Genomic DNA, 57671 nt, shown 5'->3' with positions numbered 1-57671 from the left:
GGAGCGCCTGCACCTGGCGCCGGCGCTCCAGCTCCGGCTGGTGGAGGTGCCCCTCGGCCTGGATCACCCGTACTGGGCCGGCGATCCGGAGTTCGACATCGACAACCACCTGTTCGAGATGACGCTCCCCGCGCCTGGCGGCGAACGGGAGCTGGCGGAGGCGGTGGCGGAGATCCACGCCCGCCGGCTGGACCGGACGCACCCGCTGTGGGAGATGCATCTGATCAACGGGCTGGCGGGCGGGAAGGCCGGCGTCTACACGAAGGTCCACCACGCGGCGATCGACGGCGTCTCCGGCGCCGAGACGCTCGCCGCCCTCCTCGACCTCGCTCCCGAGACCGGTCCGCTCCCCCACTGCGCCACCCGTACGGGAAAGACCTCCAGGCCGGCGGCCGTGTCCGATGACAAGGGCGACGGGGTGGTGAGGGAGATGGCGTCCGCGCGGCCGAAGGCGGGCGCGGCGGGCGAGGAGGCGCCCGGGCTGCTCGCGATGCTGGCCGGGGCCGCCGCCAACGGGGTGGCGCATCCCGGGCGGGCGCTGCGGTCGGTCATGCGGGCGGCCGGCGATCTCGACGCCATCCCGCTGGCCGCGACCGTGCCGGGATCGAGGCTGATCGCCAGGGCCGCCCGGAAGGTGGCGGGCGACCCGCGCGAGCGTCCGCCCCTGCCCAGCCTGACCGCGCCGCGGACCCCGTTCAACGGGCCGATCAGCCCGCGCCGCCACCTCGCGTTCGGGTCGGTGTCCTGGAAGGACGTCAAGAGCGTCGCCAGGGCCAGCGGCATGAGCGGCAACGACGTGGTGATGGCGCTGTGCACGACCGCCCTGCGGGCCTGGCTGCTGGAGCGCGACGCGCTGCCGGACGAGCCGCTGATCGCCGCCGTCCCCGTGGCGGTGCGCTCGGCCGGCGCGCAGGAGCGCGTCGGCAACCAGATCTCCGCCATGATCGCCCCGCTGCCGACCACCACGGCCGACCCCGAGGAGCGGCTGCGGGTCGTCGGCCAGACGATGAGCGCGGCCAAGCGGCGCTTCGCGCTGGCGCCGACGAGCTGGCTGAGCGAGCTGTGCGCCGTGCTGCCCTCGCCGGTCACCGGCCTGGTCACGCCGGCGATCTTCCGGTTCGTCTCGGCGGCCCGCCCGCCGGTCAATCTGATCATCAGCAACGTGCCGGGGCCGCAGTTCCCGCTCTACCTGTGCGGGAGCCGGGTGCTGTCCTATTACCCGATGTCGGTGCTGAGCGACGCGACCGGCGGGGTCAACATCACCTGCTTCTCCTACGACGGGATGCTCGACTTCGGCGTGGTGGCCTGCCCCGAGCGGATGGACGACGTGTGGAGCCTGCTCGACCACCTGCGGCGGGCGCTGGACGAGCTCGTGGACAGGCCGGACGAGTACCACGGAGGCCGGGACGCCTTCCCGCACTGAGCGTCTTTGTTGTATCGTCTGAGACATAATTGTCTCAGACGATATGAAGGTGTCTCATGAGTGTGGGCCGCGAGCAGATACTCACGGCGGCGATCCGTCATCTGAACGAGGACCCGACGGCCTCCATGGCGGAGCTGGCCGAAGCCGTCGGCATCAGCCGGGCCACGCTGCACCGCCACTTCAGCAGCCGTGACGAGCTGATGGTGGCGCTGGGACACCGGGCGCTGGCGGAGTGGGAGCAGGCCCAGGAAGCCGCCGGGGTGGCCGAGGGGGCGGCCTCGACCGACCCGGAGGTGATCCGGCGCGTGCTCGACGCGTTGCTGGGGCGGCTGATCGAGGTGGCGGACGCCTACGGGTTCGGGCTGACCGACCACGCCATGGCGGTCCACCCCGACCTGCTGCGGCGGTCGGACGAGCTGGAGGAGCGGGAGGTGGCGCTGTTCGCCGCCGCCCAGCGGGCCGGCCTGCTCCGCGCCGACCTGCCGCCCCGCTGGATCAGCAACGCGGTCTTCGGCCTGCTGGTGGCGGTCCGGGAGAGCCTGCGCCGGGGCGAGGTGGCCCGCCGCGACGTCCACCACCTGCTCACCACCACGTTCTTCCAGGGCGCGGCCGGCGACGGGGGGCGGGCATGACCGTGGCCGGGCCGGAGCCGTCGACGCGGCGGCGGTGGGCCGGGCTGGCGGTGCTGTCCGCCAGCGTGCTCATCGTGGTCATGGACATGACCATCCTGAACGTCGCACTGCCCGCCATCTCGGAGGCGCTGCTGCCCGGCTCCGCCGAGCTGCTGTGGATCGTGGACGTGTACGCGCTCGTCCTGGCGGGGCTGCTGGTGACGGCCGGGGCGCTGGGCGACCGGTGGGGACGCAAGCGGATGCTGCTGGCCGGGTTCGCGGTGTTCGGCGCGGCGTCGGCGGCGGTGCTGCTGGCCGGCGGGTCCGCCGAGCTGATCGCGGTGCGTGCGGTGCTCGGCGCGGGCGGGGCGATGATCATGCCGTCCACGCTGTCGATGATCCGCACCCTGTTCACCGATCCGCGCGAGCGGGCCACCGCGCTGGGCGTGTGGGTGGCGATGGCGGCCGTCGGCGCGGCGCTCGGGCCGATCCTGGGAGGCGCGCTGCTGGAGGTCTTCAGCTGGCAGTCGGCGTTCCTGGTGAACGTGCCGATCATGGTCGTGGCCATCGTGGCGGGGCTGTTCCTGCTGCCCGAGTCGCGTGCTCCCCGGCCGGGCGCGTGGGACGCGACGGCGACCGTGCTGTCCATCGTCGGCATGGGGTCGCTGGTGTACGGGATCAAGCGCGTGGGCGAGTACGGCCTGGGCGACCTCACCGGGACGGCCGCGGGGGCGGTGGCGGTGGTCGCCCTGGGCTGGTTCACCGTCCGGTGCCTGCGCCGGCCGGATCCGCTGCTGGAGCTGCGGCTGTTCCGCAGCCGGCCGTTCACGGCGGGCGTGGTGACGGCGCTGGCCACGTCGATCGCGATCGCGGCCACGCTGCTGCTGCTGGCGCAGTGGATGCAGCTCGTGCGCGGCTACGGCCCGCTGGAGACGGGGGCCAGGCTGCTCCCCGCGGCGGTGGCGGCCGCGGTGGCCTCGCCGCTGGCGCCCCGGCTGGCGGCACGCGTGGGCGCCCGCGCGGTGCTGGCGGGCGGGCTGGCGGTGTCCGGGCTGGGGTTCCTGGTGCTCTTCGTCGCGCCGGCGCTCCTGGGGGACGCCTCCGGGTCCTTCGCGGCGGGAGCCGTCGCGTCCGACGGGCTCGGGTACGGGACGGTGGCGGGCGCGCTGGCGCTGATCGGGGCCGGGCAGGGATCGCTGGCCGTCGCCTCGGCGGCGATCATGTCGGGGGCGCCCGTGGCGAAGGCCGGGAGCGCCGCCGCCATCGAGGAGACCAGCTACGAGATCGGCGGCGCGCTCGGCGTGGCGATACTCGGGAGCGTGGCGGCGGCGGTCTACCGCACGGGGCTGGACTACCGGGGGCCGTCGGCGGAGGTCGCGAGCGAGTCTCTCGGAGGCGCGCTGACCGTGGCGGCCGAGCTCGGGCAGGCGGGGATGCGGCTCGCCGAGCAGGCCAGGAGCGCGTTCACCGAGGCGCTGACGCTCACCTCAGGGGCGGGCGGGGTGCTCATGCTGCTGGCCGGGCTGGGAGTGTGGCTCATGCTGCCGCGAGGCCTCGACCTGTCGCGCCACTGATGCCGCCGTGCCGCGCGAGGCGTGTGGTGACCGGTGCGGATAATGGGGTGATGAGATCGATAGGCACCACAGATCTGTCCGTCCACCCCATCGCGCTCGGCACCAACGTGTTCGGCTGGACCGCCGACAAGGAGACGTCCTGGGCGGTGCTCGACGCCTACGTCGAGGCCGGCGGCAACTTCATCGACACCGCCGACAGCTACCCGTACTGGGCGACGGGCGAGTCCACCTCCGAGATGCTGATCGGCGAGTGGATGGAGCGCCGGGGCAACCGGGACCGCCTCGTGCTGGCCACCAAGGTCGGCATGCTGGAAGGGCTCAAGGGGCTGGCGCCGCGGACGATCAGGACGGCGGTGGAGGCGTCGCTGCGCCGGTTGCGCACCGACCGCATCGATCTCTACTGGGCGCACGTCGACGATCGTGACACCCCGCTCGGGGAGACGCTGGAGACGTTCGGCGAGCTGATCCGCGAGGGGAAGGTCCGCCACGTCGGGGCGTCCAACTACGGGCCCGAGCGGCTGGCCGAGGCGCTGAAGGTGGCCGACGAGAGCGGGCTGCCCCGGTACGTGGCGCTGCAGCAGCCGTACAACCTGGTCGAGCGCGCGTACGAGGGAGAGCTGCGTGACGTGGTGGCCAGGGAAGGGCTGTCCAGCACGCCCTACTGGGGGCTGGCCAGCGGGTTCCTGACCGGGAAGTACGCGGGCGGGGCGGCGGTCGACAGCCCGCGGGCTTCGAGGGCGGCCGGCTACCTGCGGACGGAGCATGGGCGGCGGACGCTGGAGGCGCTGGGCAAGGTGGCGGCCGAGCGCCGGGAGGAGCCGGCGACGGTGGCGCTGGCGTGGTTGGCCGCGCAGCCCACGGTGGCCGCGCCGATCACCAGCGCGCGCAGCGTGGAGCAGCTGGCGCCGCTGATGGCCGCGGCCACGCTGGAGGTGACCCCGGAGGAGCTGCGGCGCCTCGACGAGGCCTCCCGCCCCTGACCGTACGCGCCCGGCCGATGAGGTCCTGTCGAGGGCGGGGGTCGGCCGGGTCAGTGGATGCGGTCGGCGAGGGAGACGCACAGGGCGCGGAGGTCGGTGGCGCCGGGGAGGCAGTCGTCGACGGTGGCCAGGGCTGACGACAGGTAGCGGTCCGCCAGGGCCTCGGCCTCGGCGCGGCCGCCGGCCTCCTCGACGAGGCCGGCGGCGCGCCGTACCGCGTGCTCGTCGGCGGCGCCCGCCTGGAGGAGGGCGGCGAGGTCGTGGGCGGCGGCGCCGTCGGTGGCGAGGGCCGCGAGCACCGGGTAGGTCTTCTTGCCGCGGCGCAGGTCGCTGTCGGCGGGTTTGCCGGTGACGCCGGGGTCGCCCCAGATGCCGAGGATGTCGTCCACGAGCTGGAAGGCGACGCCGAGCTCGCGGCCCATCTCCCACAGGCGCGGGGCCAGGTCCGCCCGGCCGCCCAGGATGACGCCGGTGGCCGCGGCGGCGCCGAGCAGGCCGCCGGTCTTGCCGAGGGTCATCTCGGTGTACTCGCCGGCGGTCACCGCGCCGGGGCCGCGCCACGGGCGGTCCTCGAAGGCCATGTCGGCGGTCTGGCCCTGGACCAGCTCGACGAGGGCCCGCGACAGGTAGTTCATCGCCTCGCCGGAACCGGCGAGCTGGGCGACGGCGAGCGCCAGGAGGGCGTCGCCGGCCAGCAGGGCGGGGCCGGTGCCGTACGCCTTCCACAGGGCCGGGCGGTGCCTGCGCCGCTCGTCGAGATCGATGATGTCGTCGTGCACCAGCGAGAACGCGTGCACCAGCTCGACCGCGACCGCCGCGGGCACCGCCGACTCGGCGGGCGCGCCGGCGGCTTCGGCGCAGAGCAGGGCGATGGCCGGGCGCACGCCCTTGCCGCTGTTGCCCTCGTACGGCCTGCCGTCGGCGTCGGACCAGCCGAGCGTGAACGCGGCCATCCTGGCGCTCCAGGGATGCAGCGAGGACACCGCCTCACGCAGGGCGGGCTCGAAGAGACTCCGGCAACGCGCTATCGCCGCGTCGCTCCCCGGCGTGCCAGGATCCCCGAGATCCACTGCTGCTCCTTCTGCCTCGATCTTGAATGTACCGCCAAGATCATGTGATACTCCATCCTAGATTTGGCTTTTGTGGGCAAATGTCCGTCCCGGTGGGGACGGGGTGCTGTGGGCTTGGAGGCACGACTGTGGCGACCGGCGCCGCACCGACCAGAACCGTTCCCTTTCTCACCAGACTCACCAAGCACCACCGGATCCCGGTCAACGCCCTCGAAGAGGCATCGGTGCAGGCCGGAGGCGAGCTCGTCCGGCTCCACATGGGCCCGTTCCGCCCCTATCTGGTGACCCATCCCGACCACGTCCAGCACGTGCTGACCCAGAACCAGACCAACTTCGTCCGTGAGGGCATGTTCTGGGACCCGCTGGCGCCGCTGCTCGGCGAGGGCATCCTGTCGGACGGCGAGACCTGGGCGGAGAGCCGCCGGATCCTGCAGCCGCTCTTCACGGCCAGGTACGTCAACTCGCTGGCCGAGCAGATGGCCGTGATCATCAACGAGCTGATCGAGGAGACGATCGTCCCCGGGCGGCCGATGGACATCTCCCGCGGCGTCTCGGCGATCGTGCATCCGACGATCGTCCGGCTGTTCTTCGGCTCGAAGATCTCCACGGCGGACATCGCCCGGCTGGTGCCGGCCTACGACGTCGCCGTCACCGCCAAGGCCGTGCGCCTGGTGATGCCGTTCGTGCCCGAAGGCATGCCGATGCCCGGCGACCGGGCGTTCCGGCGCGCGATCAAGGACATCGACGCGGTGGTGTACCCCCGCATCCGCGAGGCCAGGGAACGGGCGCGGGAGGGCCTGGACCAGGACAGCACCGACGTCGTCGCGCGCCTGGTCAGCTCCCGCGAGGACGTCCCCGGCGAGGAGGGCGACCGGCGGATCAGGGACGACCTGGTGGCCATGCACGGAGCCTCCACCGAGACCTCGGCCACGGCGCTGACCTGGGTCTGGCCGGTCCTCGACGCCTACCCGGGGATCGCCGCGAAGGTGTACGAGGAGATCGACCGGGTGGTGGGTGGCGACCCGGTCAGCACGAGTCACCTGCCGCACATGCCCTACCTGAGGATGTTCGTCAACGAGCTGCTGCGGCTCTACCCGCCGGGCTGGATCCTGCCGCGCAAGGCCGTGGAGGCGGACGTGGTCGGCGGGGTCGAGGTCGAGGCCGGGTCCACCATGCTGCTCAGCCCGTACCTGACGCACCGGATGCCGGACTTCTGGGAGTCGCCGACGGTGTTCGACCCGGAGCGGTTCGCGACGGGATGGGAGGCCGGGCGGCACCGGTACGCCTACTGGCCGTTCGGCGCGGGGCCGCACGTGTGCCTGGGACAGCACCTGTTCCAGATGGAGGCGCCGCTGCTGATCGCCGGGATCCTGCGCAAGTACCGGCCGGTGGTGCACGTCGACCGCCCGGTGACCCCGCGGCTGGCCTCCTCGCTGCGGCCCCCGCCCGGGCTGACGATGACCCTCGTGCCGGCGGGCCGGTCATGAACGATCCCGGCGCGCTGTTCGCCACCGGGCGGACGTGCGCGCTCGCGGTGGCGGGCGGGCGCGAGCTCGAACGGCACGCGGCGCGCTACGAGGGCCTGTTCCCCCGCGAGTCCTTCGACTCCGGTCTCTTCGGCTCGCTGGCGATGGCCGGCGCGTTCGGCTCGCCGTGGGCGAGCCCGGCCTCGCTGCGCGTCGTCAACCGGGCGTCGCTGCTGGTGTTCGCCGTGGACCGGCTGTTCGACGAGGAGGCGGCCGCACGGGACGACGTGGCGGCACTGACCAGGACCTGCCTGGCCGCCGCGGACGGGCTCCCGGCCGCTTCGCCCGTCGCCCGCTTCGTGGGGGACCTGCGGGCCGAGCTGGGCACCGTGGCCGCCTTCGCCGCGCTGGAGCCGGCCTGGCGTCAGCGACTGGAGCTCATGGTCGCCGCGATGGCCCGCGAGTGGGAGTGGAGCAGGGGCGGCGGCAGGCCCTCCCCCGAGGAGTACCTGTCGAACGCCGACAGCAGCGGCGCCCTGTTCATCGCGGTCTCGCACTGGATCTACACCGGCGAGGTCACGACCCCGGAGGACCTGGCGGAGCTGCGGGCGGCGGGCGAGACCGTGCAGCGCTACCTGCGGCTGCTCAACGACCTGGCCACGCACCGCAGGGAGTCGGCGTCCGGTGACGTCAACGCGCTCACCCTCGGCATGACGGCGGACGAGGTGAGGACGCGGATGGCGGAGCTGGCGCGAGAGGCCGCCGAGCTGATCGGGCCGCTGCGCGACAGCCGCCCGCGGGCCGCGGACCACCTCTGGTGGCAGATCCACTACAGCGCCGGCTTCTACGGGCTGTCCGACTTCTGGGCTTCGGGGGCGGCATGAGCACCGACATCACCCGGCGTGCCGCCGAGCTGGTCGCGGGCCTCATGGTGACGCCGTGGGGCCAGGTCTCCCCTTCGGTGTACGAGACAGGGCGGCTGGTCACGCTGGCCCCCTGGCTCGGCGGTCATGCGGAGCGGATCGCGTTCCTGCTGGCCGAGCAGGGTGCGGACGGCTCGTGGGGCCCGCCCGGCGGGTACCGGCTCGTACCGACGCTGAGCGCCACGGAGGCGCTGATGAGCGCGGCGCGCGACGGCGACCGCGAGGTGCTCCTGCCGGCCGCGAAGGCGGGGCTGGAGGCGCTGCGGCGCATGCTCGCGCAGCCGCCCGAGCTGCCGGACACGCCGGCCATCGACCTGATCGTGCCGTCGCTGGTGGCGCTCATCGACGGGCACGGGTACGGCGAGCCGCTGCCGCATCCGCCCGGGATGGACGGATCCCGGCTCGAACTGGTCAAGCGCCTGCTGGAGTCCGGCGCCCAGCCGCCGCAGAAGGTGCTGCACGTGCTGGAGGCGGCGGTGCCGCAGCGGGCGGACGGCGTGCTGCCCACGTCGATCGGCACGGTCGGCGCCTCGCCGGCGGCGACGGCCGCGTGGCTGGGCGGTTCCGCGCCGGCCGACTCGTCCGACTCCGCCAGGCACCACCTGGAGGCGGTGGCCAAGCGGTTCGGAGGGCCGGTCCCGGTCGGGCTGCCGATCACCGTGTTCGAGCGCGGATGGGTGCTGAGCTGGCTGGCCAGGGCGGGCGTGCCGGTGGAGGCGCCGCCGGAGATGATCGCCGACCTGCGGGCGGCGATCGGCCCGCAGGGCACGCCGGCGGGCGCCGGCCTGCCCGCCGACGCGGACACCACCAGCGTCGCCCTCTACGCGCTGGCCCTGCTCGGCGTGCCGTCCGATCCCGAGTCGCTGCTGCTGTTCGACACGGGCACGCACTTCTGCACCTGGCAGGGCGAGGACGGCTTCTCGCCCAGCGTCAACGCCCACGCGCTGGACGCGTTCGGCCAGTACGTGCGGGCCAGGCCCGCCGCGGCCGAGCGGTACGGGCCGGTGATGGCGCGGGTGGCCGGCTGGCTGGCCGGGCTCCAACGGCCCGACGGGAGCTGGGACGACCGGTGGCACGCCTCCCCCTACTACGCGACGCTGGGCTGCGCGCTGGCGCTGGGCGAGTTCGGCGGGCCGGAGCACACCGGCGCGGTGCTGCGGGCGCGGGAGTGGGTGCTGGCCAGCCAGCGGGACGACGGGTCGTGGGGGCGGTGGGCAGGCGTGCCGGAGGAGACCGCCTACGCCGTGCAGACCTTGCTGCTGTCAGGACCGGAGCCGGACGAGCGGTGCAAGCGGGCAGCAGGGCGCGGATACGACTATCTTCTCCAGGTGGTCGATTTACCGCATTTCACACCATTGTGGCATGACAAGGACCTTTACTCGCCGACAGCGATCGTGCGAGCCGCGGTCCTGGCGGCCTTACACGTCGTGGAGACCCGCATGCAATACGAATTTAACCCGAAAAACAGGACATAGCGTCTCATTCGCGCCGTTTTGTGTTGAGGCAGCAATAGTACATTGCTAGGGTGACCCGAGTGTCAGATTCCTGGTTTGCCCATTTCGCCGCCTTGACAAGGTATGCTTACCGCGCTTTTCCGACGGGTGGGCCCGATGCGCTTCCGTAACGCCAGCGTCCGCTCGAAGGTCACGGCGCTGATCGTGTCGCTCATCCTGCTGTGGGCGTTCGCCGCCTGGGTCACGCTGCGGGAGGGCGTCAACCTGCTCGGGGCCGCCACCGTCGACTCGCAGGTGGTCGAGCCGAGCGAGCCGCTGCTCGTCGAGCTGCAGCGCGAGCGCCGCCAGACGATCGCCCGCATCGGCGCGGGGTCCAGGGGCGCCGACAAGGCGCTGCGCGACCAGCGCGCGCGCACGGACGCCGCGCGCGCCGAGTTCGCCGCCTCCATCGACAGCACCGCCGTGTCACTGGCCGCCGAGGACTCCCTGATGGAGCGCATCGCGGACGTGCGGGCCGAGCTGGCCAAGCTTGACCAGGGCAGGAAGTCGATCGACTCCGGCCGGGCCGGCGGCGCGCAGGCCGCCGCCGCCCCGTACAACAACGTGATCGACTCCCTCTACCAGATGTACGACTCGGTGGCGGCGTTCGACGACAAGGAGATCGCCAAGGACGGACGGACCCTCTCGCAGATCCACCTCTCCCGCGAGTGGCTGGCGCGCGGGGACGCGCTCATGGCGGGCGTCTTCGCCAGGGGCGGCTTCACCCCGGACGAGCACGCCGAGTTCATCACCACCGCGGGCGTCTTCCGCCACACGCTGTCCACGGCCATGTCCCAGCTCCCGGACGAGGACTGGACGGCCTTCGACCGGTGGATGAAGAGCGACCCCGCCACCCGCGTGCAGGCGATGGAGCAGCGGCTCATCCAGCACGACCCCCGCGTCGGGCCGCTGCCGGTGGACGCCGAGGAGTGGCGCAAGGCGACCGAGTCGACGCTGGCCGACATGCAGCGGGTGACGCTCGCGGCCGGTGACCGGCTGGCGGAGCGCATCGTGCCCATCGCCGTCGGCGTCGTCGTCCGGCTTCTCCTGGCCGGCGGCCTCGGCCTGGTGGCGGTCATCGCCTCGATCGTGCTGTCGATCACCACGACCAGGCAGCTGCTCGCCCAGCTCAGGAAGCTGCGCGACGCGGCGCACGAGCTGTCGGACGAGCGGCTGCCGCGCGTGGTCGAGCGCATCGGCCACGGCGAGGTGGTGGACGTCTCGAAGGAGGTGCCCGACCTCGACTTCGGCGACAACGAGATCGGCCAGGTGGGCCAGGCGTTCAACGCCGTGCAGCACACGGCGATCAGCGTCGCCGCCGAGCAGGCCGAGCTGCGCCGCAGCATCCGCGACATCCTGCTCAGCCTGGCCCGCAGGACGCAGGGCCTGGTGCACCGCCAGCTCACCGTGCTGGACGTGATGGAGCGGCGCGAGACCGACCCGGAGGAGCTGAAGGAGCTGTTCCGGCTGGACCACCTGGCCATCCGGATGCGCCGCAACGCGGAGAACCTCATCGTCCTGTCCGGCTCGTCCCCCGCCCGCACCTGGCGGCGCTCGGTGCCGATGCTGAACGTGGTGCGCGGCGCGCTGGCCGAGGTGGAGGACTACACCCGGGTGACGATCCTGCCGCTGGGCGACGTGGTGCTCGTCGGCCGCGCCGTCGGCGACGTCATCCACCTGCTCGCCGAGCTGATCGAGAACGCGGTCTCGTTCTCCCCGCCGTACACGGCGGTGCAGGTCAGCGGGCAGCTCGTGGCCAACGGGTACGTGATCGAGATCGAGGACCGGGGCCTCGGCATGAAGCCGGAGGACCTGGCCTCGGCGAACGAGCGCATCGCCGACCCGCCGGAGTTCCGGATCACGGGCACCGCACGGCTGGGCCTGTACGTGGTGAGCCAGCTGGCCAGGAGGCACGACATCCAGGTCAGGCTGAAGGCTTCCCCGTACGGGGGGACGACGGTCGTGGTGCTGCTGCCGCAGGACCTCGTCGAGGTCGACACCGACCCGCATCCGCACGAGGGCGAGGCGTCGCCGGCCCTGCCGCGCAGGGCCGTGGCGGTGGCGGAGCGCGCCCCCGCGACGCACAACGTCCGCCAGCTCAAGGTCGCCGCCGATCCGGCGCGGCCGCAGCCCCTGCCCCAGCCCGTACGCGACCAGCCTCGTCAGGCCCCGAACCAGCAGCCGGCCCCGCGTGCCGTGCCCGCGCGGACCGGCGAGTCCGAGGAGACCGTGGAGCCGAAGCAGCCCGAGTTCACCCCCGGAGGCCTGCCGCTGCGCGTGCCGCAGGCCAACCTGGCCCCCGCCCTGCGCGAGGAGGGGCCGAGCACGCTGGACGACACCGAGGAGGACGATGAGCGTTCGCCGGAGGAGATCCGGGCGATGATGGGATCCCTGCAGTCGGGCACCCGTCTCGGCCGGACCGAGGCCGCCAAGCTGATGGGCGAGCAGCCGGGAGGTGACTCATGAGCCCCGGCACCGACCTCAACTGGCTGCTCGACGACCTGGTCGGGCGGATCAACGACGTCGAGCACGCGATCGTGCTGTCCTCCGACGGCCTGCTGATGGCCTCCTCGGCCGGGCTGGTACGCACCGACGGCGAGCACCTGTCGGCCGTGGCCTCCGGGCTGCAGAGCCTGGCCAAGGGAGTCTCCGAGCACGTGAAGGGCGGCCCGGTCAAGCAGACGGTGGTGGAGTGGAAGTCCCAGTTCCTCATCGTCACCACGGCCGGCGAGCGCGCCTGCCTGGCCGTGCTGTGCGGGCAGCAGGCCGACATCGGCCTCGTCGCCTACGAGATGGCGATGATGGTCGCCCGCGTCGGCCAGTACCTCACCTCGGGGGCGCGGGTCGAGGCCGCGCAGGTCGAGGCGGGGAGGGAACGGTGAGCGCCACCGACGGCCCCACGGACGAGCACTGGATCGACCCGGAGATCATCCGCCCGTACGTGGTGACGCGCGGCCGGACGGCCCCCACGCGGGGCAGGTTCGACCTCATCTCCATGGCGCTCGCGATCGGCCCGCCGCCCGGCCCGGACGCCGGGCTGGACCCGGAGCACCTGTCGATCCTGCGGCTCTGCCGCGAGCCCAAATCCGTGGCGGAGATCGCCGCCCATCTGAACCTGCCCGCGGGCACCATCCGCGTGCTGCTCGGCGACCTGTTCGACAGGGAGCTCGTCTCGGCCCAGGAACCGCAATCCGAGGTGGACATGCATGACGTGAAGATGTACAGGGCGGTGCTCGATGGTCTTCGATCGCTCTGAGCGGCCGCGCCTCCCGCGGGCCATCAAGATTCTCGTGGCCGGCGGCTTCGGCGCGGGCAAGACGACCATGGTGGGCGCGGTGTCCGAGACCCGGCCGCTGCGCACCGAGGAGATCCTCACCGACCGCAGCGTGGGCGTGGACGACCTGTCCAGCGTCGAGGCCAAGCGGACCACGACCGTGGCGATGGACTTCGGCCGCATCACGCTGAACGACGAGTACGTGCTCTACCTGTTCGGCACGCCCGGGCAGGAGCGGTTCTGGTTCGTCTGGGACGAACTGGCGGAGGGGGCGCTGGGCGCGGTCATCCTGGCCGACACCCGGCGGCTGGCCGACTGCTTCCCCTCGGTCGACTACTTCGAGCGGCGCGGCACGCCGTTCGTGGTCGCGGTCAACTGTTTCGAGGGGGCTCCCTCGTACGACCTGCCCGAGGTGCGGCTGGCGCTGCAGCTCAACCCGTCGATCCCGATCGTGATGTGCGACGCGCGCAAGCGCGACTCCAGCCGCGAGGTGCTGATCACGCTGGTGAAGCACTCGGCGCGGCTGCGCGCGGAGCCGGTGGGCTGACCCGCGGCTGCCCCCGTGCGAGCGGGCCCGGCCACCCGGCCGGGCCCGCTCGGCGGTTCTAGTGCTTGACGGCCTTCTCCGCGCCGACGCCGGTGAGGGATCGCACCTCGATCTCGGCGTACTTGGCGGCGTTGTACTCCTTGCTCATGATCGTGCCGAGGTAGCCGCACAGGAAGCCGAACGGGATCGAGATGATGCCCGGGTTGCTGAGCGGGAACCAGGCGAAGTCGGCGTCGGGGAGCAGGGCCCTCTCTCCGCCGGAGACGACCGGCGAGAAGACGACCAGCAGCAGGGCGGAGAGGAGACCGCCGTAGATGGCGCTGACCGCGCCCGCCGTGTTGAACCTCTTCCAGAACAGGCTGTAGAGGATCGCCGGCAGGTTGCCCGAGGCCGCCACCGCGAAGGCCAGGGCCACCAGGAAGGCGACGTTCTGGTTCTGCGCGAGGATGCTCAGGCCGATCGCCACGGCGCCGATGACCAGGGCGGAGATCCGCGCCACCACGACCTCCTGCCGCTCGCTGGCCTGGCCGCGCCGGAAGACGTGCGCGTACAGGTCGTGGGCGAAGCTGGAGGAGGAGGCGAGCGTGAGGCCCGCCACCACCGCGAGGATCGTGGCGAAGGCGACCGCGCCGATGAAGGCCAGCAGGATCGTGCCGCCCACCGAGCCGAAGATCTCCTCGCCGATCCGCAGCGCGAGCAGCGGCGCCGCTGTGTTGCCTCCCGGATCCTGGGCGACGATCTCCTCCCGGCCGACGATGGCGGCGGCGCCGAAGCCGAGCACGAGCGTCAGCAGGTAGAAGGTGCCGATGATGCCGATGCCCCACATGACGGACTTGCGGGCGTCCTTGGCGGTCGGGACCGTGTAGAAGCGGATGAGGATGTGCGGCAGGCCGGCGGTGCCGAGCACGAGCGCGAGGCCGAGGCTGATCAGGTCGATCTTGCCGGCCAGGCCCTGCTCCTCGGTGCCGTACCTCAGGCCGGGGCTGAGGAAGCTGTCGGGGTTGGCCCCCGGGCCGCTGGTCGCGGCCGCCTGGCCGAGCAGGCCCGACAGGTTGAAGCCGAACTCGGCGAGCACCAGGATGGTCACCAGGGCGGCGCCGGTCATGAGCAGCACGGCCTTGACGATCTGGACCCAGGTGGTGCCCTTCATGCCGCCGAAGACCACGTACACGATCATCAGAGCGCCGACGGCGACGATCGTCCAGACCTTGCCCGCCTCGGAGGTGACGCCGAGCAGCAGGCCGACCAGGGCGCCGGCGCCGACCATCTGGGCCAGCAGGTAGAAGATGCTGACCACGATGGTGGACACGCCGGCGGCGGTGCGGACCGGGCGCGGGCTCATCCGGAAGGCGAGCACGTCGGCCATGGTGAACTTGCCGGAGTTCCGCATCAGCTCGGCCACCAGCAGCAGCGCCACCAGCCACGCCACCAGGAAGCCGATGGAGTACAGGAACCCGTCGTAGCCGAACAGCGCGATGATGCCCGCGATGCCCAGGAAGGAGGCTGCCGACATGTAGTCGCCGCCGATGGCCAGGCCGTTCTGCGCGCCGCTGAAGGACCGGCCGCCCGCGTAGTAGTCGGCGGCCGTCTTGGTCTGGCGGCTGGCCCAGACCGTGATGCCGAGGGTGGCCGCGACGAACGCCAGGAAGAGGATCGTGGAGAGGGTGGTCGAGCTCACTGAGTCTTCTCCTCCACCTCGTGCCGCAGCTTGTCGGCGATGGGATCGAGCTTCTTCTCCGCATGGCGGGAGTAGGCCCAGGCGATCCAGAAGGTGGACACGAACTGGAGCAGGCCCAGGACCAGCCCGACATTGATGTCACCGAGCAACTTGATCCCCATGAAGCCGCGGGCCCAGCCCGACAGCACCACGTACAGCAGGTACCACGCCAGGAACGCCACCGTCATGGGGAACGTCCAACGCCGGAAACGCCGCTTCAGCTCTTGGAATTCAGTGCTCTCCTGCATTTGTTCATAGACGGACGCGTCATGTTCTCTGGTCGTCACGAGACCTCCATTGTGATGAGGATCACGCTCACGGTAAGAGCCCGGAGCCCTCCACGTGGAGATCTCGCGCGACGCCTGTCGCCGAGCCGCCGACGAGCGGCGTTCAACTGGAGAGCCGTTGCGGTGAATGGTCAATTGAGTACGACGAACGGTAGATCGGCCTTTCACCGTCCCACCGCTCGTCGGCGAGCCGGCAGGAGGGTGGACAGCGCTGTCAGGCCTTTGCCATCCGCTCCAGTGCGCCGCCCAGGTCCTTGATCAGGGTCTCGGCCGGTTCCAGGCCGACCGAGAGCCGCACCAGCCCTGCCGGGATGCCCATGGTCGCCCGTACGCTCTCCTCGGTGGACAGCGCCGGCGCGTTGACCAGGCTCTCGAAGCCGCCCCACGACACCCCGACGCGGAAGTGGCGCAGCTCGTCCAGGAAGGCGGCGACCTCGTCGCGCTCTTCGGTGGCCAGCTCGAAGCTGAACAGGCTGGAGAAGCCCGACATCTGGCGCAGCGCCAGCCGGTGCCCGGGATGCGAGGGCAGCCCGGGGTGGTTGACCCGGCGCACCGCCGGGTGGCCCTCCAGGAACGCCGCCACCGCCAGCCCGCGCTCCTGGTGCGCGGCCATCCGCACCGGCAGCGTGCGCAGTCCCCTGATGACCTTGGCCGCGTCGTGCGGTGACATGGCGGCGCCGTAGAGCTGGTACTCGGTCAGGGCCAGCGGCCTGATCAGCCGGGACGGGCCCGCCACCACCCCGCCCACCAGGTCGCTGTGGCCGCCCGCGTACTTCGACAGCGAGTGCACCACCAGGTCCACGCCCATGGTCAGCGGCTTCTGGAAGATCGGGGTGGACCAGGTGTTGTCCATCACGGTGACCAGGCCGTGCCCGGCCGCCCAGCGGGTGACGGCGGGGATGTCGAAGATCTCGTACCGCATGTACGAGGGAGACTCGAAGTAGAGTAGGCGGGTGTGGTCCTTGATAGCGCTGTCACACGCGTCGAGATCGACCACATGCGTATGCGTCACGCCGAACTTCTCCAGGTAACGCAGGAACTGGGTGGTCGGCCCGTACACCGCGCCCAGCACCAGCACGTGATCGCCCGCCGACACCAGCGAGGAGATCGTCGCGGAGATCGCGCCCATGCCGGAGGCGAAACACTTGGCCCGCTCGGCCCGCTCCAGCGCGGCCAGCTTGCGCTGCGCCAGGTCGACGGTGGGGTTGGTGCCGCGCCAGTAGACGTACCGCTCGTCCTCGTTCCTGATCGCCTCGCCCAGCTCAGCCGCGTTGGGGAAGGTGAACAGCGAGTTCTCGAAGATCGGCGGGTTGACCGCGCCCAGCATCCAGGGCTCGTCCTCGCCGAGGCGTCCGCAGATCCATTCATCGTCCATGAGGGGACACTATGACAGCGACCCCGGGGAAACCGACCATGGTGGACGTCGCCCGGCACGCGGGCGTGAGCCTCAAGACCGTCTCCCGGGTGGTCAACCAGGAGCCGCACGTGAGCGCGGCGCTGCGGCAGCGGGTGCGGGCGTCGATCAGCGCGCTCGGCTTCCGGCGCAACGAGGCGGCCAGCCGGCTGGCGCGCGGCGCCACCATGCTGACGCTCGGGCTGATCATGGAGAACATCTCCAACGAGTTCTACTCCCGGCTGGCCAAGGCGGTCGAGGCGGCGGCGGCCGAGCACGAGGCGCTGGTCGTGTTCGGCTCCTACGAGGAGCGGCCGGAACGTGAGCGCATGCTGGTGGAGTCCATGTACGCGCGGGGCGTGGACTCGCTCATCATCGTCCCCTCCCCCGCCGACCACTCGTGGCTGGCCGGGCACCCGGGCCTGGAGGCGGTGTTCGTGGACCGGCTGCCGCCCGGGCTGGACGGGGCCGACGTGGTGGCGCTGGACGACGTCAGGGGCGGGCTGATCGCGACCGAGCACCTGCTGGCGCGCGGCCACCGCCGGATCGCGCTCATCTCCGACGACGACGGGCTCAGCTCGGTGCACGACCGCGCGACCGGCTACCGCACGGCGCTGGGGGCGGCGCTGGACGAGTCCCTGGTGGTGCGCGGCGTGTTCGACCCGTGGCGGGTCTCCCGCGAGGTGGAGCGCCTGCTCGGCCTGCCCTCGCCGCCGACGGCCTTCTTCGCCGCGAACAACCGGGCCGCGATCGGCATCCTGCAGGCGCTGCGCGAACGCCCGGAACGCCCCGCGTACGTGGGATTCGATGACTTCGCGCTGGCCGACGTGTTCGACCCCGGCGTGACCGTGGTCCGCTACGACGTCGACCGGCTCGCGCGCGGCGCGGTGGACCTGCTGCTGGACCGCTCGGGTGCGGGCCGCCGGGTCAAGATCCCGGTGGAGCTGGTCGCGCGCGGCTCCGGCGAGATCCCGCCGCCCTAGCCCGGCCCTCCGGCGGCGAAGGCGGTGGCGTACGCGGTGCCGGGGTCGACCAGCACGCCGTAGCCCTCGGGGATGAGGTCGAGCAGGTCGCGGCCGGTGGCCGAGAAGAAGCGCGGCTCCGTCTCGTCCTTGCCTGCCGCCGCGAACGCGGCCAGCGCCTCGGGAAGGGTGAACGCCGGCACCAGCCCGGCCCCCGGCGGCCCGACGGCGACGACGCCGGGGCTCTCGGTGGCCTGGCAGTAGAGGCGGGTGCGCAGGAAGGCTTCGTAGGTGGACCTGCTCACCCGGACCGGCTCCTCGCCCGCCAACGTGGCGATCGAGTTCTCCAGCCGCAGCAGGTAGGCGAGCCAGCCGGAGCCCGCGCCGCCCCTGGAGGCGGCGTTCAGGCCGTCCGTGAGGTCGTCGATCTCCTCCGGGACGAAGCCGGTGACGTGCAGGAACGCCGCCAGGACGTCCTCGGGGGCGCGCCCGGGACGCGGACGCGCCAGCACGGCCACGTCGCGACGGTCCCGCCGCCGACGTTCCACCAGCGCCACCTCGTCCCCGGAGTTGAGGCGCAACGGCAGCCAGAGGCCGCCGTCGTCGGATCGGTGGAAAATGGCATGGAGCCGGTCGCCGACCTGGTGCTCGTCCAGGTGCAACCGGGCGATCTCCCGGCAGTCGCCGAGATCCGGCCACGTGTCCCCCCGCATGACGAGGAACGGCAGCTCCGGCCAGGGTCGCAAGGATTCCATGCGCTCGAGCACGCGGCGCAGGAAATCGCGGACGTCATGCTCGCTACGCGGTACCGGTGGATCCGGCATCAGATCGAGGAGCGGCTCCTCACTGCTCAGCGCCTCCTGGAGCGCCTCGTACAGCTCTTCCCGCCCGAAGCCGCTGAACGGCTCCAGCACCAGCCCTCGGGCCCTCCACTCGACGAGGTCGTCGTCGAGGACCGGCTTGAACTGCACGGTATAGAGCAGGGACCAGACCACGCGGCGCCAGCCCCAAGGCGGCGGGAAATCACCCACTGGTATATCCCTCCTTGCTCACGCCCGTGAAGTCGACTCCGGCACTTCTCAGGCGGTCGATAGCCTGCCGTAGAGCCTCGGGACCTGGGCGGTAGTGGCCGCTATGTCGGGAAATCGCCTTCAGCACTCCATCTTTCACTTCAACGTCTCCTGCTGCCGCCACTTCGCCGCCGCGCAGGAAGCTGGAGTGATGGAATTCGCCTACGACGTGCTTGGAGTTCGCGTACAGGTTCCCATATCGGTCCATCACGAAGATGGCGCGGCCCTTTCCCGAGAAGTGGGCATGCGCTCGGGTGGTGTCGAACGGCCTCCCGTAGACGTCGTAGAGCTTTCCGTCGTGGATCACCAGTCGTCTGCTCGCCAACCCCTTCTCGTCGAGGTAGCGCACGCCGGTGCGCTCCTCCCCCACGTGCTGGCGCCGCATCGGGATGGTTCTCAGGGGCGGGCCGTCGGCGGCGGTCCTGGGCGGGGGGATCGGGGAACCGTCCGGGAGGCGGGGACCGGCCCGCGTGGCCGCGCCGGTGAGTCGGCCCGCGCGGGTGGCGGCCGTGCCGGCCCCGAGCAGGACCTCGGGGATGAGGCGGCCGAACCAGCGGGCCGGGTTCTCCGTCAGCGTCTTCCAGTCGACAGCGGACTTGGCGAACTCCAGCGGGTGCTCGGCCGCGAACTCGCCCGCGTCGTACGCCGCCCGCGCGCGTTCCACCGGGCCTGAGGGGTTCGTGATGAGGCCGCCCAGCGAGTGCTCCCAGCCGAACCGGGCGGCGCCGATGACGGCTTCCGCGGCGCCCTGGGCCAGGGGTACGGCCACGCGCTCCGCGTACTGGTGGGCGAGGCCGCCCGCGGCGGGCACGAGGCCGGCCACCTGGTCGGCCCAGAAGGCGCCGACACGGGCCAGCGTGTCGGTGACCCCGTCGGTGACCGTCTCCGTGACCGTGTCCGTGACCGTGTCCGCTACCGTCCCGTTCGCCGTGCCAGCCGCCGGATCAGCCGCCGTGCCAGCCGCTGTGCCGGTGGCCGGGCCGGGTGCCGTGCCGGTGGCCGGGCCGAGGGCGGGGCCGTCGAAGGCTGACTGCGGGGGTGGGTCGGGCGCGGGGGCGGGGGTGGTCTTGAGCAGGTCGGCGCGGCGGCGGCGCAGGTCGGGGCGCTGGTCGGCGAGCCAGGCGCCGGCGCGGACGACGTCCTGGCCGGGCGCGCTGTCGAGGCCGACGCGGACGAGCGTCGCCGCCAGGCTCTGACCGGCAAGCTGCCAGGATTCGGCGACCTCGGCCAGTTCGGCGTCGATGGCCTGCATGAGGTCGGGGTCGCCGCCCACGAAGCCCCCGGGCGGCTCGCGCAGCGGCACGGGCGGGCGGCGCGGGTGCGGAGCTGGCACGCGAGGCGGGTCGCCGCGGGCCGTGGCGAGGCGTTCGACCTGGCGGAAGGCCCGGGTGAAGGCCCGGCCGACCTCTGCGCACCGGTCCACCAGGCCGGCGTGTAATCGGGCGGCCCTGGGGCCGAGCAGCGCGCCGTCGCCGAAGAGCCGGAAGGCCCGGTCGAGCGCGTCGCCCTGCTCCTCGGCCAGGCGGGCGACGGCGCGCAACGCCTGCGCGGCCTCGTCCGGGGTGGCCATGGCGTACCCCCGCCTGTCGGTGGACACGCCGAGCGTAAGGAGGCCGCGCGGTTCCTATGCTGCGATATTCCCGTTTTCTATGGGATCAGGACGACCGGGGACGCCAGTCGCCGCGGTCGAGGTCGAGGTTCTCCGGGGTGTGCAGGCGGACCATGATCCTGGCCACGCCCCTGGGCACGCGGTGCTGGGTGACGAACGACACCACCACCATGACCAGGAACGCGATCGGCACGGTCCACGCGGCGGGCTGGGCCAGCAGCGCGCCCAGCATGCCGTCGTACGGGCCGCCGGTGATCGTGACGAGCACCGCCAGGCAGGCCAGCCCGCCGCCGGCGAACAGCCCCGCCAGCGCGCCGGTCGTGGACAGTCTTCGCCACCAGATGCCGAGCACCAGCAGCGGGCAGAACGACGAGGCGGCCACCGCGAACGCCAGCCCGACCACGTCGGCCACCGGCAGCGCCCGCGCCCACAGGGCCAGCGCCAGCGGCACCGCGACCGCCATCAGCGTGGCGATCCTGAACGAGCGCACCCCGCCCTTGAGCAGGTCCTGCGCGATCACGCCGGCCACGGAGACGGTCAGCCCCGAGGAGGTGGACAGGAACGCGGCGAACGCTCCGGCGGTGACGAGCGCGGTCAGCAGGTCGCCGAGGGTGCCGCCGATCATCCGGGAGGGCAGCGTCAGCACCACGGTGTCCGTGCGGACCAGGTCGGGCGCGTACAGCCGGCCGAGCCAGCCGTACACGGCCGGCAGCAGGTAGAAGGCGCCGAGCAGCGACAGCACGACGAGCGTGGTGCGGCGGGCGGCCCGGCCGTCGGGGTTGGTGTAGAAGCGGACGAGCACGTGCGGCAGCCCCATCGTGCCCAGGAAGGTGGCCAGGATCAGGGAGTACGTCGAGTACACCCCGTACTCCCTGGGCCCGCCCAGCGGGGTGAGCCAGAGTTCGGTGTCCTCCGCGCTCAGCGGGGGCGCCCCGTCGGCCCGCCAGGCGAGCAGCAGGAACACCACCGGCACGGCCAGCGCGGTCAGCTTGAGCCAGTACTGGAACGCCTGCACGAACGTGATGGACCGCATGCCGCCCGACAGCACGTTGAGCACCACCACGCCGGCGACCAGCAGCCCGCCCGCCCACACCGGCGCCCCGGTGATCGTCCGCAGCACCAGGCCAGCGCTCTGGAACTGCGGCATGAGGTACAGCCAGCCGATGAGCACCACGAGCACGCTGGCGGTGCGCCGCACCATCATGGACTCGAGCCGGGCCTCGGCGAAGTCGGGCAGCGTGTAGGCGCCCGAGCGGCGCAGCGGCGCCGACACCAGCACGAGCAGCACCAGGTAGCCGCCGGTCCAGCCGACCGGCAGCCACAGCATGTCGACGCCGTACGACAGGATGAGCCCGGCGACGCCCAGGAACGACGCCGCCGACAGATACTCGCCGCCGATCGCCGAGGCGTTCCACAGCGGGCTGACGGTGCGGGAGGCGACGTAGAAGTCGGAGGTCGTGCGGGAGACGCGGATGCCGAACGCGCCGATGAGCACGGTCGCCACCACGACGATGAGGACGGCGGCCAGGCTCACTGGATACCTACAGGCTGGAGGCCCCGTCGTTCAGGGCGGGGAGGAAAGCCGGAACGGCCGGACGCGGTGGTCTCCCGGTTTTGTCGGTGGCGGTCGGTAGTTTGATCGGCGTGTCCCGTTACCGGCTCCAGCCTTCGCCCGCCCAGGAGCAGGCACTGCTGGAGCATTGCAGGCACGCCCGGTATGTGTGGAATCTCGCGGTTGAGCAGCACGCTTGCTGGAAGCCGGGACGTAAGTCCGCGCCGGGGTTCGCCGAGCAGTGCCGCCAGTTGATCGAGGCGCGGGCAGCGTTCGCGTGGTTGCGCACCGGGTCGATCATCGTTCAGCAGCAGGCGCTGAAGGACTTCGCGCAGGCCATGGCGAACTACTTCGGCGGCACCCATCGGCGTCCGGCATGGCGCAGGCGTGGGCGGGGTGAGGGGTTCCGGATCGTCGCCGTCAAAGCGGGTGATGTGCGCCGCCTGTCTCGGCACGTGGGCGAGGTGAAGGTCCCGAAGGTGGGATGGATCCGCTTCCGCTGGTCGCGCGCCGTCCCTGACGAGGTGAAGTCGTACCGCGTTACCCGCGACCGCGCGGGTCGCTGGCATGTGGCGTTCGCCGCCATCCCCGATCCCGTCCCGGCGCCGGCTACGGGCGAGGTCGCCGGCGTGGACCGGGGTGTGGCCGTGTCGGCCGCTTTGTCCACCGGAGAGATGCTGAACGCTCCCGCGCTGCGCGACACGGAGAAGGCACGACTGCGGCGGCTGCTGCGCAAGCTCGCCAGGGCCAGGCGCGGATCGAACCGACGTGCAGAGGTCAAGGCCGCCATCGCCCGGGTGAAGGCGCGTGAGAGCGACCGGTGCAAGGACTGGGTGGAGAAGGTCAGTACGGGCCTCGCCCGGCGGTTCGACGTAATCGCCGTCGAAGACCTGAAGATCCGCGCCATGACCCGGTCGGCGCGCGGCACCGTCGAAGCGCCCGGGCGCAATGTCCGGGCCAAGGCGGGGCTGAACCGGTCGATCATGGCCGCCGGATGGGGCCGTCTCGTCCGACGCCTGGAACACAAGGCGCCCGGGCGGGTGGTGAAGGTCAGCCCCGCGTACACGAGTCAGCGGTGCTCGGCGTGCGGGATCGTGGACCGGGAAGCGCGTGAGAGCCAAGCGCGTTACCGGTGCCGATCGTGTGGATACGCCGGCAACGCCGATGTGAACGCGGCCAGGAACATCGCATACGCGGCAGGGCATGCCGTGTCCGCGCGGGAAGGGCCACGGGTTGCCGGGCCGGTGCACCGCGAACCTCAACGCGACCTCCTCCTCGTGGGGTAGTTGCGGTTGGAATCCACGTGCTTCAGCACGGGGAGGATGTCAAGGACGGTCGACCAGGTCGGCGAAGTGGCGCTCGTTGCGCTCGGCCTGGCGCACGTAGAGCCAGGCCCCGATGACGAAGGCCGGGTAGATCAGCCCTGCCAGCACGGCCCACGGCAGCGGGATCCCGAGCACGTCGACCTCGGCGAGCTCGGGGATGAGCAGGAACAGCAGCGGCAGCCCGCACACCACGCAGGCCAGCACGGTGCAGACGAACATGGCCAGCCGGAACTGGGTGCGCAGCAGCGAGCGCATGTAGACCTCGCCGAGGTCCGTCTGCTCGTCGATCTCCCGGGTCGCCGGGAAGCGGGGTCTGCGCGTGGCGGCGGTGTGGGGGCTGGTGACCGCCACCCGGCGGCCGGGACGGGGTTCAGGGCTCACAGGTCTGACGTCTCCTGGGGCAGTGGCTCAATAGGATCTCCCCTTCCCTGGCGCGGCTCATTCGGGCCTGTGCCGCCGGGCTCGGCGGACGAGGAGGTCGCGCAGCTCACGGGTGTGGCGGCGGCTGACGGGGATCTCGGTGTCACCGACGCGGACCGTGCACCGGCCGGAGTCGATGTGCAGCTCGACGATGTGCTTGACCGCGACCAGGTGGCTGCGGTGCACGCGGACGAACCCGGCCGCCGCCCACCGCTCCTCCAGCGTGGCCAGCGGGATGCGCACGAGGTGGCTGCCGGTGGCGGTGTGCAGGCGGGCGTAGTCGCCGTGCGCCTCCACGTAGATGACGTCGGCACTGGACACGAACCGGGTCACGCCGCCCAGCTCGACCGGGATCGTGTCGGTCTCGGCGCCGTCGACGGGCACGTCGGCCGAGACCGCGACCCGTCTGATCGCCTCGGCCAGGCGTTCCGGGCGCACGGGTTTGAGCAGGTAGTCCTCGGCCTTGATCTCGAAGGCGTCGACGGCGTGCTCCTCGTACGCGGTCACGAACACCACCCGCGGCGGGTTGGCGAACTGGGACAGCAGCCTGCCCAGCACCACCCCGTCGAGGCCGCGCATCCTGATGTCGAGGAAGACCGCGTCGATCGGCCGGCCTTCGGCGATGGCCCGGTCCAGCAGGCGCAGCGCGGCGGCCCCGTCGCGGGCGGTGGCCACCTCGCCGATCCGTGGGTCGGCGCGGAGCAAGTAGGAGAGATCTTCCAGGGCGGGAAGTTCGTCGTCCACCGCGAGCACCCGAAGTTGCGCCATGTACAGTGATAAAACCGACAACAAAGATCCAGGTCAACGGGCTGAGACGCCTGGGTGATATTTCGGCAACCTGACGTTGACCTTCGTGCCCGCTCCGCGGCCCGTCTCGACGACCAGCCCGTACTCGTCGCCGTACACCTGACGCAGCCGCAGGTCGACGTTGGCCAGCCCGACGCCGCCCGCCGGCATGATCTCACCTGCGAGGATGCGCCGCAGCCTGTCGGGGTCCATGCCGAGGCCGTCGTCCTCGACGCTGATGCGGCACTCGGCGCCGGCGTCCTCCGCCATGATCGCGATGCGGCCGACGCCGTCCTTGCTCTCCAGGCCGTGCCGGACGGCGTTCTCGACGAGCGGCTGCAGGCACAGGAACGGCACCGCGACCGGCAGCACCTCCGGCGCGATGCGCAGCGTCACCTGGAGCTGGTCGCCGAAGCGGGCGCGCTCCAGGATCAGGTAGCGGTCGATGGAGCGCAGCTCCTCGGCGAGCGTGGTGAACTCGCCGTGCCGTCGGAAGGAGTAGCGGGTGAAGTCGGCGAACTCCAGCAGCAGCTCCCTGGCCCGCTCCGGGTCGGTGCGGACGAACGAGGCGATCGTGGTGAGGGAGTTGTAGATGAAGTGTGGCGAGATCTGCGCGCGCAGCGCCCGCACCTCGGCCTCCATCAGCAGCGTGCGGGAGCGGTCGAGCTCGGCCAGCTCCAGCTGGGAGTCGACCCAGCCCGCCACCTCCTGGGCGGCGCGGACCAGCCCGGCGGAGGCGTGCTGGCCGTAGGCGGCGAGCGTGCCGACGACCCGGTCGTCGGTGGTCAGCGGCACCACCACGGCCTGCCTGATCGGGCATTCGAGCAGGTCGCAGGAGATGCTCAGCACCTGCGTGCGACCGTCTTCGAGCGTCGCGCGGGCGTGCTCGAACGCCTCCCCCGCGTGGTGCTCGCCCTCGCCGTCGTACACCAGCAGCCGCTCGCCGTCGGTGATCGCCAGCGCGGGCGAGCCGAGCAGCCGGCGCAGGTGGCGCGAGGCGCGGTCGGCGCCGTCGGCGGTGAGGCCGGCGCGCAGCGGCGGGCCGGCGAGCGAGGCCGTGTGCAGGGTCTCGAACGTGGCGCGCTCGGCCGGGCTGGTGCCGAGCTCGCGCCGGCCGCGCAGGACCCGCCACAGCACGATCGCGGGCACGGCGACGATCGCCGCCACGACCGCGATGCCGACCAGGAGCTCCACGGCTCAGCCCGCGGTGAGCGCGCCGGCGACGCGTCCGGCGTAGTCCTGCGCCTCCTCGGGGGAGGCGTACTTGGTGCGCGGCCAGAAGAAGCCGCGCAGGCCGTCCTTGGGGTTGCGCGGGACGACGTGCACGTGCAGGTGGGGGACGCTCTGGCTGACGCGGTTGTTCATCGCGACGAAGGTGCCGCCCGCGCCCAGGCCCTCCTCGACGGCGCCGGCCATGGCGCGGACCCGGTCGAAGAAGGGGCCGACGTCGGCGAGGTCGGCCAGCGTCTCGATGTGCGCCCGCGGCACGACGAGCACGTGGCCCTTGAAGACCGGGCGGGCGTCGAGGAACGAGACGGCCACCTCGTCCTCGTGGACCAGGGTGGCGGGCCGCTCCCCGGCGATGATCTCGCAGAACAGATCGGTGCTCACCGGCGCACCCTACTCCACGGCCGTCGCCGGGGTCGCCTGTCTCCGCACGGTCACCCGGGCAGCGAATCGGGCTTCGGCGGGTCCCTGGGGACGGCGTACGGCTCCTGCTCCGCGGGCTTCCCCTCGGCCACCCGGCGCTCCCTGATCAGCTCGGCGTCCAGCTCGGCGCCGAACAGCAGCGCCATGTTCGACAGCCACAGCCAGATCAGGAAGACCACGACCGTGGCGAGCGTCCCGTACGTCTTGTTGTAGGAGCCGAAGTTGGCCACGTACACGGCGAAACCGGTGGAGACGATCAGCCACAGGACGACCGCCAGCAGCCCGCCGGGCGTCAGCCAGCGCACCCCGGGCTGGCGCACGTTCGGCGCGGCCCAGTACAGCACCATGATCAGGCCGACCGCGATCAGCGCGAGCACCGGCCACTTGGCCACGTTCCAGACGGTCACCGCGGTCTCGCCCAGGCCGAGCGCCTCACCGGCGAGGCGGGACAGGTCGCCGGTCAGCGTGACCGCGACGGCGGCGGCGGCCAGCAGGACCATCAGCATGATCGTGAGGCCGAGCCGGAGCGGGGTGAGCTTGTAGAACGGGCGGCCCTCGTCGATGTCGTAGATCTCGTTGCAGGCCCTGATGAACGCCGCGATGTAACCGGACGAGGACCACAGCGCGACGGCCAGGCCGAGGATCGCCGCCAGGCCCGGCCGGCTCGCCTGCTGGACGCCCTGCAGGCCCTGGGTCAGCAGGTCGCGCACCTCGGCGGGGGCCAGCGTGACCACGTTCCCGAAGAGCGTGCTCGCGTTCTGCTGGCCGAACAGGCCGAGCAGTGACACGAACACGATCAGGGCGGGGAAGATGGACAGCACCGCGTAGTAGGTGAGCGACGCGGCCAGGTCCTGGACGCGGTCGTTCTTGAACTCCACGGCCGTGCGCCTGACGACGCGCCACCAGGACCGGCCCGTCAGCTCGGCGGGGGTCTCGGGGGGTGTCACGTCATAGACCCCGGCGGCGCCGGTCGGCACGGCGGAGGATCAGCGCGACCACCGCGCCGGCGACCGCGAATCCCAGGACCGGCCGCAGGTAGTCGTTGCCGGCGGCGTTCTCCCGTGCCTTGTCCTTCAGTTCGAGTGCCCTGCCGGACATCTCGGCCGCCCTGACTCTGGCGGTCCCGCCCATCTCGGCCGCTCTGGTCTTCGCGGTGCCGCCCATCTCGCCGGCCCTGGCCTTCGCCGTGCCGCTCATCTCGGCCGCCTTGGCCTTGGCGGTGCCGACCATCGCGGCGGCGCGCTCCTTGGCCGACTCGGCCGCCTCTGCCGCCCGGCTCTTGACGTCCACCTTGTGGGCCAGCGCGCTCACGGTCTCGCCGAGTTCGCGGCGGGTCTCCCTGATGCTCTCGCGGACCTGTTCCTCCTCGTCGCCGCTCACGGCGGCCCGGCGCGCGCGGTCGGTGAGCGGCGTCGCGATGGAGCCCCGGTCCTGGTAGGGAGTGGTCGACTCGGGGACCCGCGTGCCGCCGCCGCGCAGCGACTCCTCCTCCACGGCGCGGGAGTGGATCGCCTCCGCGCGGTCGTCCGGCTCCGGCCCCTCGGGGATGAACGTCTCGTGCGGCTCGCGGCGGAGCTCCGCCTCGTGCGCGTTCTCGGCCGCGCCGCCGCGTGTGACGGGCACGTTGATGGATTCGGGGTCAGTCGGGGTGCCGACCGTCGCCCTGCGTGAACCCACGTCGCCCGCGTACTGGTCGTCGGAGTATCCCGGGTTCGTCTCACTCATCGGTGTGCTCCCTCCCTGACCGCGCCGATGTCGGCCTTCACGCTGGCGATCGTCTCCCTGGGAACGGGCGGGGTGGCCTGCTGGACCTGCTTCTTGCCGGCCAGGCCCAGCACCGCCGCGGTCGCGAGCAGCACCACGGCCACGATCGCGGCCGCCAGCCAGGCGGGCATGACGAGCGCGAGCAGCATCACGACGGCCGCCACGAGCACGGCGCCGCCGAAGAGCCCGACGATGCCCGCGGCGCCCACGATGCCGGCGCCGAGGCCGGCGCGCTTGCCCTTGCGCGTGAGTTCGAGCTTGGCCAGCCGGAGCTCGTCCCTGACGAGCCGGGAGACCTGCTCGGACAGATCGCTGACTAGTTTCTGGGTGTCGTTCACGACGTCGCCTCCTCCGTCGAGGAGTGCGCCTACCCACCTATACCGCCTTCTATCACGACCCTTCAGGCCGGTGATCAGCGCGGATTCCGGGCAGCGCGAAGCCGCGCGACCGCTCGGGCCGCGCGGGCTCTCTCAGCGCTTGGCGGCGCGCAGCAGGAAGCCGACGACCCGTACGACGGGCGAGGCGGGCGCCTCGCACCAGTTGGCGGGCTGCTTCGGCTTGCTCCACGGAGAGGGGAGCTCGCACGAGGGAGCCTGCGGCTTGGGCCGCTCACACCACGATCCGGGAGGATTCATACTTCCACTGTACAACCGGGCATCACGCTTTCAGCGGCTGAATGGAGCGGGACGCGCGCACGACCGCCGCGAGGGCGTCCGGGTCGGCGGTGCGTTCGTACACGTCCAGCGCGGTGTCGGCCAGCTTGATCACGTGCTCGTCGCCGTGCGCGACGGCCCGGTCGAACGCCTCCTGCGCGGAGCCGGGCGCGGCGGGCAGCTCCCGCCCGGTCACCGGCCCCGCGGGCCCGTACGCGGCCGTGACCGCGGCGGCGGCGGCCCACGCCGCGTCGAGGCTCGGCACCCAGAGGGAGGCGGGCAGGGCGGGCAGCGTGCGGAGCACCGCCGTGGGGGCGGTCGCCGAGTGGATCAGCATGACGGGCGAGCCGTGCGCGTGGGTGAGATAGCGCAGGGTGGCGGCGTCGGCCAGCGCGGCGAGCCGGTCCCTGGCCTCGCCGGCGCCCGAGGCCGGGGCCAGCGCGGCGACCGACGGCTCCCAGCCGCCGGTGCCGGCGAGCTGGCGGAGCCGGTGGTCGATGTCCCGGCTCTGGTCGGCCACCCGCGGCACCCCGGCCAGCGCGCCCGACGGCGTCTCCGTGCCGGACGGCGGGGCCGCTCCGGCCACGGGCTGCCAGCGTGCCGCCCAGTAGCCGAGCGCCTGCCCCAGCTCGGCGAGCCGCGGCCCGTCCTCCAGCTCCAGCAGGGCGTGGACCGCGTGGCCGGTGCGGATGACGCCGTGGGTCGCCCCGGCCGCGATGCCGGGCAGCAGCCGCGGCCACCACTCCTCCAGCACGGCCCGCCACGGCCGTTCCTTCGTCTCCCGCTCGAAGAACCGCAGCCAGTCGCCGAGCCGTCGCGGGTCGCCCAGCGCTTCGCGCCAGTCGTCCCCGATCGCGCGGGTGCCGCCGGGAGCCTCCTCCAGGCGGGCGGTGTAGGCGTCCAGCCAGCGGTGGACCTCGCGGGCGTGCCCGCGCCTGACCATCGACTCGACCGCCATCGGGCCGTGGTTGCTCAGCCAGCCGTCGAACTCGGGGCCGGTGCGGTGCAGCCGCTCGAACGCCTCTTCCAGGGTGCCGCTGTCGTCCATGCACCCGACGCTAGCCCCGCCCGCCCCCGCCGCGCCTCGGTCCATGGACCTAGGCGCCCTCCTCCGTTCGTCCTATGACGGATCGCCGGAGCTCCGGCGGGTAACCTGCCGGGGTGCTGGTCGTACACGGGGTGTGGGCGGGAGAAGGGCTGGCCTTCTGGGCGGAGCAGCCCGCGCGGGCTGCGGGCGGGCCCGGCCGGCATCCGTTCGCCGCGCCGGTCCCCGCGCTGCGGGAGGCGCTCGGCGTCGACGGCGGGGACGAGCCGGAGCTGGCGCTGCTGCTGCCCGGGACGGCGAAGGAGCCGATGCCCTCGCCCGAGACGGGGCGGCCCGCGACCGCGACGCGGCCCCGGTTGCGGGTGTGGCGGGTGCCCGCCGTGGTGCCGCCCGTCTCGGCCGCCCTGCGGGTGGTGGACGCCTGCGACGGCAGCGCCACCGTCCGTCACTGGGCGGCCGCCGCCGGGTTCGCCCGCGACCTGGTACGGCGCGGCCGGGTGGTCCCGCGGCTGGTGGCGGCTCCCGGCGGCGCCTGCCGTGCGGTCTGGGAGCCGGTGGTCACCCGGGGTGACGCGGCGTACTTCAGGGAGCTGGCCCTGGCGATGCCGCCCGCGTCCCGTACCTCGGAGGTGGAGCGGCCGTCCGGGGAGGTGCTGTGGGAGGCGCTCGGGGCGTTCACCGACGCGCTGGTCCGTGAGGCGCTGCCCGAGCCGCTCGTCGAGCGGGCGGTGACGGCGCGCGAGCGGTGGCTGGCCGCCCTGACCGGCCCCGACGGCTCGTGCCCCGACGTGCCGGGTCTGCGCGAGGAGCTGGACCGGTGGCGCGAGACGGTGGTGAGCGCCGAGGGCGCCGCGCGGGTGTGCTTCCGGCTGGTCGAGCCGGTCGAGGAGGACGAGGCCGACCGTGACCTCGACGCGGGGTGGCGGGTGGAGCTGGCTCTGCAGGGGGTGGAGGACCCGAGCCTGTACGTGCCCGCCGTGCGGGTGTGGCGCGGGGAGCCGGTGGCCGGGGTGCCGGCGGCGGAGCGGGAGCTGCTGGCCGGGCTCGGCCGGGCGGTGCGGCTCTATCCGGAGCTGGAGCGGGCGCTGCGCGTGGCCGAGCCGGGCGAGCTGGTGCTCGACACCGCGGGCGCGTTCGGGTTCCTCAGGGAGGCGGCGCCGCTGCTGCAGGCCGCCGGGTTCGGGGTGCTGCTCCCCCGCTGGGCCGGGCGGAACCGGCTGGGGCTGAAGGTGACGGCCAGGAGCAAGGACCCGGGGGCGGTGGCCGGGCAGGGGCTGGGGCTGCGCGAGCTGGTCGGCTTCCGGGTCGACCTGGCCGTGGCCGGGGAGACGATCGGCGAGGAGGAACTGGCCGAGCTGGCCCGGTTGAAGGTGCCGCTGGTCCGGGTGCGCGGCCGGTGGGTGGAGCTGGACGAACGGCAGCTGGCGGCCGCGCTGCGGGTGGTCGGCGGCGAGCGGGCCGGTGAGGCCCCGGCGGCCGACCTGCTGCGGCAGGTGGTCCGGGGCGACGGCGAGCTGCCGCTGCTGGAGGTGGACGCCGACGGGGTGCTCGGCGACCTGCTGTCCGGCGAGGCGGAGCGGCGGCTGCGGCCGATCGGCACGCCCGCGGGCATCGACGCGACGCTCCGCCCGTACCAGGAGCGGGGGCTGGCCTGGCTGAGCTTCCTGTCGGAGCTGGGGCTGGGCGGGATCCTGGCCGACGACATGGGGCTGGGCAAGACGATCACCACCCTGGCGCTGCTGGTCCACGAGGGGACGGGGCCGACGCTGCTGGTGTGCCCGATGTCGCTGCTGGGCAACTGGCAGCGGGAGGCGGCCCGGTTCGCGCCGGGCCTGCGCGTGTACACCCACCACGGCCCCGGCCGCGACCCCGCGCTCATCGCCGGCGCCGACCTGGTCCTCACCACGTACGGCACGGCGCAGCGGGACCTGGAGGCGCTGCGCGAGGTCTCCTGGCGGCGGGTGGTGTGCGACGAGGCGCAGGCGATCAAGAACAGCGGCACGCTCCAGGCCAGGGCGGTCCGGGCGATCCCGGCGGCGCAGCGGCTGGCGCTGACCGGGACCCCGGTGGAGAACCACCTGGCCGAGCTCTGGTCGATCATGGAGTTCGCCAACCAGGGGCTGCTGGGGACGCGGGCCGGGTTCAGGGAGCGGTTCCAGGAGCCGATCGAGGCCCGGCAGGACGAGGAGGCGGCGCACGCGCTCAGACGGGCGACCGGGCCGTTCATCCTGCGGCGCGTCAAGACCGACAAGTCGGTGATCAGCGACCTGCCGGAGAAGCTGGAGATCAAGGAGTGGTGCCCGCTCACCACCGAGCAGGCGTCGCTCTACCAGGCGGTCGTGGACGACATGCTGGGCAAGATCGACGGCAGTGAGGGGATCGAGCGGCGCGGGCTGGTGCTGGCGACCGTGGCCAAGCTCAAGCAGGTCTGCAACCACCCGGCCCACCTGCTCAAGGACGGCTCCAGGCTGGCCGGCAGGTCGGGCAAGCTGCAGCGGCTGGAGCAGCTCGCCGAGGAGATCCTGGCCGAGGGCGAGAAGGCGCTGGTGTTCACCCAGTACACCGAGTTCGGCGCCATGCTCCAGCCCTACCTGGCGCGGCGGCTGGACCGGCCGGTGCTCTGGCTGCACGGCGGCCTGCCGAAGAAGGCCCGCGACCGGCTGGTCGACCGCTTCCAGGAGGACGGCGAGCCGATGCTGTTCCTGCTGTCGCTCAGGGCGGCGGGCGTGGGGCTCAACCTGACCGCCGCCAGTCACGTCGTCCACGTCGACCGCTGGTGGAACCCGGCCGTCGAGGACCAGGCCACCGACCGCGCCTTCCGCATCGGCCAGCGCAAGAACGTGCAGGTCCGCAAGCTGATCTGCGCCGGCACGCTGGAGGAGCGGGTCGACGAGCTGATGGAGCGCAAGAAGGCGCTGGCCGAGCGGGTGGTGGGCACCGGCGAGGACTGGCTGACGGACCTGTCGACGCGGGAGCTGCGCGAGGTGTTCCGGCTGACTTCGGAGGCGGTGGCCTGAGATGCGGTACGGGACCCCGATCAAGGTCGAGGGCGGCCTCCGCGCCCGGTCGAGGCGCGGCTCGATCGGGTCGGCGTGGTGGTCGCGGCGGTTCATCGACATCCTGGAGCGCGTCTGCGACCGGGGCAGGCTCTCACGCGGGCGCGGCTACGCCAGAGCCGGGCAGGTGCTGTCCATCGACCTGTCGCCCGGCCTGGTGTCGGCCGCCGTGCAGGGTTCGCGGCGCACCCCGTACGAGGTGACGATCGCGATCGAGGCGTACGGCGAGGACCGCTGGGAGACGCTGGAGTCGGCGATCGCCGAGCAGGCGGTCTACCGGGCCAAGCTGCTGGCCGGGGAGATGCCGGAGGAGATCGAGGAGCTGTTCGCCTCTGTCGGCGTCGACCTGTTCCCGCGCGATCTCGGCATGGACTGCTCGTGTCCCGACTGGGGGTTCCCGTGCAAGCACGTGTCGGCGGTGCTGTACCTGCTGGCGGAGTCGTTCGACGAGGACCCGTTCCTGGTGCTGGCGTGGCGCGGGCGGGGGCGCGCGGAGCTGCTGGGCTCGCTCGCCGCCCGGCCCGCCGCGGGCGTCCCGGCGGTGGCGGACGTGCCGTTCGCGGAGCGGCTGGCGGACTTCTACACGCCGGGCGGCAGCGCGCACCCGCCGGAGCGCCGCCCGGCGGGCTCGGACCTGCTCCCCCGGCTCTTCCCGCCGCCCGCGGACCTGGCCGCCCCGCTCGGCGTCGCCTACCGCCGGCTGGGTGAGTGAGCCGGGGTCAGCGGTCCTCGAAGTCAGCCGGGACCATGACGCGTACGCCGTTGGGCACCACGCGGAGCCTGATCGGGGTGCGGAGCCGCACCTCGCCGTCGACGTCGGCGGCCATCGGCGGGTCGGTCTCCAGCAGCATCTCCCGCCCGGTCACGAAGGGGCCGCCGGCCAGGCTCCGCCACCGGCCCGTGGTGGCGCGGGCGAGCGTCTCGACCAGCAGCCGCAGCTTCTTGCCCGAGCCGAGCTGGTAGGCGACGAGCATGCCGTCGTCGATGCTGATGTCGCGGGCCACCTGCCAGCCGCCGTGGAAGCGGCCGTTGGCGATGTTGAGCTGGTGGGTGAGAAGCTCGTGGCGCTGCCCGTCGACCGTGATGTAGGCCCGGAACGGGCGGTGGCCGGGCAGGATCGTGAGCGCGGTCAGCGGGTAGGCGGGCCGGCCCACCCACCGCTTCAGCCACGGCCTGACCTTGCCCGCCACCTCCACCGACACCCCGAAGCTGGCCAGGTTGGCGAACGGCCGGTCGTCGGCCATGCCGAGGTCGATGTCGGCCACCTTGCCGGTGGCGAACACCCGGATCGCGCCCGAGAGGTCGAGCGGCAGGCCGAGGCTGCGGGCGAAGTTGTTGGTGGTGCCGAGCGGCAGGACGCCGAGCGCCACGTCGCGGTGGGCGACGTGGCGCACGGCGGAGGAGAGCGTGCCGTCGCCGCCGCCGACGATCAGCAGGTCGGGCCCCGTCGCCAGGGCCGTGTCGAGCAGCTCGCGCAGCCGTTTCGGGTTGTAGACGCCGATCTCGGCCAGCGGCTCGAAGCCCAGCTCGTGGACCTGCTCGATCACCTCGAAGTAGTGGCGGCGGCCGCGTCGTGAGCGAGTGTTGATCACCACTGCCACACGGCGATCCTTGAGGATCGCCGCGGTGTGCTCGGCCTTGGTGCGCAGTTCGCTCATGGTCATCAATCGTAGGTCCAGAAGCCCCTGCCTTCGCACGGCGACCGTGTGAAGACAGGGGCTCGCGACCCGCCTGATCTACTTCTTCGGCGGGGTCACCTGGACGATGGCGCCGAGGTCGCCGGGGAGCGGGCTGATCAGCTTGATCCCCACGCCCAGCGCCTTGCCCTCGTCCCCCGGGTTACCGGAGCCGAGCACGTGGCCGCCGCCGATGTCGAGGCCGTAGTACTCGGTGGCCGGGGCGCCGTCCACGTTCACCACGCGGGTGCTGTACGGCTGGTCGCCCTTGGACGGGACGACGGTGGAGGCGTCGAAGTCCCGGTAGAACAGGCCGCCGTCCTGGACCTCCAGGCCGGGGTACCAGGTCTTGGCGTCGGTGAACTCCTTGACGCCCTTCAGCCCGCCGATCTGCGTGCAGTACTCGCTGAACGGCTCGTCCGGCGCCTCCAGGCACTCCTTGAGCGGGTAGGTGTTCCTGAACGAGAACGCCGCGTTGGACGTCTGGGTGCGGCCTTCCATGTTCTTGTGCCTGGTCGGGTCCTTCGCGGCCGCCTCGCCGGTGCGGCGCAGCGGGTCGAAGTGGGAGTCGACGAGCAGCAGGGTGCCCTTGGAGCCGATGCTCGGCGCCGCCTCCAGGTTGTTCACCAGCACGTTGTTGGTGTAGGTCGAGTCGCGGTACCAGACCAGCAGGCCGGGCGCGTTGTACTTGACCTTCTCCACCTTCCACGCCCCGTCACGCGAGTACGTGGTGTCGTAGGCGTACTGCAGGCCCTTGTCGAACCCGTCGAAGTTGCGCCACTCGGCGAGGTAGAACCGCTGGATCTCGCGCTCGCCGTTGTTGATCGTCCAGCCCTGGCCGCTGGTGTTGGTGAAGGTGCCGCCGGTGGCCCGCCAGCCGTTCTCGCCGCCCTCGACGTCGTCGCTCCACACGGTGGCGCCGTCGCTGGTGAGCTCGAAGTCGTCGGCGTGCCAGCCGCGCGGGGTGAAGGCCGCGTCGGTGTTGTACGTCAGCCGCAGCTTGATCGATTGGCCGGCGAACGGGGTCAGGTCGACGTAGTCGTGCCGCCAGCCGCCGGTGTCACCGGTGATGCCGTACTTCTTGTCGCCGAAGGTGGCGAGGTTCTTGTTCGGGTCCGGGTAGTCGTCGGGCGTGGTGATCTCGTCGCCGGCCTCGTCGAAGACCTTCTGCTGGGCCCAGGTCGAGCCGCCGTCGGTGGACACCTCGACGAAGCCGAAGTCCCAGTCGGACTCGATCTCGTAGTTGTTCCACATCCAGAACCGCACGTCGGACCCGGCGGGCACGTCGATGTCGCGGCCCACCGAGACGTTCGCCCACTCCTGGTCCATGCCGGACCACCAGGCGTTGCCGCCGCTGTGCGGGTCGACCATCTTGAGCGGCTCGGAGGCCAGGTTCACCCGGACGCCGTCCTGGGTGAGCTTCGGCGTGCGGGAGGACTGGCCGACGGTGACCAGGCTCTTGCGGTCACCCGGGTCGAACACCTTCGGGTTGGCCCAGCCGAGCACCCACTTGTCCCACAGGCCCATGTGCGTGGGCATGGACTGGAAGATCGGGCCGGAGTGGGAGCCACTGGACATCAGGTCCCAGAAGTCCACCGCGGAGCTGCCCGCGCCGGAGGTGTCGTACAGGTCGGGCAGGCCGAGGTCGTGGCCGTACTCGTGGGCGAAGACGCCGACGCCGGAGTCCTCGGGCTGCACGATGTAGTTGGAGATCTTCATGTCGGTGCCGGGCACCTGGTAGCCGCCGGCGACCGCGCTGGAGTGGGCCCAGATGGCGTAGGTGCCCTCGGCGCCGCCGTCGGAGGACTTGTCCTTGCCGGCGTGGACCAGCACGAGGTGGTCGATCACGCCGTCGGGCTCGGCGAAGTTCCCGTCGCCGTCGGCGTCGGAGACGTCCTCGAGGTCGTAGTCGGCCCAGGGGAAGTCCGGCTGGGTCTGGGCCAGCACGTCGACGGCGTCGATGGCGAGCTGGCCGGCGCCGAGCGGGTTGTCCGGGTGGCCGGACATGTCCTGCGGGTTGCCGCCGCAGGCCGCGGCGCCGTACCAGGCCTCGGAGTGCGGGGCCTTGATCCAGCCGACGGCGGAGCCGGTGACGGAGTAGGCGCCCTTGGACATCTCCTCGTACATCTTCTTCAGCGTGAAGCCGGAGATGTCGATGCCTGGCCTGCCGTCGCGGGGGTCCTTCAGGTCCTTGCGTACGCGCTCGGTGATGCCCTTGTCGGTGTAGAGCATCTTGTTGAAGTGCTCGGGGCTGAAGTCCTTGACCCAGAAGGAGTTGTTGTCCTTGTTCGGCAGCGTGGCCGGGTCCGGGATGTTGTTGTGCAGGGGGCCGTTCTTGAGCGTGCCGGCCGGCTCGACGAGGCAGTCGTCGGGGGCGCTGTCGACGGTTCGCAGCCGGTTGTAACCGGAGAAGTCGTCGTCGGCGTTCTCGTTGAACTCGACCAGCAGCGTCAGCAGCTTGGCGGTCCTGGTCTGCTTGGTCTTCTTGAAGATGAAGTCGGCGGGGTTGCGGCCGGTCCTCAGGGCCTCCTGCTCGCGGGCGGCGAGCACCCGGGCGGCCGCCGGGTTGCCCAGGCTGTGCTTCTGGTCGATCTCCCGTGCCCGCGACCGTGAGCGCTTGTCACCGCCCGGCGCGCCCGGTTCCTCGGGCGTGGCCTCGTCCCTGGGCGGGGCGTAGTTGATGTAGAAGTCGGACGGACCGGGCTCGTAGCGCGCCACGGAGGACGCTTGCGCGGTGGGCGCCGTGAGGGTGGCGCCCAGCAGGGCTACTGCCGGGATCGTGGCTAAGAGGCGCGTCTTTCGGGACACCGAGTACCCCTTCTGCCCGGGGTCGCCGGGCGATGGCCGGAGGGTTTCGCAAGCCGGACGGTAGACCCCGGATAAACTCGGCGTAAAGTCGCGGGTCGAAATATCACGAAACCAGGACATTCACCACAGCAGCCATGCCGCGACGGCGGCACCCCCCAGTGCCCCGCCGTAACACACCACGGCGATCGGCAGATCGAACCGGGCCAGGCCCAGCAGTTCCTCGCTGGTGTGGCGGATCCGGTGCGCGGCGTGGAAGAGGCAGAGCGCCACGACCGCCACCAGCGCCACCCGCACCGGCAGAGGTTCGAGCGCGCCCGCGAGGTGCGCGGCGGACGGCCAGTCGAGCACGCCCAGCGGCATGAGCACGCCGAACAGCAGCACGAGCACCGGCAGCAGCAGCGCGGCGACCACGCCTCCGCCGCTGAAGAGCAGCCACAGGTACGGTTCCAGCACGCGTCTCATGGCGACCTCAGCACGACGTACGCGACGACCGCGGAGACCAGCAGCCAGGCCGAGTGGTTGCCGCCCTGGATCATCCAGGCGGGCACCCGCCAGCCGTCCAGCCGCACCACCGTGGCCTTGGGCGCGAGGTTGAGGAAGGTGATCGCGTGGAAGCAGGTCGCGGCCAGCGCCACCACGTTGACCGCGATCATCCACGGTTGCCCGGCGAGCGCGACGAAGCCCGCGTACCCGCCGCCGGTCAGGGCGGCGATCATCAGCAGCAGGTACGCGACCGTCCAGGCCACGAACACGCTGGTCAGCTCCCGGAGCACGAAGATCGTGTAGCGCCGCGAGCGGGCGAACCAGAGCCGGTCGCGGCCGCGTACGTAGGGCGCGGTCATCGACGGCTCCACGGCAGCACCGAGCGGAGCGCGGCGGTCAGCTTGTAGCGCTGGATGGCCTCGGCCGGGTCGACGTGCTTGGGGCAGGCGTTCGTGCACTCGCCGACGAACGTGCACCCCCAGACGGCGTCCTCCTGGCTCAGCACGTCGAACCGGTCGTCCATGTCGCGCGAGTCCAGGTTGTAGCGCTGCGCCAGCGCGATCGCCGCGGGCCCGAGGAAGTCCGGGTCGAGCACGTACACCGGGCAGGCCGAGTAGCAGAGCATGCAGTTGATGCACATGCTGTACTGCTTGTAGGCGTCGAGCTGCGCCGGGGTCTGCGCGTACTCGGCGGTCAGCGGCAGCTCCTCGCCCTCCCTGACCAGCCACGGCCGCACCGACGACAGCTTGGCCAGGAAGTCCTCGATGTCCACCACCAGGTCCCTGATGACCGGGAACCCCTTGAGCGGCTCGATCCTGACCGGTCCGTCCCCGTACTCGGTGAGGAAGGTCCCGCAGGTCAGCCGGGGTTCGCCGTTGACGGTCATGCCGCACGACCCGCAGATGCCCATCCGGCACGACCAGCGGAACGACAGCGTGCCGTCCAGCCGGTCCTTGACGTAGGTGAGCCCGTCGAGCACCGCCCAGTCGGGCATGAGCGGCACCTCGTACGACGCGAACACGGGCTCGGCGTCCTGCCCGGGGCGGTACCGGGCGACCTCCAGCCGGATCGACTCAGTCACGGCCATAGACCCTTTCCCCTGGGGGCCAGCGGGTGATGGTGACGGGCAGCAGCCCCACCGAGGGGGTGCCGTCGGGGGCGCGGTGGACCAGCGAGTGCGCCAGGAAGGCGCCGTCGTCCCTGACGGGGAAGTCGGTGCGCTGGTGGGCCCCGCGCGACTCCTGCCGGTTCAGCGCGCAGGCCACGATGGTCCGCGCGACGTCGAGCATGGCCCGCAGCTCCAGCAGGTTGATCATCTCGGTGTTGAAGACGGCGCTGGTGTCGTCGGCCCGCGCCTTCAGGGCCCGCTCGCACAGCTCGGCGAGGGTGTCGGCGGCCTTGGCCAGCACGTCGCCGCCGCGGTAGATGCCGGCCGCGCCCTCCAGCGTGTGCTGCATCTCCTCGCGCAGGACGGCGACGCGCTCGCCGTTCGCGCGGCCCTCGCGGGCGCGGGTCAGCCGCCGCCGCTCGTCGTCGCCCTGGCTGCGCACCGCGGGCGGCTCGCCCTCGCGGTGGGTACGGGCGAACTCGGCGGCGGCGGTCCCGGCCCGCCTGCCGAAGACGAGGATCTCCGACAGCGAGTTGGAGCCGAGCCGGTTGGCGCCGTTGATGCTCACGCAGGCCGTCTCCCCCGCCGCGTACAACCCCGCGACCGGGGTGGCCCCGTCGAGGTCGGTGTGCACGCCGCCCATCATGTAGTGCACGACGGGACGGACCGGGATGAGGTCGGTGGCCGGGTCGAGGTTCTGGTAGCTGCGGCAGAGCTCGCGCACGAACGGGATGCGGGCGTCGATCTTGTCCTCGCCGAGGTGGCGCAGGTCTAGGTAGACGACGGGCCCGTACGGGGTGTCGGCCGTGCGCCCTTTGCGCTGCTCGTGGACGAACGCCTGGGAGAGCCGGTCGCGCGGGCCCAGCTCCATGCTGCGCAGCTTCGGGGCGGGGGTGGGCCGGCCCAGGTCGTAGTCCTGCAGGTAGCGGTAGCCGTCCTTGTTGATCAGCCAGCCGCCCTCGGCCCTGGCCGCCTCGGTGATGAGGATGCCGGTGAACGGCAGCCCGGTGGGGTGGTACTGGACGAACTCCATGTCCTTCAGCGGCGCGCCCGCCCGGTAGGCCAGCGCCATGCCGTCGCCGGTCTTGATGGTCGCGTTGGTGGTGAACGGGAAGGCCCGGCCGCAGCCGCCGGTGGCCAGGATCACGGTCCTGGCGGGGATCGCCTCGACGCGGCCGGTCCTCATCTCGACGGCGACCACGCCGTGCACCCGGCCGTCGTCGACGATGAGCTGGGTGACGTACCACTCGTCGTATCGCACGATGTCGGGATATTTCAGGGTGGTCTGGAAGAGCGTGTGCAGCAGGTGGAAGCCCGTCTTGTCGGCCGCGTACCAGGTGCGCTGCCGTTTCATGCCGCCGAACGGGCGCACCGCGACCCGCCCGTCGGGCTCCCTGCTCCACGGGCAGCCCCAGTGTTCCAGCTGGATGAGCTCGCGGGGCGCCTCGGCCACGAACGCCTCCACCGCGTCCTGGTCGCACAGCCAGTCGCCGCCGGAGATCGTGTCGTAGCAGTGCTCGTCCAGGCTGTCGCCGGCGCCGATCACCGCGGCGGCGCCGCCCTCGGCGGAGACCGTGTGGCTGCGCATCGGATACACCTTGGACAGCACGGCCACGGTCAGGGACGGGTCGGTCTCGGCGACCGCGAGCGCGGCGCGCAGGCCGGCCCCGCCGCCCCCGACGATGAGCACGTCGATCATGCGATCAGCTCCCGCGGTCGGGCTGGATCGGGTCCTTCACCCGCCTGCCGTCGTGGCGGACGGCGGACAGGTGGATGCTGCCGTCGTGGTACTCGTGCCGGATCCGGCGGCAGCCGCAGTCGAAGAACTGGTCGCGGATGACGAGGCCGTAGCCGTCGTCGTCGACGAGGCGTTCGCCTCCCGACTTCCTCCCGCAGGGGGCCGTCTCGGGGGTGAAGGGGATCTTGGTGCCGGTCATCGCCGATCTCCTTAGACAGGCGACTGAATGGGCGGATCGTCACATCAACAGAAGCACCGCGACCTCTCGGGGGAAAGGTCTCACTTTGTTTCGCGGCGCTTGAGCGCGGCCTGCTGGGCCTCCTTCAGCTCCGGCTTGTCGTCGGGCGGGTAGTGCAGGTCGAAGGCGGGCCGTTCGGAGCGGATCGGCGGCATGAAGGAGAAGTTGTGCCGGGGCGGCGGGCAGCTCGTGGCCCACTCCAGGGAGCCGGCGAACCCCCACGGGTCGTCGACGGTGACCTTGGGCGCCCGTCTGGCCGTCCTCCAGACGTTGTAGAGGAACGGCAGCGTCGAGGCGCCGAGCAGGAACGCCCCCGCCGAGGAGATCTCGTTGAGCAGGGTGAACCCGTCGCCGGGCGAGTAGTCGGCGTAGCGGCGCGGGAACCCGAGCATGCCCAGCCAGTGCTGCACCAGGAAGGTGGTGTGGAAGCCGATGAACAGCGTCCAGAAGTGGAGCTGGCCCAGCCGGTCGTCCAGCATCCGGCCGGTCATCTTGGGCCACCAGAAGTAGAACCCGGCGAACATGGCGAACACGACCGTGCCGAACACCACGTAGTGGAAGTGGGCCACCACGAAGTAGGAGTCGGTGACCTGGAAGTCGAGCGGCGGCGAGCCCAGGATGACGCCGGTGAGCCCGCCGAGCAGGAAGGTGACGAGGAACCCGATGGCGAACATCATCGGCGCCTCGAAGGACAGGTGTCCCCGCCACATGGTGCCGATCCAGTTGAAGAACTTCACCCCGGTCGGCACCGCGATGAGGAAGGTCATGAACGAGAAGAACGGCAGCAGCACCTGCCCGGTGGGGAACATGTGGTGCGCCCAGACGGTCATGGACAGCCCGGCGATGGCGATGGTCGCGCCGACCAGCCCGATGTAGCCGAAGATCGGCTTGCGCGAGAAAACGGGGATGACCTCGGTGATGATGCCGAAGAACGGCAGCGCGATGATGTAGACCTCGGGGTGCCCGAAGAACCAGAAGAGGTGCTGGTAGAGGATCGGCCCGCCGTTGGACGGGTCGAACACCTGGGTGCCCAGCCGCCGGTCCGACTCCAGCACCAGCAGCGCGGCGGCCAGCACGGGGAACGCCATCAGCACGAGCATGCTGGTCAGCAGCACGTTCCAGGTGAAGATCGGCATCCGGAACATGGTCATGCCGGGCGCCCGCATGCCGATGATCGTGGTGATGAAGTTGACCGCGCCGAGGATCGTGCCGAGTCCGGCGAGGGCCAGCCCCATGATCCACAGGTCGCCGCCGACGCCGGGCGAGTAGGTGGCCGACGACAGCGGCGTGTAGGCGAACCAGCCGAAGCTCGCCGCCCCGCCCGGGGTGAAGAAGCCGGCCACCGCGATCAGGCCGCCGAACAGGAACAGCCAGAAGCTGACCGCGTTGAGCCGCGGGAAGGCCACGTCGGGCGCGCCGATCTGCAACGGCATGACCGCGTTGGCGAACCCGGCGAACAGCGGGGTGGCGAACAGCAGCAGCATGATCGTGCCGTGCATGGTGAACATCTGGTTGTAGGTCTCGGCGTCGACGACCTGCAGTCCCGGCGCCGCCAGCTCGGCCCGGATGATCATCGCCATGACCCCGCCGATCAGGAAGAACCCGAACGAGGAGATCAGATACAGGTAGCCGATCACCTTGTGATCGGTGGTCGACAGCCAGGACGCGATGACCGTCCCGGTGCGCCGTCGCCTGACCTGTTCGATCGAGGTCTCGCGAACGGTGGTCACGGCTGCTCCCTCCAGTAGAGGTGGCGTGCCTACCCATTCCACGCCAACGATCGACGTGCGTGAAGGAGTTTTTCGAAGATTGCCGATATGTCCCCTTCTCGGATGGCGGACGCGGGCCAGGACCGGCCCCAGGATCTTCTATCCTTCGTGTCAACCCGATCGGAGGAGAGATTTCGTGACCGCTTCGCGTGACTACGCCGCCCTCGCCCAGCGTGGGCTCTCGCTCGACCTCACCAGGGGGAAGCCGTCGCCGCGTCAGCTCGACCTCTCCAACGACATGCTGAGGCTGCCGGAGTCCTACCACGCGGCCGACGGCACCGACGCCCGCAACTACGGCGACCTGCAGGGCCTGCCCGAGCTGCGCGAGCTGTTCGGCCCGCTGCTGCAGGTGCCGCCGGCGCAGGTCGTGGTGGGCGGCAACGCCAGCCTCGCGCTCATGCACGACACGGTCGTGCACGCGCTGCTCGGCAAGGTGCCGGGCGCCGAGCGGCGGTGGGTGGAGGAGCCGGAGATCACCTTCCTGTGCCCGGTGCCCGGCTACGACCGCCACTTCACGATCTGCGAGCGGCTCGGCATCACGATGGTGGCCGTCCCGATGGGCCCTGACGGCCCCGACATGGACGTCGTCGAGCGGCTCGTGGCGAGCGACCCGAAGGTCAAGGGCATGTGGTGCGTGCCCAAGTACAGCAACCCGTCCGGCGTCGTCTACAGCGACGAGACCGTGCGCCGGCTCGCCGCCATGCCGGCGGCCGCCCCCGACTTCCGGATCTTCTGGGACAACGCCTACGCCGTCCACCACCTCACCGACACCCCGGCCGAGCTGGCCGACCTGCTCGCGCTCTGCGCCGCCCACGGCAACCCCGACCGGGCCCTCGTGTACGGCTCCACCTCCAAGGTGACGCTGGCCGGCGCGGGCGTGTCGTTCTTCGGCTCGTCCCCGGCGAACGTGGAGTGGTTCCTGGCCAACACCCGCAAGCAGTCCATCGGGCCCGACAAGCTCAACCAGCTGCGCCACGTCGAGTTCCTGCGCGACGCCGACGGGGTGGCCGCCCACATGCGCCGCCACGCCGAGCTGATCGCGCCCAAGTTCGAGCTGGTCGACCGGGTGCTGACCAAGGAGCTCGGCGGCCTCGCCACCTGGACCAGCCCGCGGGGCGGCTACTTCATCAGCCTGGAGGTGCCGCACGCCGCCGAGGTGGTGGCCAGGGCCAAGGCGGCGGGCATCGCGCTCACGCCCGCCGGGGCCACCCACCCGTACGGCGAGGACCCGGACGACCGCGTGATCCGGATCGCCCCCACCTACCCCGAGCTGGACGAGCTGGAGCAGGCCATCCTCGGCCTGACCGTGTGCGTGCGGCTGGTGGCGGAAGAGCGCGCCTGATCAGAGCTTCCCGGCGGGGGGCCGGAAGCCGAAGATGTACTGACGCGTCTCGTGCGGGTGGAAGGTGACGTCGACCCCGGGCTCGAAGGCGACGTTGTCGCGGGAGCAGTAGCAGAGGCTCTCCCAGACGGCGTACGCCTTCTCCCGGGCGGGCCCCTCGGCCTCGTCGCGCTTGCGCGCCCCGTACGCGCCGAGCACGAGCAGCAGCCCGACCCCCCAGAACACGCCGGTCAGGCAGAACGGCGCGAGCAGCACCTCCGCCCAGCCGGAGAACTTGCCCATCGCGATCACCAGCGACACGACCAGGTGCAGCAGGGCCGCCACGCCGAGCAGGACGTACCCCTGGTTCCTGGTCCAGGGCGTGTAGTGGCGGCTGGGGAACGACAACCAGACCGCGAGCTGCGTACGGCTCATCTGGTGTTTGGACGCGCCCAGCGCGGCTCGCGAGGGCAGGTCGGCGACCTCACGATCGCCGGGCAGCCTGACCCGCCCGATCCGATACGTCGTGCCCGCCGCCACGACCCCCGGCACCGCGATGACCTGATCTACCAGCCCGCATGCCGGACACTTCACTTCCACCCGCCGCAGTCTCTCCGTAAAACGACACTCCATGCAAACCGTAAGGTTCTTCATGTGAGACCCATTGACGCCCTGGTGAGTTCCCTGCCCGACGGCCGGGTCGTGACCGACCCCGACGTGATCGACTCCTACGCCCGCGACCGCACGTTCGTGGCGCCCGGCAAACCGCTCGCCGCGGTGCTGGCCGGCTCGCGCGACGACGTGGTGGCCACGCTGCGCTGGGCGAGCGAGCACCGGGTGCCGGTCGTGCCGCGCGGCGCGGGCACCGGGCTCGCCGGCGGCGCGACCGCGGGCGACGGCGCGGTCATCCTCTCCCTGGCCAGGATGGACCAGATCAGGGAGCTCGCTCCCGCCGACGAGATCGCCGTGGCCGAGCCCGGCGTGATCACCGCCGACCTCGACCGGGCCGCCAGGCAGCACGGGCTGATGTACGCGCCGGACCCTTCCTCGTACGAGATCTCCACGATCGGCGGCAACCTGGCGACGAACGCGGGCGGGCTGCGCTGCGTCAAGTACGGCGTCACCCGCGACTCGGCGCTCGGGCTGGAGGTGGTGCTGGCCGACGGGCGGATCCTGAACACCGGGCGGCGCACCATGAAGGGCGTCACCGGCTACGACCTGACCGGCCTGTTCGTCGGCTCCGAGGGCACGCTGGGCGTGATCACCGCCGCCACCGTGCGGCTGCGGCCGGTCCCGGCGGCTCCGGCGACGTTCGCGGCCGAGTTCGGCTCGCTGCGCGACGCGGGCGCGGCGGTGTCGGCGATCATGGCGGCGGGGTGCCAGCCGTCGCTGATGGAGCTGCTCGACCGGGCCACGCTGGAGGCCATCGACGACTGGCGCAACATCGGCCTGGAGGCGGGCACGATGGCCATGCTCATCGGCCAGTCCGACGCCTCCGACGGCCAGGCCGCCGCCGCCCGCATGGAGCGGCTCTGCCTCGACAACGGCGCCACGTTCGTGGCCGTCTCCTCCAGCCCGCAGGAGACCGAGGAACTGATCGGGCTGCGCCGGATGGCCTACCAGGCCAAGGAGCGGCTCGGCGCGTGCCTGGTCGAGGACGTGTGCGTGCCCCGCTCGGTGCTGCCCGACATGATCGGCGCGATCGAGGCCGCCGCCGCCCGGCACGGCGTGCGCATCTGCACCGTCGCGCACGCCGGCGACGGCAACCTGCACCCGGTGTTCGTCTTCGAGCACGGTACGAGCGAGCCGCCGCCCGAGGTGTGGGCCGCGGCGGACGAGGTGTTCACGCGGGCCCTGGAGCTGGGCGGCACGCTCACCGGCGAGCACGGGGTCGGCGTGCTCAAGCGGCGCTGGCTGGCGTTGGAGACGGGGCCGGTGGCGCGGGAGGTGCAGCACGGCATCAAGGCCGTCTTCGACCCGCTGAACATCCTCAACCCGGGCAAGGCGATCTGACCGGTGGCCGGTTGTTCACCAAGACGTGACCTCGGCCGCGAATCCCGTAACGACCTGCGTGAAAACGCTGACACGCGAGCGTCAGACAGAGAAGATATTCCAGGTAGCGACTCATACCAATAGTCACGCTGGTAGCGTTTTGCCCCAGCGATCGTTCTGTATGGGGGTCCGGGGTGAGTCAGTTCCAGCCGTTGATGGCGGACGACCCGCAACGGCTGGGCGCGTTCGAGATCGTCGCCCGGCTAGGCGAGGGTGGCCAGGGGGTGGTCTACCTTGGCCGGACGGCGTCCGGCGAGCAGGTCGCCGTCAAGCTTCTGCACAATGCCCTGGCGGCCGACCCGGAAGCCAGGAGCCGCTTCCTGCGCGAGGTGGCGGTGGCCCAGCGGGTCGCCCGGTTCTGCACCGCGCCGGTGCTCCACGCCGACCTGGAGGGCAGCCGGCCGTACATCGTCAGCGAGTTCGTGCAGGGGCCGTCGCTGCGTGAGCTGGTGATCAACGAGGGCCCGCGCCGGGGGGCGGCGCTCGAACGGCTCGCGATCAGCACCGCGACCGCCCTGGCGGCCATCCACCGGGCGGGCATCCTGCACCGCGACTTCAAGCCCGCCAACGTGCTCATGGGTCCCGAAGGGCCCGTGGTGATCGACTTCGGCATCGCCCGCGCCCTCGACGCGCCCGGCGCGACCGCGACCGGCATGGCCATGGGCACCCCGTCCTACCTCGCACCCGAGCAGCTCACCGGCACCGCGCCGGTGTCGGAGGCGGCGGACGTGTTCGCGTGGGGCGTCACCATGGTGTACGCCGCCACCGGCAAGCCGGCCTTCGGCGCCGACTCGATCCCGGTGGTGATGAACCGCATCCTCCACCAGGAGCCGCAGCTCGGCGGGATGGAGGGGCGGCTGGCCGAACTGGTGGCGCTCTGCCTGTCGAAGGACCCCGGCCAGCGGCCGTCGGCCGACCGGCTGATCGTCGAGCTGACGGGCCAGCCGGCGCCCAACGCGGCCATCGAACCGGTCTCGGGCCCCCAGGCCCAGCGCCCCTACGAGCCCGCCCCGTACCCCTCCCCCGAAGGAGCCACCCCCTTCGGCGCGGGCCCCTCCGAGGGCATTGGAACGCGGCAGACCCCCGCCCACCCGGGCCACGCGGCAGCAGCCCACCTGGCCGCCCATCCCGGCACGAACCATCCCGGACCGGGCCAACCTGGCGCTGGCCAGGGGGGCGCTCAGCCTGGCACGGAGTACCCGGCCGGCCAGCCTGGGACAGGCCAGCCGGGCACTCAGCCTGGCACGGGATACCCGGCCGGCCAGCCTGGGACGGGCCAGCCGGGCGTGCAGCCCGGACCTGGCGGTCCGCAGAATCCGTGGATGCCTGGGGCCGCGGCCGACGCCATGCCGCACACGGGCGCGTACGGCCCGCCCGGAGGCGCGCCCGAGACCACCGGCGGCGGCGCTCCCGGCGGGCACCCGGCGATGCACGGGTCGCCCGGCATGGGCGCCCAGCCTCCGTTCCCGGGCGCGCAGCATCCCGGCCAGGCGGGACCCGCCGCCCACGGCCAGGGCGGCCCTGGACACGCCGGTGCCGGTCCTGTCGCGCAAGGCGGACCGGGATCCGCGGGCCAGGGCGGACCGGGGCACCCGGGATCCGCGGGCCAAGGCGGACCGGGGCAGGGCGGGCCTTTCGGCCCCGGTCAGCAAGGTCCCGGTCAGCAAGGTCCCGGGCAGCAAGGTCCCGGGCAGCAAGGTCCCGGGCAGCAAGGTCCTGGGCGGGCGCCGCGTGAGCCGATGTCCAAGCAGCGGCGGTCGCTCACGTTCGCGCTCTCCGGAGCCGCGGCCGCGGCGCTGCTCGTGGTGGTCGGCGCCGTCGTGGTGCAGGCCAACGCCAAGTCCACGCCCGTGATGAACGTGGACAACGCCACCGCCTCCACCGCCCCCGCGTCCCAGCCCCCGCCCACCCCGGACACGTACTCCCCGGTCCCCACCCCGGACCTGGAGGAGCCGAAGCCGACCAAGACCCGGAAGAAGAAGACCGACGAGGCCACCGCCAGGCCCGACACGATCACGGTCCCCACCACCCGCCCGACGACCACCAAGCCGTCATCGTCGCCGTCGCCCACGAAAAAGAAGAAGAAGCGGAACACCCTCGTCGAGCCGGACCTGGAGCCGACGACGCAGCCCACGAGCGGCGGCGAGCAGACGGACCTGCCGACCAAGCCGCGCCCCAAGCCGCTGGTCAAGAACACCACGAACGTGGTCGCCCTCTGCGGCACCGGCTACAAGGTGATCAACCAGCGCAAGCTCGCCGACAAGTCCGGCCAGGACACCGCCATGATCTACCTGCTCTACCACACCGGCCAGGGCAAGAACTGCGTGGTGACCAAGTCGCTCTACGTGCACACCGACAAGGTCGCGATGAGCGCCCACCTCCAGGTCAAGGGCGGCGCGCAGGCCGACGACCCGGGCCGCTTCACCCGGCACGCCGGCCCGATCCGGCTGGCCGCCAAGAAGAAGTGCGTCATCTGGGGCGGCACCTTCGAGGGCGTGAGCTGGAAGTCCGGCTGGAGCCACTGCGGCTGAGCCCCGAGCCTCGCGGGCCGCGCTCCCTCCGGGAGTGCGGCCCTTCTCATGCGGGCAGGATGGCGCTACCGTTCCTGACGTGATCGTCAAGTCTCTGACCCAGCGGGGGAAGCGGACCCGCGCCGCTCTCCTGACGGCGGGGCGGGACGCGTTCGAGGAGTGCGGGTACGACGGGGTACGGGTCGACGACGTGTGCGCGCGGGCCGGGGTCTCCCATGGCACGTTCTACACGTACTTCGACTCCAAGGAGGCGCTGTTCGCCGAGGTCGCGGAGGCGGTGGTGGGCGAGATGTTCGCGGCGAACGTGGTCGGCCCGTCCGCGCCCGCCGACCCGTACGCGCGGATAGCCGCCGCCAACCGGCTCTACCTGCGGGCCTGGTCGGCGAACTCGCGCCTGGTGCGGATGCTGGAGCACGCGGCCACCGTCGACGACCGGTTCGGCGGCCTGCTGCTGGAGCTGCGCGAGGTGTTCGTGCGGCGCGGCGAGGAGGGGCTGCGGCGGCTGCAGCAGCAGGGTCTGGCCGACGCGTCACTCGACCCCAGGCTGACGGCGATCATGCTGGGCGGCATGGTGGAGCAGTTCGCGCACGTGTGGCTGGACCTCGGCGAGCGGGCGAGCGAGGAGGCCGCCGTGGACCATCTCACGCGGCTGTGGGCGCGGGCCATCGGGCTGACGCCGCCGTCAGGTTCCGGGGAGGAAGCGTGATCATCAGCAGGCTCGACCCCGGCGCGGACGACTACGCGCGCCGCCGCGAGGCGATGCTCGCCAAGCTGGCGGAGCTGGACGCCGAGCACGCCAAGGCGGTCGCGGGCGGCGGCGCCAAGTACGTCGAGCGCCACCGCCGGCGCGGCAAGCTGCTCGCCCGCGAGCGGATCGAGCTGCTCGTGGACCCGGACTCGCCGTTCCTTGAGCTGTCCCCGCTGGCCGCCTGGGGCAGCGACTTCCCGGTGGGGGCGAGCGTGGTGACCGGCATCGGGGTGATCGAGGGCGTCGAGTGCCTGATCAGCGCGAACGACCCGACGGTCAGGGGCGGCGCGTCCAACCCGTGGACGCTGCGCAAGACGCTGCGGGCCGCCGACATCGCCTTCGAGAACCGCCTGCCGTACGTGAACCTCGTGGAGAGCGGCGGCGCCGACCTGCCGACCCAGAAGGAGATCTTCATCCCGGGCGGCCGGATCTTCCGCGACCTGACGCGGCTGTCGGCCGCCGGGATCCCGACGATCGCGCTGGTGTTCGGCAACTCCACGGCCGGCGGCGCGTACGTCCCGGGGATGAGCGACTACACGGTGATGGTGCGCGAGCGGGCCAAGGTGTTCCTGGGCGGGCCGCCGCTGGTGAAGATGGCGACCGGCGAGGAGTCCGACGACGAGTCGCTGGGCGGGGCCGAGATGCACGCCCGGGTGAGCGGCCTGGCCGACTACCTCGCCGCCGACGAGCACGACGCGCTGCGCATCGGCCGCCGCGTCGTCGGCTCGCTCCACTGGCGCAAGCGGGGCGCCGAACCGTACCCGGTGCGGGAGCCCGCGTACCCGGCGGAGGAGCTGCTGGGGATCGTGCCGGAGGACCTGAAGGTGCCGTTCGACCCGCGCGAGGTGATCGCCCGGGTGGTCGACGGCAGCGCGTTCGAGGAGTTCAAGCCGCTGTACGGGGCGTCGCTGGTGACGGGCTGGGCGCGGCTGCACGGCTATCCGGTGGGCGTCCTGGCCAACGCCCGCGGGGTGCTGTTCAGCGAGGAGGCGCAGAAGGCCACCCAGTTCATCCAGCTCGCCAACCAGACCCGCACCCCGCTGGTCTTCCTACAGAACACCACCGGCTACATGGTCGGCAAGGAGTACGAGCAGGGCGGCATCATCAAGCACGGCGCCATGATGATCAACGCGGTGTCCAACTCGACCGTGCCGCACCTGACCGTGGTCATGGGCGCCTCGTACGGGGCGGGCAACTACGGCATGTGCGGTCGCGCGTACGGGCCCAGGTTCCTGTTCAGCTGGCCGAGCGCGAAGTCGGCGGTGATGGGGCCGGCGCAGCTCGCCGGGGTGCTGTCGATCGTCGGCCGCGCCGCGGCCGGGGCGCGCGGCCAGGTGTACGACGAGGAGGCCGACGCGGCGATGCGGGCGATGGTGGAGGCGCAGGTGGAGGCGGAGTCGCTGCCGTTCTTCCTGTCGGGCCGGCTCTACGACGACGGGGTGATCGACCCGCGCGACACCCGTACGGTGCTCGGCCTGTGCCTGTCGGCGGTCAACAGCGCGCCGGTGCCGGAGCCGGCCGGGTTCGGGGTGTTCCGGCCATGATCAGGCGTCTGCTGGTGGCGAACCGGGGCGAGATCGCCCGCCGCGTCTTCCGTACCTGCCGTGAGCTGGGCGTCGAGACCGTGGCTCTCTACTCCGACGCGGACGCGGACGCGCCGCACGTGGCGGAGGCCGGTCTCGCGGTGCGGCTGAGCGGGGTGAAGCCCGCCGGGACGTATCTGGCGATCGACCGGGTGATCGAGGCGTGCCGGGTGTCGGGGGCGGACGCGGTCCATCCCGGCTACGGATTCCTGTCGGAGAACGCGGCCTTCGCCCGTGCCGTGCTGGACGCGGGCCTGACCTGGGTCGGGCCGCCGCCGGACGCCATCGCGGCGATGGGCTCGAAGACCGGGGCCAAGCGGCTGATGGCGGAGGCCGGGGTGCCGGTGCTGCCGACGCTCGACCCGGCCGCGCCCGGGGAGTTCCCGGTGCTGGTGAAGGCGTCGGCGGGCGGCGGCGGGCGCGGCATGCGGGTGGTGCGCGACCCCGCGGACCTGGCTCGGCAGGTGGAGTCGGCGCGGCGGGAGGCGGAGGCGGCGTTCGGCGACGGCGGCGTGTTCGTCGAGCCGCTGCTGGAGCGGGCCAGGCACGTCGAGGTGCAGGTGCTGGCCGACGGCCACGGCACCGTGTGGGCGCTGGGCGAGCGGGAGTGCAGCGTCCAGCGCAGGCACCAGAAGGTCGTCGAGGAGTGCCCGTCGCCGGCGGTGACGCCGGAGCTGCGGGCCCGGCTGGCGGACGCGGCCGTGCGCGCCGCCCGCGCCATCGGGTACACCGGGGCGGGGACGGTCGAGTTCCTGGTCGCGGGCGAGCGGGTGGCGTTCCTGGAGGTGAACACCCGGCTGCAGGTCGAGCATCCGGTGACCGAGCTGGTCTACGGGGTCGATCTGGTCCGCCTGCAACTGGAGGTGGCCGAGGGCGCCCGCCTGCCGGAGGCGCCGCCTGAGCCGCGCGGGCACGCGGTGGAGGCCCGGCTGTACGCGGAGGACCTCGCGTACCTGCCGCAGTCGGGGGTGCTGCACCGGTTCGAGGTGACCGGCGTGGTGCGGGTGGACGCGGGGGTGGAGAGCGGGTCGGTGGTGTCCCCGCACTACGACCCCATGCTGGCCAAGATCGTCGGGTACGGGGCGACGCGCGGCGAGGCGGTGCGCAAGCTGGCCTCCGCCCTGCGGGGCGCCCGCCTCCACGGGGTCACCACCAACCGGGACATGCTCCTCCAAATCCTGAAAAATCCTGCTTTCGAGCGAGGCGACACCCACACCGGCTTCCTCGACGAGCATCCGCCCGTGCCTCCCCCGCCTCCCGGCGCCCGGGAGGCGCTGGCCGCCGCCCTGGCCATGGCCCGCGCCGGCCGCGACCGCGCCCCGGTCCTGCGCAGCCTTCCCTCCGGCTGGCGCAACGTCCGCTCGCAGCCTCGTACGGCCCGCTTCGAGGAGACCGAGGCCACCTACGACCCCCTCCCGCCCGGCACCGCCGTGGTCGCGGTGAGCCCTCTGCCCGCTGTCCGGACCGGCTCCGACGGCGGGGCGTATCGAGTGGTCCTGGAGACGGACGGGGTGCGGCGGGCGTTCGAGGTGTGCTGGTACGGGGACGGGAAGGTCTACGCCGACGGGCCGGAGGGCGCCGCCGTGCTGACGCCCGTGCCGCGCCTGCCGGAGCCGGTGGAGCACGTCGCCCCGGGCTCGCTGCTGGCCCCGATGCCGGGCAGCGTGCTGCGGGTGGAGGTGGAGCCGGGTGACCGGGTGGCGAAGGGCGCCCCGATCCTGGTGCTCGAAGCGATGAAAATGGAACACGCGGTCACCGCCCCCGCGGCGGGCGTGGTCGCGACCGTGCACGTGGAGAAGGGCCGGCAGGTCGACGCGGGCGCCGTGCTGGCGGTGATCAGGGAGAGTGACGATGACGGAGCTGGTGCACAGCGACCTTGAGCACGGGGTCGCGACCGTGACCCTGGACTCGCCGAAGAACCGCAACGCGTTGTCCACCAGGCTGCTGGGCGACCTGGAGTCCCACCTGAAGCAGGCGATCGCCGACGACGCGGCGCGGGTGATCGTGCTGACGGGCACGGGTCCGGTGTTCTGCTCGGGCGCGGACCTGAAGGAGCAGCGCGACCCGGCCGCCGCGCCGGTGACCACGTCGCTGCCGGACATCCTGACCATGATCTGGCACAGCCCGAAGCCGGTGGTCTGCCGCCTCAACGGCACCGCCCGCGCGGGCGGCATCGGCCTGGTGACGGCGTGCGACGTCGCGATCGCGCCCGACACGGCGTCGTTCGCGTTCTCGGAGGTGCGGCTCGGCGTGGTGCCCGCCATGATCGCGGTGCCGGTGCTGCGCAAGGTGAACCCGCGGGCGGCGTCGGAGTACCTCTTGACCGGCGAGGTGTTCGACGCGGCCAGGGCGGTGGAGATCGGCCTGCTCAACCGGGCGGTGCCCGAGGCGGAGCTGGACGCGACCGTGCGCCACTACACCGGCATGCTGGTCAAGGGCGGTCCCGAGTCTCTGGCGATCACCAAGATGCTGCTCTGCGAGCTGCCGGGGGTGTCGTTCGAGGAGGGCGTGCGCCGGATGGCCGCCCTGTCGGCCGAGCGGTTCACCTCCGAGGAGGGGCAGGAGGGCATCGCCGCCTTCATGGACAAGCGCCCGCCCCGCTGGGTCCCGTGAGTCACCCGGTGGACCGCGCCGTGCTCCGGGTGGCCAACTGCAGCGGCTTCTACGGCGACCGGCTGTCGGCGGCCCGCGAGATGGTCGAGGGCGGCCCGATCGACGTGCTCACCGGCGACTGGCTGGCCGAGCTGACCATGCTCATCCTGGCCGGCAACCGGCTCAAGGGCCGGCCCGGCTACGCGCCGACGTTCCTGCGTCAGCTGGAGGACGTCCTCGGCACCTGCCTGAAGCGCGGCATCAAGATCGTGTCCAACGCGGGCGGCCTCGACCCGGCGGGCTGCGCCGACGCCGTGCGCGAGCTCGCCGCCAGGCTCGGCCTCTCCCCCAGGGTCGCGCACGTCACCGGCGACGATCTCACCGGCCGCGACCTGGACCTGGTCAACGCCGACACCGGCGAGCGGCTGACGGCCACCCCGCTCACGGCCAACGCCTACCTGGGCGGCCGGCCGATCGCCGCCGCCCTGTCGGCGGGCGCCGACGTCGTGGTGACCGGCCGCGTCACGGACGCGGCCCTGGTGACGGGTCCGGGTATCTGGCGGTACGGGTGGGGGCCCGCCGATCTCGACCCGCTGGCGGGATCGGTGGTCGCCGGCCACATCATCGAGTGCGGCTGCCAGGCGACGGGCGGCAACTACGCGTTCTTCCAGGACGTCCCTGACCTGGCCCGCTGCGGCTTCCCGATCGCCGAGCTGCACGCCGACGGCTCGTGCGTGATCACCAAGCACCCCGGCACGGGCGGGCTGGTCTCGGTGGGCACGGTCACGGCGCAGCTGCTGTACGAGATCGCGGGCCCGCGCTACCCCGGCCCCGACGTGGTGGCCCGGTTCGACACCGTCGCCCTGTCGTCCGACGGCCCCGACCGGGTCCGCGTCACGGGCGCCCGCGGCGAGCCGCCGCCTGACACGCTCAAGGTCGCGGTCAACTACCTGGCCGGTTACCGCAACACGATGACCCTCGTGCTCACCGGGCTCGACATCGAGGACAAGGCCCGGGTGGCGGAGGAGACGATCTGGGCGCGGATCCCGAAGGACTCCTTCGACCAGGTGGACGTCACGCTCACCGGCCACGGCCTGCTCAGGATCACGGTCATGGACGCCGACCAGCGCAAGGCGGGCCGGGCGTTCTCCTCCGCCGTGGTGGAGACGGGGCTCGCCGGCTACCCCGGCTTCTACGGTCTCACCCCTCCAGGCCCGGCGTCCCCGTACGGCGTCTACTGGCCGGTCCTGGTGCCGGCGTCGGAGGTCCGCCCGGAGGTGTACGTGGACGGCGAGCGGGTCCCGCTGGACGCCCCCGAGGACGTCGGCGAGCCCACGGACGCGCCGCCGCCACCCCGGGAGCCGGAGACGCCCGAACGTCTGGAAGGCGGGGCGAGTGTGCGGATGCCGCTGGGGCGGATCGCCGGGGCGCGGTCGGGTGACAAGGGCGGCAACGCCAACCTGGGCGTGTGGACCACCACTCCCGAGCGCTACGCCTGGCTGGCCGCCCAGCTCACCACCGAGCGCCTGAAGTCCCTGCTGCCCGAGCTGGCCCCGTACCGAGTCGACCGCCACGCGCTGCCCAACCTCAACGCGCTGAACTTCGTGATCCACGGGCTGCTCGGCCGCGGCGTGGCCGCCAGCCCGCGCATGGACCCCCAGGCCAAGGCGCTCGGCGAGGAGCTGCGTGCCTGCCCGGTGGAGGTGCCCGCGCGCCTCGTGTAAACCATTTGAGCCGGTATGTCCCCGTACACGAGGATGACCGGCATGCCGATGCGCCGATTGACCCTCGACGACCTGGACGACTGCGGCCGGTTGGCCGAGGACCGCGGCTGGCTGCCGGAGCGGCACAAGTGGACGCTGCTGTTCGAGGTCGGCGAGGTGTACGGGATCGACGCGCCCGACGGCGACGGCCTGGCCTCCACGACCGTCCTGACCCGTTACGGCGACGGCCACGCGGTCGTCAGCATGGTGCTCACCGCCGCCAGGTACGCCCGCAAGGGGATGGCCCGCGGGCTGATGGAGCACGTGCTCGCGCGGGCGGGCGACCGCGTCGTGTCGCTGCACGCCACCGAGTACGGCAGACCGCTGTACGAGAGCCTAGGGTTCCGCACGGCCGGCCGGGTGGCCAAGCGCACCGGCGTCTTCCGCGGCGCGCCCTCGGGCCGCACCCGGGTCGCCACGGAGGCGGATCTCGGCGCGATCCTGGCGCTGGACGCGGAGGTGTTCGGCACGGACCGGTCGGCGCTGCTGCGCCGCATGGACGGGTTCGGGGAGCGGGTCCGGGTGGCCGAGGGCGGGTTCGGCCACTGCTGGCGCAACGACGACAACGTGGTGATCGGCCCGGTCGTGGCCCGCGACGAGGAGACCGCCCGCGCCCTGATCGGCGACCTGGCCCTGGACGCGGGCGGCGAGGTGCGGATGGACCTCGACCTGGCACAGGACGGCCTGACGCGGTGGGCCGGCGAGCACGGCGTCGGCGCTCCGTGGGAGGTGTCGCTGATGGTGCGGGGCGGCGACCTGCCCGGCGACCGGTCGCGGCAGTTCCTGCCGTTCATGCAAGCGCTCGGCTGACTCCGCAGCGTTAGGATGAGGCGTTCCAGAATGTGATTCGGGTCGAAAGGCGGCCATGTCCTCCACCCATATCGACGTCAGCGCCGTCGACCTCGATGAGCTCGGCGCCTGGATGGACGAGCAGGGCCTGCCCGGAGGCCCGATCACGGCGGTCGCGCCGGTCTCCGGCGGCACCCAGAACGTGATGGTCCGCTTCGAGCGCGGCGGGGTCCCGTACATCCTGCGCAGGCCGCCGCAGCACGCGCGGGCCAAGAGCAACGAGGTGCTGCGGCGCGAGGCCCGCGTGCTGGCCGCGCTGCGCGACACGCCGGTCGCGGCGCCCCGGCTGGTGGCCGCGCAGACCGTGCGGGAGCCGGTCTTCTACCTGATGGAGCCGGTCGACGGGTTCAACCCCTCGACCGGGCTGCCGGAGCCGCACGCGAGCGACGCCGCCATCCGCCACCGGATGGCGCTGGAGGCGGCCTCGGCGCTGGCCGAGCTGGGCCGGGTGGACCCGGGCCTGCTGCCGGGCTTCGGCCGGCCTGAAGGGTTCCTGGAGCGCCAGGTGCCGCGCTGGATGCGCGAGCTCGACTCCTACGGCGAGCTCGCCGGCTATCCGGGGCCGGACATCCCCGGCCTGGAGGAGACGGCGCGCTGGCTTGAGAGCAACCGGCCCGCCTCGTTCCGGCCGGGGATCATGCACGGCGACTTCCACTTCGCGAACCTGATGTTCGCGCCCGACGGCCCGCGCGTGGCGGCCATCGTCGACTGGGAGATGTGCACGATCGGCGATCCGCTGCTCGACCTCGGGTGGCTGGTGGCGATGTGGCCGATGGCCGACGGCTACGTCCCCGGACTGGCCTCGCCGCGCGAGATCGTCGACTGCTACGCGGCGCTGTCCGACCGCGATCTGTCCGCCATCGACTGGTACGCGGTCATGGCGTGCTTCAAGCTGGGCATCGTGCTCGAAGGCACCCATGCGAGGGCATTCGCCGGGAAAGCCCCCAAGGACATCGGTGACCTGCTGCACGCCGCCACACTCGACCTCTTCGCCCGTGCAGGGCACATCATGCGCAACTCTCTCGAATCACCCACATAACATCCAATATCCTGATTTTCCCGAAAAACGATCACAGGGCAGCCCATGGACCGTACAATTGCGCGCAATTGCCGCGTAGTTCGGGGAAGGGTCGTCATGCGGATGCGGTTCCTTGGGTCCACGTCGGAGGCGGGCGCCTGCCCCACCCTCTACGAGACGGATCGCGGCACGATCGTCGTCCAGGGACTTCAGGTCTCGGACCCCGAGGCGCTCGCGGACCTGCGTGACGTGCTCGACGGCGAGACGGCGGTCGAGGTGCCGCGCGAGCTGCTCACCGAAATCGCGGCCCGGGTCCTGCCCGAAATCACGGCAACCGCTTTCCAGGGCAGTGCCCCCGCACAACCAGCGACCGGCTGATCACAATTGCGCGAACAGGCCTGGCATGATCCGGGATCACAGGTCTAGCCTCTAGCGACGTGAGCTCGTTTCAGCAGGCGCGCATCGACCTCGGCAGCCAGCTCCGCCAGTTGCGCGAGTCGGCGCACCTGTCCGGCAAGGAGCTGGCCGAGCGGCTGCGCTGGCAGCCGTCCAAGGTCTCCCGCCTGGAGAACGCCCGCCAGACGGCGACGGAGGACGACGTGGTGGTGTGGGCCCAGGCGGTGTCCGCCTCTCCGGAGACCACCGACGAGCTCATCACGCAGGCCATCGCGCTGCTGGAGCGGCACGACGGCTGGAAGCAGCGCCACCGCAGCGGCCTGGCCGCCATCCAGGAGGACCTGCGCG

The 57671-nt window shown here is 72.2% G+C and carries 52 protein-coding genes (2 of these 52 running past the window's edge); 27 read left to right on the top strand and 25 right to left on the bottom strand.

Annotated elements, in window-relative coordinates:
* The 4 genes in view from ABD999_RS02740 to ABD999_RS02725 are tightly spaced (at most 56 nt apart) and all read left to right on the top strand, a layout consistent with a single transcriptional unit that may run on beyond the window.
* Positions 1-1423 carry the 3' portion of a WS/DGAT/MGAT family O-acyltransferase gene (locus ABD999_RS02740; protein ID WP_271279588.1) on the top strand. It extends 137 nt beyond the left edge of the window, so only the last 1423 of its 1560 coding nucleotides appear in the window; the start codon falls outside the window, past its left edge; its stop codon occupies positions 1421-1423.
* Positions 1424-1479: 56 nt separating this feature from the next.
* Positions 1480-2055, top strand: a complete 576-nt coding sequence (locus ABD999_RS02735) for a TetR/AcrR family transcriptional regulator (protein WP_271279589.1) — start codon at positions 1480-1482, stop codon at positions 2053-2055.
* Entirely contained in the window at positions 2052-3608 is a 1557-nt protein-coding gene (locus tag ABD999_RS02730) for an MFS transporter (protein WP_345482542.1), read from the top strand. Before ABD999_RS02735 ends, ABD999_RS02730 begins: the two co-directional genes overlap by 4 nt.
* 50 nt (positions 3609-3658) lie before the next feature.
* Positions 3659-4588, top strand: coding sequence for an aldo/keto reductase (locus tag ABD999_RS02725; RefSeq protein ID WP_345482541.1), 930 nt, complete (start codon positions 3659-3661; stop codon positions 4586-4588).
* A 50-nt stretch (positions 4589-4638) separates the two neighbouring features.
* On the opposite strand, the gene ABD999_RS02720 is transcribed toward ABD999_RS02725, so the two are convergent.
* On the bottom strand, positions 4639-5658 hold the full coding sequence (locus tag ABD999_RS02720) for a polyprenyl synthetase family protein (RefSeq protein WP_345482540.1): 1020 nt from the start codon (positions 5656-5658) through the stop codon (positions 4639-4641).
* Between the two features lie 128 nt (positions 5659-5786).
* On the opposite strand from ABD999_RS02720, the gene ABD999_RS02715 reads away from it, so the two are divergent.
* The 7 genes from ABD999_RS02715 to ABD999_RS02685 all read left to right on the top strand — a co-directional run bounded on the left by ABD999_RS02715 (position 5787) and on the right by ABD999_RS02685 (position 13361).
* Positions 5787-7145: a cytochrome P450 gene (locus ABD999_RS02715; protein ID WP_271280252.1), complete on the top strand. Its 1359-nt coding sequence runs from the start codon at positions 5787-5789 to the stop codon at positions 7143-7145.
* Positions 7142-8008, top strand: coding sequence for a terpene synthase family protein (locus ABD999_RS02710; RefSeq protein WP_271280253.1), 867 nt, complete (start codon positions 7142-7144; stop codon positions 8006-8008). Before ABD999_RS02715 ends, ABD999_RS02710 begins: the two co-directional genes overlap by 4 nt.
* Positions 8005-9522, top strand: a complete 1518-nt coding sequence (locus ABD999_RS02705; RefSeq protein WP_271280254.1) for a prenyltransferase/squalene oxidase repeat-containing protein — start codon at positions 8005-8007, stop codon at positions 9520-9522. The genes ABD999_RS02710 and ABD999_RS02705 overlap by 4 nt, the downstream gene beginning before the upstream one ends.
* Before the next feature lie 135 nt (positions 9523-9657).
* Positions 9658-12006 (top strand): sensor histidine kinase, encoded by a 2349-nt coding sequence (locus ABD999_RS02700; RefSeq protein WP_148030607.1) that lies wholly within the window; start codon positions 9658-9660, stop codon positions 12004-12006.
* Positions 12003-12422 carry a roadblock/LC7 domain-containing protein gene (locus ABD999_RS02695; protein ID WP_271280255.1) on the top strand — a complete coding sequence of 140 codons (420 nt, stop codon included), beginning with the start codon at positions 12003-12005 and terminating at the stop codon, positions 12420-12422. The genes ABD999_RS02700 and ABD999_RS02695 overlap by 4 nt, the downstream gene beginning before the upstream one ends.
* Positions 12419-12796, top strand: coding sequence for a DUF742 domain-containing protein (locus ABD999_RS02690; RefSeq protein ID WP_148030605.1), 378 nt, complete (start codon positions 12419-12421; stop codon positions 12794-12796). The genes ABD999_RS02695 and ABD999_RS02690 overlap by 4 nt, the downstream gene beginning before the upstream one ends.
* Positions 12777-13361 (top strand): GTP-binding protein, encoded by a 585-nt coding sequence (locus tag ABD999_RS02685; RefSeq protein ID WP_148030604.1) that lies wholly within the window; start codon positions 12777-12779, stop codon positions 13359-13361. Before ABD999_RS02690 ends, ABD999_RS02685 begins: the two co-directional genes overlap by 20 nt.
* A gap of 58 nt (positions 13362-13419) precedes the next feature.
* Here the strand turns inward: ABD999_RS02685 and ABD999_RS02680 are convergent, their stop codons facing one another.
* The 3 genes from ABD999_RS02680 to ABD999_RS02670 form a co-directional block, all read right to left on the bottom strand.
* Complete coding sequence (locus ABD999_RS02680) at positions 13420-15039, bottom strand: solute symporter family protein (RefSeq protein ID WP_148030603.1); 1620 nt, start codon at positions 15037-15039, stop codon at positions 13420-13422.
* Positions 15036-15365: a DUF485 domain-containing protein gene (locus tag ABD999_RS02675; protein ID WP_261808443.1), complete on the bottom strand. Its 330-nt coding sequence runs from the start codon at positions 15363-15365 to the stop codon at positions 15036-15038. Before ABD999_RS02675 ends, ABD999_RS02680 begins: the two co-directional genes overlap by 4 nt.
* 214 nt (positions 15366-15579) lie before the next feature.
* Positions 15580-16740 (bottom strand): trans-sulfuration enzyme family protein, encoded by a 1161-nt coding sequence (locus tag ABD999_RS02670; protein WP_271280376.1) that lies wholly within the window; start codon positions 16738-16740, stop codon positions 15580-15582.
* A gap of 11 nt (positions 16741-16751) precedes the next feature.
* Here ABD999_RS02670 and ABD999_RS02665 point away from each other — a divergent pair, with 11 nt between their 5' ends.
* Complete coding sequence (locus ABD999_RS02665; protein ID WP_271280375.1) at positions 16752-17741, top strand: LacI family DNA-binding transcriptional regulator; 990 nt, start codon at positions 16752-16754, stop codon at positions 17739-17741.
* Here the strand turns inward: ABD999_RS02665 and ABD999_RS02660 are convergent.
* Genes ABD999_RS02660 through ABD999_RS02650 form a run of 3 tightly spaced genes read right to left on the bottom strand, consistent with a single transcriptional unit; the run spans position 17738 to position 21933 of the window.
* On the bottom strand, positions 17738-18751 hold the full coding sequence (locus ABD999_RS02660; protein WP_271280374.1) for an SseB family protein: 1014 nt from the start codon (positions 18749-18751) through the stop codon (positions 17738-17740). The genes ABD999_RS02665 and ABD999_RS02660 overlap by 4 nt on opposite strands.
* Entirely contained in the window at positions 18744-20387 is a 1644-nt protein-coding gene (locus ABD999_RS02655; RefSeq protein WP_345482537.1) for a hypothetical protein, read from the bottom strand. The genes ABD999_RS02660 and ABD999_RS02655 overlap by 8 nt, the downstream gene beginning before the upstream one ends.
* Before the next feature lie 58 nt (positions 20388-20445).
* Positions 20446-21933 carry a sodium/solute symporter gene (locus tag ABD999_RS02650; protein WP_148030599.1) on the bottom strand — a complete coding sequence of 496 codons (1488 nt, stop codon included), beginning with the start codon at positions 21931-21933 and terminating at the stop codon, positions 20446-20448.
* 110 nt (positions 21934-22043) lie between these two features.
* Between ABD999_RS02650 and ABD999_RS02645 the strand changes: the two genes are divergently transcribed.
* A complete protein-coding gene (locus ABD999_RS02645; RefSeq protein WP_271280224.1) occupies positions 22044-23237 on the top strand; it encodes an RNA-guided endonuclease InsQ/TnpB family protein in 1194 nt (397 codons plus the stop codon).
* A 39-nt stretch (positions 23238-23276) separates the two neighbouring features.
* Here the strand turns inward: ABD999_RS02645 and ABD999_RS02640 are convergent, their stop codons facing one another.
* The 9 genes from ABD999_RS02640 to ABD999_RS02600 form a co-directional block, all read right to left on the bottom strand.
* Positions 23277-23657, bottom strand: coding sequence for a hypothetical protein (locus tag ABD999_RS02640; protein ID WP_219545426.1), 381 nt, complete (start codon positions 23655-23657; stop codon positions 23277-23279).
* Between the two features lie 57 nt (positions 23658-23714).
* Entirely contained in the window at positions 23715-24464 is a 750-nt protein-coding gene (locus tag ABD999_RS02635) for a LytR/AlgR family response regulator transcription factor (RefSeq protein WP_148030597.1), read from the bottom strand.
* Between the two features lie 33 nt (positions 24465-24497).
* Positions 24498-25676: a sensor histidine kinase gene (locus tag ABD999_RS02630; RefSeq protein ID WP_271280225.1), complete on the bottom strand. Its 1179-nt coding sequence runs from the start codon at positions 25674-25676 to the stop codon at positions 24498-24500.
* Positions 25677-25679: 3 nt separating this feature from the next.
* Entirely contained in the window at positions 25680-26093 is a 414-nt protein-coding gene (locus ABD999_RS02625; RefSeq protein WP_148030595.1) for an HIT family protein, read from the bottom strand.
* 50 nt (positions 26094-26143) lie between these two features.
* Complete coding sequence (locus tag ABD999_RS02620; RefSeq protein WP_271280226.1) at positions 26144-27079, bottom strand: YihY/virulence factor BrkB family protein; 936 nt, start codon at positions 27077-27079, stop codon at positions 26144-26146.
* Between the two features lies 1 nt (position 27080).
* On the bottom strand, positions 27081-27857 hold the full coding sequence (locus ABD999_RS02615; RefSeq protein WP_148030593.1) for a DUF3618 domain-containing protein: 777 nt from the start codon (positions 27855-27857) through the stop codon (positions 27081-27083).
* Positions 27854-28234, bottom strand: a complete 381-nt coding sequence (locus tag ABD999_RS02610; protein ID WP_148030592.1) for a phage holin family protein — start codon at positions 28232-28234, stop codon at positions 27854-27856. Before ABD999_RS02610 ends, ABD999_RS02615 begins: the two co-directional genes overlap by 4 nt.
* Before the next feature lie 132 nt (positions 28235-28366).
* Positions 28367-28531, bottom strand: coding sequence for a hypothetical protein (locus ABD999_RS02605; RefSeq protein ID WP_187281066.1), 165 nt, complete (start codon positions 28529-28531; stop codon positions 28367-28369).
* Positions 28532-28553: 22 nt separating this feature from the next.
* Entirely contained in the window at positions 28554-29597 is a 1044-nt protein-coding gene (locus ABD999_RS02600; RefSeq protein ID WP_219545421.1) for a questin oxidase family protein, read from the bottom strand.
* A gap of 113 nt (positions 29598-29710) precedes the next feature.
* Between ABD999_RS02600 and ABD999_RS02595 the strand changes: the two genes are divergently transcribed.
* Together ABD999_RS02595 and ABD999_RS02590 are read left to right on the top strand one after the other, a co-directional pair.
* Complete coding sequence (locus tag ABD999_RS02595) at positions 29711-32611, top strand: DEAD/DEAH box helicase (RefSeq protein ID WP_271278298.1); 2901 nt, start codon at positions 29711-29713, stop codon at positions 32609-32611.
* 1 nt (position 32612) lies between these two features.
* Entirely contained in the window at positions 32613-33362 is a 750-nt protein-coding gene (locus ABD999_RS02590) for an SWIM zinc finger family protein (RefSeq protein WP_271278299.1), read from the top strand.
* Positions 33363-33369: 7 nt separating this feature from the next.
* Here ABD999_RS02590 and ABD999_RS02585 read toward each other — a convergent pair whose 3' ends face one another.
* The 8 genes from ABD999_RS02585 to ctaD all read right to left on the bottom strand — a co-directional run bounded on the left by ABD999_RS02585 (position 33370) and on the right by ctaD (position 42431).
* Positions 33370-34308, bottom strand: a complete 939-nt coding sequence (locus tag ABD999_RS02585) for a diacylglycerol/lipid kinase family protein (protein WP_148030588.1) — start codon at positions 34306-34308, stop codon at positions 33370-33372.
* A 78-nt stretch (positions 34309-34386) separates the two neighbouring features.
* Entirely contained in the window at positions 34387-37134 is a 2748-nt protein-coding gene (locus tag ABD999_RS02580; protein WP_271278300.1) for an immune inhibitor A domain-containing protein, read from the bottom strand.
* A gap of 120 nt (positions 37135-37254) precedes the next feature.
* Positions 37255-37596 carry a hypothetical protein gene (locus tag ABD999_RS02575; RefSeq protein ID WP_219545417.1) on the bottom strand — a complete coding sequence of 114 codons (342 nt, stop codon included), beginning with the start codon at positions 37594-37596 and terminating at the stop codon, positions 37255-37257.
* Positions 37593-37976, bottom strand: coding sequence for a fumarate reductase subunit C (locus ABD999_RS02570; protein WP_271278301.1), 384 nt, complete (start codon positions 37974-37976; stop codon positions 37593-37595). The genes ABD999_RS02575 and ABD999_RS02570 overlap by 4 nt, the downstream gene beginning before the upstream one ends.
* On the bottom strand, positions 37973-38698 hold the full coding sequence (sdhB, locus tag ABD999_RS02565) for a succinate dehydrogenase iron-sulfur subunit (RefSeq protein ID WP_148030584.1): 726 nt from the start codon (positions 38696-38698) through the stop codon (positions 37973-37975). The genes ABD999_RS02570 and sdhB overlap by 4 nt, the downstream gene beginning before the upstream one ends.
* Complete coding sequence (frdA, locus tag ABD999_RS02560; protein WP_271278302.1) at positions 38691-40424, bottom strand: fumarate reductase (quinol) flavoprotein subunit; 1734 nt, start codon at positions 40422-40424, stop codon at positions 38691-38693. The genes sdhB and frdA overlap by 8 nt, the downstream gene beginning before the upstream one ends.
* A 4-nt stretch (positions 40425-40428) precedes the next feature.
* Positions 40429-40662 (bottom strand): hypothetical protein, encoded by a 234-nt coding sequence (locus ABD999_RS02555; RefSeq protein ID WP_271278303.1) that lies wholly within the window; start codon positions 40660-40662, stop codon positions 40429-40431.
* An 80-nt stretch (positions 40663-40742) separates the two neighbouring features.
* On the bottom strand, positions 40743-42431 hold the full coding sequence (gene ctaD, locus ABD999_RS02550; RefSeq protein ID WP_271278304.1) for an aa3-type cytochrome oxidase subunit I: 1689 nt from the start codon (positions 42429-42431) through the stop codon (positions 40743-40745).
* A gap of 175 nt (positions 42432-42606) precedes the next feature.
* On the opposite strand from ctaD, the gene ABD999_RS02545 reads away from it, so the two are divergent.
* On the top strand, positions 42607-43812 hold the full coding sequence (locus tag ABD999_RS02545) for an aspartate aminotransferase type Ic (RefSeq protein ID WP_271278305.1): 1206 nt from the start codon (positions 42607-42609) through the stop codon (positions 43810-43812).
* On the opposite strand, the gene ABD999_RS02540 is transcribed toward ABD999_RS02545, so the two are convergent.
* The gene (locus ABD999_RS02540) at positions 43813-44391 is read right to left on the bottom strand and encodes a hypothetical protein (protein ID WP_148030579.1); all 579 of its coding nucleotides are present in this window, start codon (positions 44389-44391) and stop codon (positions 43813-43815) included.
* Between the two features lie 54 nt (positions 44392-44445).
* Between ABD999_RS02540 and ABD999_RS02535 the strand changes: the two genes are divergently transcribed.
* The 11 genes from ABD999_RS02535 to ABD999_RS02485 all read left to right on the top strand — a co-directional run.
* On the top strand, positions 44446-45804 hold the full coding sequence (locus ABD999_RS02535) for an FAD-binding oxidoreductase (RefSeq protein WP_271278306.1): 1359 nt from the start codon (positions 44446-44448) through the stop codon (positions 45802-45804).
* Positions 45805-45977: 173 nt separating this feature from the next.
* Positions 45978-48374, top strand: a complete 2397-nt coding sequence (locus ABD999_RS02530) for a serine/threonine protein kinase (RefSeq protein WP_271278307.1) — start codon at positions 45978-45980, stop codon at positions 48372-48374.
* A 79-nt stretch (positions 48375-48453) separates the two neighbouring features.
* The gene (locus ABD999_RS02525; protein ID WP_187281064.1) at positions 48454-49080 is read left to right on the top strand and encodes a TetR/AcrR family transcriptional regulator; all 627 of its coding nucleotides are present in this window, start codon (positions 48454-48456) and stop codon (positions 49078-49080) included.
* A gap of 53 nt (positions 49081-49133) precedes the next feature.
* Complete coding sequence (locus tag ABD999_RS02520; protein WP_271278317.1) at positions 49134-50666, top strand: acyl-CoA carboxylase subunit beta; 1533 nt, start codon at positions 49134-49136, stop codon at positions 50664-50666.
* Entirely contained in the window at positions 50663-52585 is a 1923-nt protein-coding gene (locus ABD999_RS02515; protein WP_271278308.1) for an ATP-binding protein, read from the top strand. The genes ABD999_RS02520 and ABD999_RS02515 overlap by 4 nt, the downstream gene beginning before the upstream one ends.
* Positions 52557-53318, top strand: a complete 762-nt coding sequence (locus ABD999_RS02510; RefSeq protein ID WP_271278309.1) for an enoyl-CoA hydratase/isomerase family protein — start codon at positions 52557-52559, stop codon at positions 53316-53318. Before ABD999_RS02515 ends, ABD999_RS02510 begins: the two co-directional genes overlap by 29 nt.
* Positions 53315-55021: an acyclic terpene utilization AtuA family protein gene (locus ABD999_RS02505; protein ID WP_271278310.1), complete on the top strand. Its 1707-nt coding sequence runs from the start codon at positions 53315-53317 to the stop codon at positions 55019-55021. The genes ABD999_RS02510 and ABD999_RS02505 overlap by 4 nt, the downstream gene beginning before the upstream one ends.
* 42 nt (positions 55022-55063) lie before the next feature.
* Complete coding sequence (locus ABD999_RS02500; protein ID WP_271278311.1) at positions 55064-55870, top strand: GNAT family N-acetyltransferase; 807 nt, start codon at positions 55064-55066, stop codon at positions 55868-55870.
* A 55-nt stretch (positions 55871-55925) separates the two neighbouring features.
* On the top strand, positions 55926-56948 hold the full coding sequence (locus ABD999_RS02495) for a phosphotransferase family protein (protein ID WP_271278312.1): 1023 nt from the start codon (positions 55926-55928) through the stop codon (positions 56946-56948).
* 96 nt (positions 56949-57044) lie between these two features.
* Entirely contained in the window at positions 57045-57305 is a 261-nt protein-coding gene (locus tag ABD999_RS02490) for a hypothetical protein (protein WP_271278313.1), read from the top strand.
* 59 nt (positions 57306-57364) lie between these two features.
* A protein-coding gene (locus ABD999_RS02485) for a helix-turn-helix domain-containing protein (RefSeq protein WP_271278314.1) crosses the window boundary here: on the top strand, positions 57365-57671 show its 5' end (the start). The gene runs 545 nt beyond the window's last position; only the first 307 of its 852 coding nucleotides appear in the window; the start codon lies at positions 57365-57367; its stop codon lies off the right edge, out of view.

The organism is Nonomuraea ferruginea, assembly GCF_039540635.1.
GTDB lineage: Bacteria > Actinomycetota > Actinomycetes > Streptosporangiales > Streptosporangiaceae > Nonomuraea > Nonomuraea ferruginea.
The sequence above is the reverse complement of the archived record's forward strand: the minus strand, read 5'-3'. Positions and strand labels throughout refer to the sequence as shown.

What these genes read in the sequence shown, in the direction of transcription:
- ABD999_RS02735 (WP_271279589.1), top strand. Translation starts at nt 1,480, where the DNA reads ATGAGTGTGGGCCGCGAGCAGATACTCACGGCGGCGATCCGTCATCTG.
- ABD999_RS02730 (WP_345482542.1), top strand. Translation starts at nt 2,052, where the DNA reads ATGACCGTGGCCGGGCCGGAGCCGTCGACGCGGCGGCGGTGGGCCGGG.
- ABD999_RS02725 (WP_345482541.1), top strand. Translation starts at nt 3,659, where the DNA reads ATGAGATCGATAGGCACCACAGATCTGTCCGTCCACCCCATCGCGCTC.
- ABD999_RS02710 (WP_271280253.1), top strand. Translation starts at nt 7,142, where the DNA reads ATGAACGATCCCGGCGCGCTGTTCGCCACCGGGCGGACGTGCGCGCTC.
- ABD999_RS02705 (WP_271280254.1), top strand. Translation starts at nt 8,005, where the DNA reads ATGAGCACCGACATCACCCGGCGTGCCGCCGAGCTGGTCGCGGGCCTC.
- ABD999_RS02700 (WP_148030607.1), top strand. Translation starts at nt 9,658, where the DNA reads ATGCGCTTCCGTAACGCCAGCGTCCGCTCGAAGGTCACGGCGCTGATC.
- ABD999_RS02695 (WP_271280255.1), top strand. Translation starts at nt 12,003, where the DNA reads ATGAGCCCCGGCACCGACCTCAACTGGCTGCTCGACGACCTGGTCGGG.
- ABD999_RS02685 (WP_148030604.1), top strand. Translation starts at nt 12,777, where the DNA reads ATGGTCTTCGATCGCTCTGAGCGGCCGCGCCTCCCGCGGGCCATCAAG.
- ABD999_RS02670 (WP_271280376.1), bottom strand. Translation starts at nt 16,740, where the DNA reads ATGGACGATGAATGGATCTGCGGACGCCTCGGCGAGGACGAGCCCTGG.
- ABD999_RS02665 (WP_271280375.1), top strand. Translation starts at nt 16,752, where the DNA reads ATGACAGCGACCCCGGGGAAACCGACCATGGTGGACGTCGCCCGGCAC.
- ABD999_RS02635 (WP_148030597.1), bottom strand. Translation starts at nt 24,464, where the DNA reads ATGGCGCAACTTCGGGTGCTCGCGGTGGACGACGAACTTCCCGCCCTG.
- ABD999_RS02615 (WP_148030593.1), bottom strand. Translation starts at nt 27,857, where the DNA reads ATGAGTGAGACGAACCCGGGATACTCCGACGACCAGTACGCGGGCGAC.
- ABD999_RS02605 (WP_187281066.1), bottom strand. Translation starts at nt 28,531, where the DNA reads ATGAATCCTCCCGGATCGTGGTGTGAGCGGCCCAAGCCGCAGGCTCCC.
- ABD999_RS02600 (WP_219545421.1), bottom strand. Translation starts at nt 29,597, where the DNA reads ATGGACGACAGCGGCACCCTGGAAGAGGCGTTCGAGCGGCTGCACCGC.
- ABD999_RS02590 (WP_271278299.1), top strand. Translation starts at nt 32,613, where the DNA reads ATGCGGTACGGGACCCCGATCAAGGTCGAGGGCGGCCTCCGCGCCCGG.
- ABD999_RS02585 (WP_148030588.1), bottom strand. Translation starts at nt 34,308, where the DNA reads ATGAGCGAACTGCGCACCAAGGCCGAGCACACCGCGGCGATCCTCAAG.
- ABD999_RS02575 (WP_219545417.1), bottom strand. Translation starts at nt 37,596, where the DNA reads ATGAGACGCGTGCTGGAACCGTACCTGTGGCTGCTCTTCAGCGGCGGA.
- ABD999_RS02570 (WP_271278301.1), bottom strand. Translation starts at nt 37,976, where the DNA reads ATGACCGCGCCCTACGTACGCGGCCGCGACCGGCTCTGGTTCGCCCGC.
- frdA (WP_271278302.1), bottom strand. Translation starts at nt 40,424, where the DNA reads ATGATCGACGTGCTCATCGTCGGGGGCGGCGGGGCCGGCCTGCGCGCC.
- ABD999_RS02555 (WP_271278303.1), bottom strand. Translation starts at nt 40,662, where the DNA reads ATGACCGGCACCAAGATCCCCTTCACCCCCGAGACGGCCCCCTGCGGG.
- ABD999_RS02520 (WP_271278317.1), top strand. Translation starts at nt 49,134, where the DNA reads ATGCTCGCCAAGCTGGCGGAGCTGGACGCCGAGCACGCCAAGGCGGTC.
- ABD999_RS02515 (WP_271278308.1), top strand. Translation starts at nt 50,663, where the DNA reads ATGATCAGGCGTCTGCTGGTGGCGAACCGGGGCGAGATCGCCCGCCGC.
- ABD999_RS02510 (WP_271278309.1), top strand. Translation starts at nt 52,557, where the DNA reads ATGACGGAGCTGGTGCACAGCGACCTTGAGCACGGGGTCGCGACCGTG.
- ABD999_RS02500 (WP_271278311.1), top strand. Translation starts at nt 55,064, where the DNA reads ATGCCGATGCGCCGATTGACCCTCGACGACCTGGACGACTGCGGCCGG.
- ABD999_RS02495 (WP_271278312.1), top strand. Translation starts at nt 55,926, where the DNA reads ATGTCCTCCACCCATATCGACGTCAGCGCCGTCGACCTCGATGAGCTC.
- ABD999_RS02490 (WP_271278313.1), top strand. Translation starts at nt 57,045, where the DNA reads ATGCGGATGCGGTTCCTTGGGTCCACGTCGGAGGCGGGCGCCTGCCCC.